Origin of the sequence: Methylobacterium sp. WL19 (genome assembly GCF_008040005.1) — a bacterium.
In the GTDB taxonomy this organism is placed as follows: domain Bacteria; phylum Pseudomonadota; class Alphaproteobacteria; order Rhizobiales; family Beijerinckiaceae; genus Methylobacterium; species Methylobacterium bullatum.
Genome location: NZ_VRVC01000018.1, coordinates 1 through 49,487 on the forward strand (window position 1 = coordinate 1; position 49,487 = coordinate 49,487).

The following is a 49,487-nucleotide window of genomic DNA, read 5'->3' on the forward strand; positions in this document are numbered from 1 at the left end:
GGCAGGCGCCGTGCGCGAGCGACCGCATCCGCGGCGGCGGGCGCGCCCACCATCAGGCTGGCGGCCGTGAGGATGCCCTCGCGATGGGCCTGCTCCACCGCCTCGTTGACCGCCAGGCTCAGGCCGAAATCGTCGGCGGTGACGATCAGGCGTTTCTTATGGGCCACGCTCAGTCCTCGTCAGAGTAAGCTGCTCCGCCACCGGGCGCCGATGCGGCGAAGGCCTCGCGGCCGAGCACCAGGGTCGCTCCGCCCTTGCCGCCCGACGTCGAGAGCGCCTGGAGCAGGCGCAGGTTCATGAGTTCCGGATTGCCCTTCAGCATCCGGGCCGAATTGGCCAGGGAGCGAAGGGCGGCCTGCTCGGCGCGCGCCCGCTCCAGGGAGGCCTGGCCCTCGAGCCGCGCCCGTTCGACCTCGGCATAAAGTCGGCGAACCTCGGGTGGCAGGGTCACGGCGCTGACGGTCGCACCGGTGATCCGGCAACCAGCGACGGGCCTGTCGAGGAAGGCGAGAAGTGCGGCGTCGAGGGTGGGGCGCTCGGACAGCAGGGTTTCGAGCGTACGGGCCGCCGCGAGCCGGATCAGGGCATCGGTTCCTGCGCGCTGCAGGCTGTCCCGGTAGCGGTTTTCATAGGCGACGCGCGGTTCCATCACCTCGAAGACCAGCGTGGCCGACAGGCGGAAGGAAAGCCGGTCCCCGCTGGTGACCTCGACGCCGTGCAGGCCTTCGAACGTTGGGACGTTCGGCAAGGTCACCACGAGACGGTCGCCCCACCCGAGGGTCCGGTAGCGCCCGGGCGGCAGATCTCCGGCAAAGCGTCCGTCGCGATAGAGCAGCCCGTGCTCCCATTCGTGCACGATGCGGGACAGGGGGCCGCGGAACGCGCGGTGCGTCCGCGTGATCGCGAGGCCGCCCACGAAGGCGAACGCGCCGACGACGAAAAGGACGGACAGCTCGGACATCGCACCCTTCCCCTTGGCCGGTCACCCTCCGGCGCCGCGGGGACGGGGCGGAGGCGCGTGGCCTGCAGGGCCCGATCCCGGCTGCCCGAGGGCCGGCGCCGGAGAGCTTTCGAGGCTGCCGAAACAGCGGAACGACGAATCCTCTCATCGCTGACCGCGCCGGAAGGCGTCGCGCGACCGGTTCCGTCGGGGAAAGCGTCTAGAGCATGATGCGGAAAGGGGGAACCGGCTTTTTCGCCTCTCGCCCGCGGCTCTGCGAACGACTGGGTCCCTGCCGGAAACGAAAACGGCCGGGCAGCGAGCCCGGCCGTCATGCGTCGATGCGAGAGCCGAGGCTCAGGCGGCCTTGGCGGTGCCCTGGCGCTCCTTGAGGAAGCGGTAGAACTCCACGCCTTCGCGCAGGCGGCGCTTCATCATGTCGGGCGAACGGACCATTTCGGAGACGATGGAGGCGATCTTCGGAGCGCGGAAATAGAACTTCCGGTAGAACTCCTCCACCGCCGCGAAGATCTCGGAATGCGACAGGTGCGGGTAATGCAGCGGCGCGATCTGCACGCCGTTCTCGTCGACGAGCTCTGCGTTCGCGATGTCGAGCCAGCCGTTCTCCACGGCCTGCTTGTAGAGGAAGGTGCCCGGATAGGGGGCCGCCAGCGATGCCTGGATCGTGTGCGGGTTGATGCGCTTGGCGAAGGCGATCGTCTCCTGGATCGTCTCACGGGTCTCGCCGGGCAGGCCGACGATGAAGGTGCCGTGGATGGCGATGCCGAGGTCGTGGCAATCCTTGGTGAACCGCTCGGCCACCTCGACGCGCATGCCCTTCTTGATGTTGTTGAGGATCTGCTGGTTGCCGGATTCGTAACCGACCAGAAGCAGGCGCAGGCCGTTCTCCTTGAGCACCTTCAGGGTGTCGCGCGGAACGTTCGCCTTGGCGTTGCACGACCAGGTGACGCCGAGCTTGCCGAGTTCGCGGGCGATTTCCTCGGCGCGCGGCAGGTTGTCGGTGAAGGTGTCGTCGTCGAAGAAGAACTCCTTCGTCTGCGGGAACTCCTTCAGGCAGTACTTGATCTCTTCGATCACGTGCGCGACCGAGCGGGTGCGGTAGGTGTGGCCGCCCACCGTCTGGGGCCAGAGGCAGAAGGTGCAGCGGCTCTTGCAGCCGCGGCCGGAATAGAACGAGATGTAGGGGTGCTTGAGGTACCCGATGAAGTACTTCTCCATCTGGAGATCGCGCTTGTAGACGCTCGTCACGAACGGAAGCTGGTCCATGTCGGTCATGATCTCGCGGTCCACGTTGTGGATCACGACACCGTTGGCGTCCCGGTAGGACAGGCCCTTGATCTCGGACATCGGAGTGCCGTCGGCGACTTCCTTGACGGTGAAGTCGAACTCGTTGCGGGCGCAGAAATCGATGCACGGGGCCTGGGCCATGGCGCCGGCCGCGTCGACCGCGACCTTGGCGCCGATGAGCCCGGCGATGAGCTTCGGGTTGGCGGCCTTGAGCGCCTCGACGGTCTTCACGTCGGACTTGAACGACGGCACCGATGTGTGGAGCACCACGAGGTCGAAATCATTGGCCTGAGCCACGATCTCGGGAAGCTTAATGTTGTGCGGAGGCGCGTCGATCAGCTTCGAGTTCGGCACCAGGGCCGCCGGCTGGGCGAGCCAGGTCGGGTACCAGAACGACTTGATCTCGCGCTTGGCCTGGTAGCGGGAGCCCGCGCCGCCGTCGAAACCGTCGAAGGTGGGAGCCTGGAGGAAAAGCGTGCGCATGGGGTTCAAGGCCTCAGCGAGAAAGGAAAAAGGGCGGACGGGACGCTAAAAGCGAAGATCAGAGCGAGGATGCACCAGCATCGTGGCCGAGGCTTCGCTCGGGGATCAGTGTGCCATCTGCAACCACCCGATAATCGTGACCTTTCCATGTCACCGCCCCCGAGACGAAGCTCCAGGAGAAGTTCATGAAGGAGAGGATGTCGCGAATCGGCAACAGCCAGTAGGGGTGCGGAGCGAGGCCGAAGGCGCGCTCCAGGCGGACGCAGAGGATGATGCGGCAGGCGAGCGCCAGGGCCGCCACCACGAGGCCGCTCGTATCGGCGCCGGGGATCAGGGCACCGATGAGGGCCAGCGGGAAGGCGTGGGTGACGATGGAGCCGGCATAGCCGGCCGGATCGACGTTGCGGATGGTCCGGTTCCAGCGCAGCTCGTGCTTCCACAGGCCGGCGAGATCGGTGTCGACGCAGGTATGCCCGATGGTGAAGGTCGGGATCGCCACGAGGCCGCCCCTGGCGCGGAGGGCCTCGCCCACGGCGTAGTCGTCGGCGAGATCGTCGCGGAAGGCCTCGAAGCCGCCCATCTCGGCCAAGGCCGTGGTGGTGAAGGCGATGGTCGAGCCGAAGCAGGGCTTGGCGAGGCCGAGCGAGGTGCCCATCACGACGTTGGGCAGGAACTGTACGTCGATGGCCAGCGCCGAGAGATGCGCCCAGATTCCGCGATGGGCCGGTACGCCGTGATAGAGGCAGGTGACGCCGTTCACGCCCGGCTGCCCGAGCTCGGCGACGATCCGTTCGAGGTAGTCGGGCCTCGCCACCATGTCGCTGTCGGCCAGCACGATCACGTCATGGGCGATCTGGGCCGACATGTTGATGAGGTTGGAGACCTTGCGGTTCGAGCCGTGCTGGCGCGCATCGATGACGAGATCGAGCTTCAGGTCGGGATAGGTTTCCGCGAGGCGGCGCACCACGGCGATCGCCGGGTCCGTGGCGTTCTGCACGCCGAACACCACCTGCATCGGGCCGGTGTAATCCTGGCGGCAGAAAGTCTCGAGATTCTCGTAGAGATTGGGCTCCATGCCGCAGAGCGGCTTCAGGATGGTCACCGAGGGACGCGCGGCGTTCGCCGTCAGGACCGGGAGGGGGCGGCGTGCGTAGCGGCCGGCCAGGAAGGCAGCCGTCAACCCGTAGACGCAGCCGGCCAGGGCCATGAGCTGGAACACGAGTGAGAGCCAGCTCAGGCTCGCCGAAGGCAGATCCGTCAAGGTGAGGTCCATGATGGGCGAAGCTCGGTCACGGTTTGGATGAGGGTGCCGCTGGGTCGGGACGACGGCACGGGTGGGTTCGTCCGGCCAGGCCCGGCGAGGGGCGTCTGGCCTGCGTCTAAGGCTTTGGTTTGGCGGCGAGCATCGCCGCCGTCCGATCGCGAAGGAATTTCAGCAGGCTTTCCGCCCCGCCCGCCTTCAGCGGATCGGCGAAGCTGCCGCGCATGGCGGCGATCTCGCTGACGTTGCCGTTGAGGTAGACGTCCTGGATGCGGTTGCCCGAGCCGACGAGGTAATCGATCTGCGAGGCGTCGCCATCCGCATTGGCGACCTCGGTCTGGACCACGCGGTTCTGCCCGCGCGCCTCGCTCTCGGGCTTGATGTCGAACTTGCCGCCGGCGGCCTGGGACAGGCGGGTGGCATAAGTCGCGGTGAAATACTGTTTGAAGGCTTCCGTCAGCGCGCCCTGCTGCTCGGGCGTGAAGCCCTTCCACTTCGCGCCCACGGCGACCCGCGCCATGGTGGCGAAGTCCATGCTCTGGTCGAGGACCGGGCCGATGACGAGCGCGCGGCTCTTCACGTCGGCCTCGGGCGCCTTGAGAGCGCCCTCGAAGCTGGCATAGAGACCGCGCACGGTCTGCACCGCCGCATCCTCGGCGGCGCGGGCAGCCGTTCCCGACAGGAGGGTGACGGCGAGGAGGGTCGAGGCGGCGAGCCCCGATGCGAAGCCGCTCACGCGCATTTCCGCAGCGTCCCCATATCGCTCTCCATCGATCGCAACACGGTGTGGTTTCCCACGAGGTTGGCGGGCACACGCGACACCGGCATGGCGTCCAGGCTCACCGCCCGGGCGATGTCACCCCCGGCTTTCACCGTTCCCTGCTCCACGGACACCGGGGCCGGAGAGGTCCGGTCTTCCGTGTCCGGCGCGTCCTTCTTGCCTTCCATGAAGTGCCAGGCCACCAGGCCGGGCACGCCGACCATGAGATCGGCCAGGCGCTTCACCAGGGAGAGCGCTAGGGCGGCCTCGGCGGGGATGCCGAAGATCGCGCAGAGGGCGATGAGGCCGCCTTCCTGGGCGCCCAGCGCCCCCGGCACCGCGAACGCCGCGCCACGGACCGCCTGGGCCAGGCTCTCGATCACGATGGCCTCGGCCACGGTCACCGGATAGCCCATGAAGTGCAGCGCCACGTAGACCTCGGCCGCACCGATGATCCAGCCGATCATGTGCACGCCCATGGCGCCGATGACCCGCTTGGGCGAGGAATAAAGTCTGCGCAGGCCGTCATAGAGTACGTCGACCGCGCCGAGTGCCCGCCATTCGCGGGCGGCGGCGAAGCGGTTCAGCATGGCCTGGATGACGCGGTGACCGCTGCGGCGCTGGATCAGGAAGAAGGCGCCGAGGGCCGGGGCCGCGATGGCGAGACCTCCGGCGACCGTGCGCACCACCGGGCCGTCGCCGTGCAGCCAGGCGAGCAGGGCGACGCCGCCGACCGTGAAGAGGAACTGGGTGACCGCCTGCGTCATCAGGTCGACGAACATGCTGGCGCCGGCGAGCCCCCCGGAGACGCCGCGCTGCGCCAGGAGCCGGGCGCCGACGAAATCGCCGCCGACGGTGGCCACGGGAAGGAGCGTGTTGATGCCCTCGCGGACGAAGCGCAGGGAGACGCAGTTCCACAGGCCCGGGCGGTCGGCCCGCGGGAACACGGCGAACCAGCCGAGTCCGGCCCAGCCCACGGCGACGGCGCGTACAACCACGACGATGGCGGCGCCCCAGCCGGCGCTCACCAAAGCGGCGGCGACATCATCCAGTCCCGATGACAAGAACAGGCCTGCAACCGTGCAGAGGCCGACGATGAGGGCCAATGTCGTCAGACGCTTCATGATCCCCCTTCGACCGTCGGCGCGGACGATTTTTTAGAGAAATTCACCGACCCCCCGGACGAAAAACCTTCCGGAAAACGTTGGCATCATCGGAAGTTGCAGCTTTGGATTTCGTTGTCTATCACCCGATAGACACAGTGCGGGCCAAAGCGGCGATGGGGCCTGAGCCTCGAAGAAACAGCCGCATTTTAAGGCGCGACCAAGGGACGAATGATGGACCGCGAAGCTTTCACCACGGCCCGGGACGCCGTGCTCGCCGACGCGCAGATCGATGCTTATGACACCGCCCCGGCCGACTATCGCGGCACCCCCGCCCCGAAATCTCCGGTCATGGCATGGAACGAGTGGGACCCTCTTGAGGAGGTGATCGTCGGCAGCCTCGAGGGCGCGACCATTCCGTCCCACCACCTCACGGTGATCTTCAACCTGCCGCGTGCCGCGCAGCCGTTCTACCGGTTCGCCGCGGGCTTCCGCTATCCGAAGTTCATGAAGAAGCTCGCCCAGGCCGAGCTCGACAACTTCATCACGATCCTCGCCGGCGAGGGCGTGAAAGTCCGCCGTCCCGACACGGTGGATTTCTCGCGCAAGTACAACGCACCCCGCTGGTCGTCCCGCGGCTTCTGCGTCGCCTGCCCGCGCGACCCGTACCTCGTGATCGGCGACGAGATCATCGAGAGCCCGATGTGCTGGCGCTCGCGCTATTTCGAGGGCGATGCCTACCGCTCGCTGTTCAAGGAATATTTTCGCAACGGCGCACGATGGACCTCGGCGCCCCGGCCGCAATTGACGGACGAGCTCTACAATTACGATTACCGCGTGCCGAACCTGAAGGCCGGCGAGCCGATGCAGTTCACGGTCAACGAGTTCGAGCCGGTCTTCGACGCGGCCGATTTCGTCCGCTGCGGCCGCGACCTCTTCGTCACCCGGTCCAACGTGACGAACCTCATGGGCATCGAGTGGCTGCGCCGCCACCTCGGCTCGGGCTTCCGCGTCCACGAGATCGAGAGCCGCTGCCCGCAGCCGATGCATATCGACTCGTCCTTCATGCCGCTGGCCCCGGGCAAGGTGCTGGTGAACCCGGATTATATCGACGTCGAGAAGCTGCCAGCCGTGCTCAAGAAGTGGGACGTGCTGATCGCGCCCCGCCCCGATCCGGTGGAGGGCTTCATGAGCAAGATCTCGATGTGCTCGCCCTGGACTTCGATCAACGTGCTCGCCATCGACGAGAAGAAGATCGTCGTCGACGCGAGCCAGCCGACCTTGATCAAGGCCCTGAAGGATTGGGGCTTCGATCCGATCCCGGCGCCGTTCCTGTCCTACGGTCCGTTCGGCGGCTCGTTCCACTGCGCGACCCTCGATGTGCGCCGTCGCGGTGCTCTGAAGTCCTATTTCTAGCCTCGAGATCGCTTCGGCGCGCCTGTCGTGCCGAAGCGTCTTTCCGACAGTGCCAACATAGGTCTGTCGTCACGTCGGGTTTGTCGTGATGCGTTAGGGATTTGTGTCTATGACATCGCTCATGGACACGATGTTTCCCAACCCATCCTCGCGCCCTGCGCAACGGACGGGGCTTGCCGCCATGCCGGCCCTGGCTCTCGCGGGCTCGCTCATGGCGGCGGGTGCGGCGGGAGCGGCCGACCTCATGGAGATTGAGCGGCCGCCGACGTTCCTCGCCCTCGACCAGAACCTCTGGGTCGTGACGGTGACGGCGACGGTGCAGGCGACGCCGAGTTTTCCGGGGTCGAACGAGTATACCGCCATCGGCTACCCATCGATCAGCATCGCCAAGGCCGGTACGCCACGCCGGTTCTCGTCGCCCGATGACGGGATCAGCGTCTCACTCTACGATTCGCCGCTCTTCAATGCCGGTCTGACGGCGGAGTACGTGCCCGGCCGCTATTACGGCGACAACCGGCGGGACCTGTTCGGTCTGCGCGATGCCCAGTTCGCCATCGAGCCGGGTGTCTTCGTCGAGTATTACCCCACGCAATGGCTTCGCGCCCGGGCCGAGTTGCGCCATGGGATCTTCGGGCATCACGGCTTCGTCGGCTCGCTCGGCGCGGACGTGATCCAGCCCTTCGACCGCTGGCAGGTCTCGGTGGGCCCGCGCTTCAACTTCGGCGATGCCAGCTTCGCCCGGCGCTATTTCGGTGTTCAGCCATTCGAGGCGGCGCTCAACGGAACGCTGACCCCGTTCCGACCCGACAGCTACGTCACGGTCGGCGCCTTGGGCGCTGTGACCTACACGTTCGACGAGCGGTGGGCCGCGACGGGATATGTCGGCTATAATCGCATCGTCGGTTCATCCGCCGACAGCCCGCTGGTGCGCCGCCAGTTCGGGTCGCAGAACCAGTACACGTTCGGTGTGAAGGTGAATTACAGTTTCACCACGCAGCCCTGGTTCTAGAAAACAACGTCCGAGACGGGTCGTCCGGCCGCTGTTTCACCCGGCGACACGGGGCCGGACTCTTCCGCCCGGAACCGGCGGCGTGGCCAGTGCCCGTCGCCATGTGCATCCGGCGAGGGCAAGGGCGAGCCCGTATTGGAGCAATCCGTTCTCGGCGAGGTCTGCCGGCGCGATCTGTGCCTGGATCGCCCAGCGCGTCAGGACATTGAGCAGGATGAGCCCGGCGCAGAAGGCGGCGGCGGTGATCAGGGCGGCGACGAAATCGGGCATGGCACGACCTCCGGAGAACCGGATTTCGAACTAGCAAGGCGCGCGCCAGCCTTTCCCCACCAACGATGTCCGGTTCAGGCCGCCGGCGGCTTCGTCGCCTCCATGGCGGGGTGGGCGGCAAAGCTCGTGAACCAGGCCGCCAGATCCGGGTACTCCTGCTTCCAGCCGAGTTCGGTGAAGCGCAGGTCGAGATATCCGAGGGCGCAGGCGATGCTGATCGTCCCGATATCGACCCGGTCGGCAAAGCCTCGCGCCCGGTCGTCGAGGGCTGCCAGCGCGCTTCGTATCTTGGCCTCCTGGCCGTCCATCCAGGCGACGGAGCGTTCGGAAGCGTCGCGGGCCGTGAGTTCGTAGCGGATCAGCAGGGCCGCATCGAGGATGCCGTCGGCGATGGATTGCTCGTTGAGCGCCGTCCAGCGGGAGGGGCCGGCCGGCGGGAACAGCGCTCCGCCGGCGCGGGCATCGAGATATTCGCAGATCACCCGGCTGTCGGCCAAGGCGTGGCCCTCGTCATCGAGGAGGGTCGGCACCTGCGCCATGGGGTGATGGGCGAGGATGGTGCCGTCGCGCTTCACCGGATGCGCGGCGCTCGGCAGCAACTCGATACGGTCGACGAGGCCCAGGACATGAGCGCAGGCCATGACCTTCCGCGCGAAGGGCGAGAAGTGCGAATGGAACAGCTTCATCGGGACCTTCCGGGCTCGGTACGTCGGCATGAGGGGGAACCGGCCCGCTTTCGGCAAAAGCCGTCGCAAAGGCAAGCCCCGGCGACCTGCCGATCGTGCGCGAAGGGGCCGCGATCAGGGCCGGCGGGCGGGCTTCGGCTTGGGCGGTGCGACGGACGCAGGCACCGGGGCCACCGGCGCGGCCACCCGCGCGGGGCGGGGCGTTTCCACGGCGAGACGTTTCACCGGCCAGCCGTCGCTCCAGCGCTCCATGTCGCTGAAACGCGGATTGGCCTTGAGGCTCGTCGGATCCCCGCCGAACGCCGCGGCCGCGGCCAGATCGAACGTCTTCCAGTAGGCGAGATAGTCGAGACTGTCCGCGCGGGAATTGTTGAGTTGAGCCAGCAGCGTCGTCTGTTCGCCGGTCAGCGACATGTCGGCCGACCATTTGAATGGGGCCGGCGGCTGCTTGGGATCCTTCGGGGGCTCCGGCGGCAGCTTGATGGCACCCCCGTCATAGGCGGTGTCCACGGCGCCCGGCGAGGTCAATGTCGCCGTGAGCGACGGGAAACCGTGATCGTCGGAGAGCGCGCGGATGAAGAGCTTACGCTCGGGCGCGACGGCACTCGCTTCGCGCAGGAGGCGTCTGGCGGCAAGGTCGGCGGCGCGGGCATCCCGGTCGCCGATCACGGTGATGACCAGGGTCTCGGGATCGATCTTCGACAGGTCGCGCAAAACGACCCCCCGGGATTTGGCATCGCTCGCGATCCCGCCCGGCATGATCGCGAAGACGAGACGGGGCACCGGCAGGCCCGCCTCCCCGGCATCGGCAGCGAGGTTGGCGGCGATCGGTGCACCCGCGAGGTGGCCGATCAGGGCGACGCGCTTCAGGTCGGGCTTGGCATCGGGATCGGTCTCGAGATCCGCGAGGGCGGCCTTCACCAGTTTCTCGGCGTTGCCGGTGGCATCCGCCGGCCTCGTCCGGTTGATCTCCTGGAAGCGGGGAAACACGACGAGATACCCGGCTCTGGCGAGGTGATCGATCCATGCTCCGTAAGGCAACGGGTTGGGCGAACCCCAGGCGTGCAGGAAAACGACGACGGGTCGCCCTTCCGCCGGTGCCGCACCGGCCGCGTGGAAGACGAAGGTCGCCGCACTGGGGCGCCCGAGCGCCCGTTTCACGATGGATACGGAGCGATCTCCAATCCCGCCCGGGCCTTGGGCGGGCTGATTGGGCGGTGTCGCGCCGAGGACCGGTTCGCACAACGACGCGACGACAAGCGAGGCGCCGAGAACGAGGCAGGCTTTCAAACGCATGACGGGCTCGTCAGATCGATCCGGAGGGGCGCGCCCGGAATATCAGGTTTTCAGCGATGAAGGCGAGACGATCCCGGTCTCCCGCCAAGTCCTGACGGATTGCGTCATTCGGGCCGCACCAATGGTAGGATCAGGATCGCGGCAAGAGAGACATCGAGCTATGGCGTCTCCGCTCCCGGATTGCATCTGTCGTCGATGAGCTTCGCCAGACGAAGCAATTCCTCGGGCACGGAATGGTCGATGATCTCGCTGTACATCGTGCGCAGATTGTCGCCGACATTCTGCATCATCCTCGACTCCGAGTAGACGGTATACGATTGTCCTGATCGACTGATATTGGCCATGGTCATCGTGGCGGTGGTGCTCATTTGAAGCTCGTGCAGTCTGGTTCCATCAATCATGAACCCATGGACCAACGGCTGGCGCCGAAGAAGTTTCCTTTTAAACTGGGATAATTGTGGCTGCCGGCCGAACGACCATCAGGGGGTGTTGCCGCCGATCCTGTCGATGCCCGGCCCTTGCTCGGGCGTGCGGCCTGAAGCCTCTTCGACCCAGGCCAGGATATCCGATGCCCGCCACGGCTTCGGGATGAAGGTCGCGGAAACCCGCAGGTCACTCGGCTGATCGCCGGCATCGCCGGAGGTCAGCAGAACCCGCACGCGGGGCCAGGTGACGCCGATGATCCGGGCGAGTTCGAAACCGCCGATGGGACCGGGGGTGCGCACATCGGAGAAGACGACGCTCACCGCACCGTCCTTCTCGTTCAGGATTGCCAAGGCTCGCTCGGCGGTTTCCGCCTCGATGACGCTGAAGCCGGTCTCTTCCAGTAAAGCGGCCGCGAGAAATCGCTCGTCGGGCTCGTCCTCGACGACGAGGATCACCGGTTTCGCGCCCGATGGATTCACAGCACTCATGGGTCCGGAACGCTCTTCAGGGCTGACGGCCGCATCGGCCGCCATCCCAGCAACGCTATGTAGTCCTGCCCGTCAATGTGTCGATCCAGCGCTCGGATCATGAATTTCGACGGGTTCGCGCCGCAAAATCATGATCAAGGTGCCGGTTTCTCAATTCTTGCAGAGGGAACGCTCTCACGGGAGGTGGCTGATCCCCCCGTCGAGCCATTCTTCGCGCCGGTGCACTGCGGTACGATTTACCCGACCCCGTGGCTTTTGAGAAACGCCAGAGCGCGAGCCCAACCCTGCTCGGCGCTGTCCTTGCGATAGCTCGGCCGGTAATCGGCGTGAAACCCGTGCGGCGCCTCCGGGAACACGACGAGCTCGACGCTGCGCCCCGCGGCGTTCGCCCGGTCGCGGGCGTCTTCGACGCTGGCCACTGGAATGCCCGTATCGGCGCCGCCGTAGATCGCGAGGAGTGGTGCATGGAGATCGGTCGCCACGTCCCCCGCCGTTTTGGGCTGAAGCTCCGTGCGGTCACCGCCGAGCGGGCCGTACCACGCCACCGCTGCCTTCAGGTCGCGTCTGTGCGCCGCGTAGAGCCATGCTCCGCGTCCTCCGCGACACCAACCCATCGTGCCGATCCGCCCGGCATCGGCTTTCGAATCGGCGATGGCCCAGGATGAAGCGGCGTCGAGATCCGCGATCCACTGGGCGTCCGGGGTCTTCAGGATGACATCACGGACGATCGCCTTCACGTCCGTCATCTTCGAGAGATCGCCTTGCCGCGCGTAAAGTTCGGGCGCGACCGCGCAATAGCCGACCTTGGCCAGCCGACGGCAAACATCCTTGATGTATTCGTGAACCCCGAAAATCTCTTCGATGACGAGAATCAGGGGAAACGGACCCGCCCCTTCGGGCATCGCCCGATAACCCGGCATCGGCCCGTCGGCCGCCGGAATCTTCACCTCACCGGCAACGAGACCGGCCGAATCCGTCGTGACCACCTGCGCCTGCGCATTCGCCTCGGCCAGGGTGAACCCGGCGATGAGGCTCGTCATGACGAAGCCCCGCCGCGAGAAGGGCGGGACCACGAGCCCGTCGAGGCCGCCCAGTCCCTTGCTCCGCTGGTCCTTGTCCGTCCCGTGATCGTCCATGGGATGCTCTCCTGCCCGGCGCCGTACGACGCGTCTTCAGACAACTAGAGTATCACCGGCCGAGGTCACGTCAGGACAGGGCCGCGCGCACCATCTCGACCTCGTCCTTCCGGCCGGCACCATTGCGATGCGGGGACGGACGGTTATCCGACGCGGCGGGCCGCCGCCGGGCTATGGATTTCGGACGCACCAGTTCCGCCAGCTTGGTGAAGCCTTCGCTGCCGGGCTGACCGCCCTGCCCCATCCGGAGACCGAAGCCGGTGACGAAGGACTGCGCCAAAGCCTCGTCGCGCTCCACATCGAACAGATCGGCGGCCGCCTGGAACGCCTCACGGAACGGGCGCAGGGAGCACCAGCTCTTCTCCGCAAGATGGAGCGGCCATTCCCAAAGGCCCGTCTCGGAGCGCCGCCCCAACCCGTCGCGCGCGATGAAATATCCGGTCCCGCGATGCTCCAGACCATCCGCGATCACGCGCCAGTCGGCGTTCTCGAACAGGACCACTTCTTCGCTCGAAGCCTCAAGATCGATCATCGCGTTCCCCTGCCATCGTCGAGGAGCGCACTGACGCAGGCTCACTCACTCATGGAACAATGAGGGAACATTGGTGGGAAACCGAGCGGGCGTCAAGACGCTTGTTCACGCTGCGTTCGCTTAAGACCGCCGGTCGAGGACGACCGATACTCAGTTTTCAGCGCGATCCGAACATCGTGTGCTCGACCCGGTCGCCCGCCTTGATGCCGAGCTTGGCCGTCGTGCCGGCGTTGAGCTCCAACACCGCCACCACGGGTTCGCCCGATGGGATGACCTTGGTCGACAGGGGCTCGGTATTCGTCGCAATCCGGGCGATGCTTCCGTCGGGCCGGATGAAGAGCATGTCGAGGGGCAGGTAGGTGTTCTTCATCCACATGGCGACGCGTTCGATTTTCTGGAAGTCGAACAGCATGCCGTGCTCGGGCGGCATCGAGCGGCGAAACATCAGGCCGCGCGAGCGCGATTCGTCGTCCCGCATCACCTCGACGGAAAAGCTGTGCCGGGTACCCCTGCTGGCGATTTCCAGAGGTTCCGTCGCCGCGACCTCCTGAGCGGTGGCGGCGCCGAGGCCCGCCAGGATGGCGACGAGGATCAGGAGCGCGCGCAAGGGCGCGAACGAGCGGGCGGCGTTGAACGATGTCACGTGGTCATTCCGTCAGTGGGAGGCGGGCAGCGCGCCGTCCAGAAGCCGAACCTCGGCCGCCATCTTGCCCTTCGAACCGTCGCCATACCGAACGAGAACGGTCTCACCGGGCTTCAGTTCGGCGATGCCGTAGCGACGCAACGTTTCCATATGGACGAAGATGTCGGGAGAGCCGTCGCCACGGCTGAGGAAGCCGAATCCGCGCAGACGGTTGAACCACTTCACCACCGCCGTCTCGAGCCCGCTCGTCGCCGTCACGCTCACATGTGTGCGGGGCATGGGGAGTTCGGACGGATGCGTCGCCGTCGACTGATCGAGGGAGATCACCCGGAAAGCCTGCCAGCCACGCGGCCGCTCGGTGGCTTCCACCACGATCCGTGCGCCCTCGCTCGCCGCCTGATGTCCATCGCGGCGAAGGCAGGTGATATGAACCAGCACGTCGGCGGAGCCGTCGTCCGGCAGGATGAAGCCGAACCCTTTCGAGACGTCGAACCACTTGATGCGGCCTGATACCTCGACGAGGTCGAGGGGGCGCAGCACCTCTCCGTCGGCGAGATCGGTGCTTCGCCCGTTGACCGATTCCCCCGAGGCGTGAAGCCCATGCGCGCCTGATCCGACATCGTCCGACATGTAAGCAACCCACACCGAATCACGCGTCGCGATCCGCACCACAGATTAACAAAGTCACAACCCGGCGGAAGCCCGTTTGACCGACAACGACTGCGGCGATTGATACATTCTTCAGCATATCGGCTCGGGCGCAACAGGCCGTCCGGGACGCGGCATTTGCGCCGAATCTTTCCCGAGGCCTCTATCGCAGATCCTCTCTGCCGAGTGGCGGGGCGGGTTCGGGCCGATCACGATCGGTCGCCATCATGTCGGGAGAAGCCCTGCATTTGTTCATCGCGCCGGAGCGAACGGATGATCCCGCGATCGGCGGTGCCCTTGCGTCGGACTCACCACCGGCGATAGCCAACGCGGATGATCCAGACCTTCCTTTCCGTGGCGAAGCCTTCGCCCTGCCCGCGCTCATGCGCCCGGCCCGAACGGCAGCCCCATCCGAGGCCGGGCGCATGAGCGCCTCGACGGCGAGCCCCGTCACGGGTGCCGAAGCGCCACAATCCACCACCCGGTTCCGCGAGGCCCGGCGGTTCGATCTCATCGACGTCGCGCGCGGCATCGCTCTCCTGGCGATGGCCGTCTACCACACCACCTGGGATCTCGGAGATCTGAGGCTCACGCCGGAGAACTACGCCCTGGCGCCGCTGGGCAAGGTCGCGGCCCATCTCATCGCCGGCACGTTCCTCGTGCTCGTCGGCATCGGCCTCGTCCTGATGAACCGGGACGGTCTCCGGCCCCGCGCGTTTCTCCTGCGGCTCGCGCGGATCGGCATCGCCGCCCTCCTCACTACGGCGGCGACATTCTACACCTTTCCCGACAGCTACATCTTCTTCGGAATCCTGCACTGCATCGCCGTATCGAGCGTGCTCGCCGTGCCGTTCCTGCGGGTCTCGCCGGTGGCGGCACTGGTGGTCGGCATCGTCGTGCTGGCAACGCCCGCCGTCATGGCGAACCCGGATTATCACCTCGCCGTCTTCGACGATCCGATCCTGAGTTTCCTCGGCCTCGGCATGCTGCCGCCCCGCACCAACGATTACGTGCCCCTGTTTCCCTGGTTCGGGCTGGTTCTCTTGGGGCTCGCACTGGCCCGGCTCGGGCTGCCGGCCTTCATGCGCAGTCGCCTGTCACAGTGGCGGCCGAGATCGCTCCCCTCGCGGGGGCTGGCCCTGGCCGGGCGCCACAGCCTCGCGGTGTATCTCGTGCACCAGCCGCTTCTGCTCGCCCTGCTGACGGGCGTCGTGACCGTGACCGGTCCGCATCCGAAGGCCGGTCTCGTTGCATTCCGTCAGGATTACCGCACGCAGTGTGAGGCGACCGGGGGCAATGCGCAGACATGCCGAGTGGCCGCCCGCTGCGTCGCCGATGCCCTCCAGCGCGAGAATCTGTGGGCGATCAAGGGGCGGAGTTTCAACGCGGAGGAGCGGGCGAAGGCCCAGGCTCTGTCCCAATCCTGTTACGAAACGGCCGATGGTCCAGCGGTATCGCCGTGAGGCCGTCTTGAACGAAAGGCACCCGCCTCACGAGGGAGGCGGGTGCCCAAGCCTTCGATGAACACGAGCCTAGAGGATCCACGGTGATCGGGGATCCTCGATCCTCAATCCTTGGCGCGTTCCACGTAGGAACCGTCTTCCGTCAGGATCACCACGCGGGTGCCCACCGCCACATGCGGCGGTACGGCGGTGCGCACGCCGTTGGACAGGATCGCCGGCTTGTAGGAGGAGGAGGCCGTCTGGCCCTTCATCGCCGGCTCGGTCTCGGTGATCTCGAGGGTGACGCGCTGGGGCAGTTCGACGGTGAGCGGCACGTCGTTATGCGAGGCCAGCATCACCTTCATGCCTTCCTGCAGGTACGGCGCGGCGCTGCCGACGACGTCCTTGGGCACCGCCACCTGATCGTAGTTCTCAGGATTCATGAAGTGGTAGCCCTCGCTGTCCTCGTACAGGAAGGTGTGCTCGCGGTCCTCGACGAAGGCGCGTTCCACCGATTCGGTGGTGCGGTAGCGCTCGGACACCTTCACCCCGTCGGTGATGCGGCGCATGTCGAGCTGCGTCACGGGAGTGCCCTTGCCGGGGTGGATGTTCTCCACCGTCAGGATGACGTAGAGCTTGCCGTCCTTGTCGACGACGTTGCCCTTGCGGAGCGTAGAGGCGATCACCTTCACGGGGTCAGATCCTGTTCGAGACAATATATGCGATGCCCCGGCGCGGATTCGGCCCGCGGGAGCGACATCTGTGCCTCGCCACTACCCTATCCGGCGGCCTGTTGCCAGCAGCACGGCGCCGGCATGCGCATTTGGCGTGCCGGCTACGGGACGCGCGGGCGTGACCGGTTCTCCCTCGCCCTGGTGGGCACCGCACCGCCATGCCGACCGCCGCCCGGCTCTCCTCGCGCGAAACCGCATCGTCGCGGCCCTGCGCCGGCATTTCGCGGCCCGCGACTTCGTCGAGGTCGAAGCCGCCGCCCTCCAGGTCTCGCCGGGCAACGAGGCCCATCTCTCGGCCTTCGCCACCTCGGCCATCGGCCATGATGGCGCCGCCTCCCCGCTCTATCTCCACACGTCACCGGAATTCGCCTGCAAGAAGCTGCTGGCGGCGGGTGAGACGCGGCTGTTCAGTCTGGCGCGGGTGTTCCGCAACCGCGAGCGCGGTCCCCTGCACCATCCGGAATTCACCATGCTCGAATGGTACCGGGCCGGCGAGGACTACGAGGTGTTGATGCGCGACTGCGCCGACATCCTGGCACTGGCGGCCGACGAGGCGAAGGCACGCTCCTTCCGCTTTCGCGGCCGGGAATCCGATCCCTTCGCGGATTTCGAGCGCCTCACCCTCGCCGAGGCGTTCGAGCGCCATGCCGGCATCGACCTCCTGGCGACGATCGAGCCCGGCGGCGGCACGGACAGGGACGGCCTCGCCGCAGCGGTGGCTGCCTGCGGCCTGCGGGTGGCGGCCGACGATTCCTGGGCCGACCTGTTCTGCCGCGTCCTCGTCGCCCTGATCGAGCCGAAGCTCGGCGACGGGCGGCCGACCCTGCTCTACGAATATCCCGTGAGCGAGGCGGCCCTGGCCCGTCCCAGCGCCCGCGATCCCCGCGTGGCGGAGCGGTTCGAGGTCTACGCCTGCGGCGTCGAGCTTGCCAACGCCTTCGGCGAGCTCACCGACCCGCACGAGCAGCGGCGCCGGTTCGAGATCGAGATGGCGGAGAAGGCGCGGATCTACGGTGAGACCTACCCGATCGACGAGGATTTCCTCTCGGCTCTCGCCATCATGCCGGAAGCGAGCGGCATCGCGCTGGGCCTCGACAGGCTGGTCATGCTCGCGGTCGGCGCGCCGCGCATCGACGACGTGATCTGGACGCCGGTCGCGGAGACGCCGGCGGCGATGGATTGCAACGCGTGAACAGGCCGCTTCCCCATTCCCTTCCCCGCTCCCTCCGCAACCCCGCGCAACTCGTCGAAGCCGGGCTCGTCGCGGCCTCCGATCTTCCCGCGCTCGAAGCCGTGGCGGCGCGATACGCTGTCTCGGTGACGCCCGACATGGCCGAACTCATCGACCCCACCGATTCCGCCGACCCCATCGCCCGCCAGTTCCTGCCCCGCGCGGAGGAACTGGCGACACGTCCGGAGGAGGATTCGGACCCGATCGGCGATGCCGCGCATTCGCCGCTTCCGGGCCTCGTCCATCGCTATCCCGACCGGGTGCTGCTGAAGCCGCTGCATGTCTGCCCGGTCTATTGCCGCTTCTGCTTCCGCCGCGAGATGGTGGGGCCGGATGGGCTCGGCACCCTGAGCGAGGACGAACTCGCCGCCGCTTTCGCCTATATCGCCGACCGGCCCGACATCTGGGAGGTGATCCTCACCGGCGGCGACCCCTTCGCCCTCTCGGCCCGCCGGCTCGGGCAGATCGCCGAGGCCCTCGCCGTCATTCCGCACGTCAAGGTCCTGCGCATCCATACCCGCGTGCCGGTGGTCGAGCCCGCCCGCGTGGACGACGATCTCGTCGTTGCCCTGAAGCGCTTCGGCGGCGCGGTCTACGTCGCGCTCCACGCCAATCATCCGCGCGAATTCACGCCGGCCGCGACAGCCGCCATCGCCCGTCTCGTCGATGCCGGCATCCCGATGGTGAGCCAGACGGTGCTCCTCGCCGGGGTCAACGACGACCCGGAGACCCTCGCGAGCCTGATGCGGAGATTCGTCGAGAACCGGGTGAAGCCCTACTACCTCCATCACGGTGATCTCGCTCCGGGCACCAGCCACCTGCGCACCGGATTGGCGGCGGGGCGCGATCTCATGGGGCGCCTGCGCGGGCGCCTGTCCGGCCTCGCCCAGCCGCTCTACGTCCTCGATATTCCCGGCGGCCACGGCAAGGTGCCGGTGGGGCCGTCCTATCTCGGGGCCGACGAATCCGGCTGGCGGGTCACCGACCCGCAGGGGCAGGAGCATCCCTACCCGCCGGATGCGGACGGACCGGATCGGGACTGACCCACACACGCGGAATCGTCCGGCAGATACGAGGCTTCAGGGTCCAGACATGTTCTTTCCGCTCTCGAAACTGATCTATTTCGTGATCACGCCGTCGAACTTCTTCATCCTGATCGGGCTTCTCGGCTGCGTCCTGATGTTCGGCGGCTGGACGCCGCGCCTCGGGCGCGGGCTGGCCCTCCTCGGCTTCGCCGGGCTCTTCCTCGGCGGTCTCCTGCCTCTCTCCGCCTGGATCGCCCTGCCCCTCGAAAACCGGTTCCCACGCTTCGCGGAGGACGGTGCACCGATCACGGGCGTGATCGTGCTGGGTGGCGCGGTGGAGACCCAGACGACGCTGGCGCGCGGCCAGCTCTCGGTGAACGATGCCGGCGAGCGCCAGATCGCCTTCGCGGATCTCGCCCGCCTCTACCCGCAGGCGCGGCTCCTCTTCTCCGGGGGGAGCGGATTGCTCGGCAACGACGGGACGTCCGAGGCCGCGATCGTCAGCCGCTTCGCCGATACGCTCGGGCTGCCGCGCACGCGCCTGATCCTGGAAGACCGCTCGCGCAACACCCACGAGAACGCGCGCTTCTCGGCCGATCTGGTCAAGCCGGTGACGGGTGAACGCTGGCTGCTCGTCACCTCCGCCTGGCACATGCCGCGCGCCATCGGCTGCTTCCGCCAGGCCGGTTTCGACGTGACGGCCTATCCGGTCGATTACCGCACGGTGGGATGGAGCGACGCGTGGAAGCCGAAGAGCTTCGCCTCCGATGGGCTGCTGGTCCTCGACCTCGTGGTCAAGGAATGGATCGGGCTGATCGTCTACCGGCTCGCCGGCTACACCGACGCGCTGCTGCCGGCGCCGCAGGCGAAGTCCGACTGACCCCTTCGCGGCGGCGCGGCTCAGGCTTCCCCGGTGTCCGGGGCGGGCATTCCGAGGCGGTAGATCCCGCGAAAGTCGTCCGGGTCGGCCACGGGCTTGCCCTTGCGCAGGATGGCGATGCGGCCTTCCTTGGTGAGGCGCACGGCCATGCGGCGAACCGGCTGCATCAGCGGGCTCCAGGCGTCCGGATGCGGCCCGCCGAGATGACGCGCGACTTCCGAGGGGCAGACGGTCTTGCCTTCGCCTCGCTCGGCGACGAGGCGGAGGATCGATTCGCCGATCTCCTCCTCGCTCACGGATTTGCGCTCTGTGCTCATGACTCGGTGTCCTGCAGGGTGGCCTCGTCGTCCTCGTTGAGGAGGATGGCGCGGATGTCGGAGGTGAATTGCCGGCGCCACATGACACAGATGACGGCCGTGGTGGCGATCATCAGGAACCAGGCATTCACGAACCAGCCGAGATAGGCCAGCGCGAAGAGGAACGCGCGCTGCCCCTTCGCGAAATGGCTGCCGGCGGCGATGTTCATGGCGGCGGCCCGGCGGGCGGCGCGGTCCATGTCGGCTTTCGGGGCGCCAGTGCCCTTGGGAGGCACCGCCCCGATGAGGATCGCGCCGTAATTGAACAGGCGGTAGGCCCAGGCGAATTTGAAGAACGCGTAGACGAAGACCATGGCGAGGCCCGCCACTTTGACCTCCCAGGTGACGCGGGTGGCGATGGCGCCGAAGGGCAGCGCGCCGAACAGGGTGAGCACGTCGTCGCCGGAGCGGGACAGGGTCAGCACGCCGCCGAGCGCGATGAGGGAGGTCGAGGCGAAGAAGGCCGTCCCGTTCTGGAGGGAGGCGTTGATCGTGGTGTCGACCACGCGGTTGTCGCGGACGGTGAGCTGGCGCGACCATTCCTCCCGCTGGCGGTTCATGATCTGGCTCAGACTCGTGCGCCGCCCGCGCATCCGCGCAACGGCTATGCCGTAGCCGGCCCAGGCGGTGACGAAGTAGAGGAGGCCGGCGATGTCGAGCGGCGAGAAATCCGCGAGGGTGAACGGGTGCTGCATGGGCTCTGATCGCTTCCCGGCTTGTGGCCGACCGGAACCCGGTCTCACCTGTCCGCCTGCGGCGCGGACCATAGGGCATCGGCCCGATCCGTGGGAAACGAATCTCTGACGGTGACGGATCGGAGTAACCCGCTGTCATGGACGACGGCGGAGGGAGATCAGTCTCGCAGGATGCGAAATCCCGCATCGGGCGGATCGGCCGCATCGATCGCCTCGACCGAGGACACGGCGGCGCCTGCGGGCCCCAGCCGGCAGGCATCGAGCATGGCGGCGACCGCCTCGGACGCTCCGCTGAACCTGGCTTTCACACCGCCATCCGCGCGGTTGCGGACATGCCCGTTCAGGCCGCGACGTTCCGCTTCGCGTGAGGTCCAGTACCGGTAGCCGACGCCCTGCACCCGGCCGCTGATCACCACGTCGACGGTTCTGATCGTATCCAGGGAAACGCTCCTCTCAGGTTCGCGCGCCCGAACCGGGGCGATCTCGTGGCTGGAAACTCGGCTCGACTCAACAAGCAAATGGTGTTGCGATGACTTTCGTCCGAACATGATGGGTGCGGGACATCAGGCAAGCACGTCCTGCCGGGTCCGCCATCGACGGCATCGCGGTGGGCGCTTGAGTCGAAGATGGACGCGAGATATCCGGCCGCCGTCATGGGGCGATCGCGGCGACGCGAAGGTCCCGGCCCCCTCCGGCGCGGTCGGGACACGCGCGAAGTGTCGATAAGGAGCGACGATGGACATTCTCAGGCGACTGTTCGGGCGAAGCCGGGAGCGGTCCGAGGCAGCCCCGGTCGAGACGCTCATCGTCAATGCCTATGCCACCGTCCGCGACCTGCCGCCGCTCGATTTTCCGCATGAATTGTTCGGACGGCGCGATCTGTCCGATCCCGAACTCGCGCCGCATCTCGAAGGGTTCATCGGCTACGTGATGGGACGCGGAGACGGCCAGATGACGGCGTCTCGCTACCATCTCTGGCGTCATCTGCAACGCGTTCGAAACCACGTGAGTGTCGAGGTGGTGACCGTTGATCTCGACGACGTGGAAGCCTGGGCGAACGCCGCCAATGCGGTCCTGTTCCTCCCGGACGGGTCCGTGCGAGCGCCCGACATGAAAGTCGTCATCTCGGCCGAGGGTGAATCCGACCCGGCTGCCGTCCTGCCCTATCCGCCCGACGCCGTCGCGCGCCGCGCGCGGACCCTCGACCGCCTGCAAGAGATGGAGCCGAAACCACCGGCCGCCATGCCGCCCGCCATCGGGGAGGCCGAACTCGTCCTGCGACGCCCGGGAGACGTGCTCCGGCGTGCCCTCGCGCTGCTGTATGTCGCCGCCCACGGCCAGGCGCACGCGACCGGCGGCGAGCCGATCGCGGCGGGGCAGCCGGCCTGCAATCCGGTGGGCCTCGATGCCCTGACGCCCCGCGAGACGGGTCAGGTCCGAGCCGTCGCGGCTGAGGACGCCTTCGCCATGACGTGGCGCTACGAGGCCGCCAACACCCTGTTCTGGGCTTTGGGCATCGATGCCGCCCGGATCGCCGAAAGCGATCGGCTGATCGATGTCGACGCCCTCTGGCGGTCCGTCGCGGCTCTCGCCAGCGACGGAAGCGCTTCGGGGGAATTGCGTCTTCGCCCGTCCGGAGAGATTCTCGACGCCCTCGACCGAGTGTGGCGGGAGCATTGGATCGTGCGGCAGGCCCGGCAGAAGGACCTCCGCCTCGAGAGCCTCAATGGCGACGTCGTCGCGGAACGCCACGTCGCCCTGAACTGGCTCACCCGGTTCCAGAACGGGCACGAGACCGCTTGGGACGACATCGACACCCCGACGTAGTGGTAGGCGCCGGCGCGCGGGTGCGGGGCCATCTGCTTCGCGACGGCCGGATCGTCTGCCGCCGCAGAGGCTTGGTATGGATTCTCCTCAGCCGCGCGGCGCCCGCAGCCAGCGGCGCATCTCCGCGATATAGGCGGGCGGTAGCGAGGCGGCTTCGGCGGCGGCCAGGACCGGCTGAAGATAATCGGGTCTCGGAGCTCCCGGAACGGCACTGCATCCGAGATAGATCAGAGCGCGTTTCACCCCGGTCGAGGTCGTCACCGGCTGATAGGCTTTGGTATAGAGCCGCCCGGCGACACCCTCGTAGCGGTCGAGGGCCGGCACATCGGCCAGCGCCAGATCCCAGAGGACGCCCCAGACGGTGGATGCGGGGGCCCGAACCACCGAGGCGTAGCCCTCCCGCATGATGATGAAGCGGTGCCGGTTCAGCCGTGCCGTGCCGAGGGAGGTCGAGCCGGGGCAGCGCGCCGCCATGGCGGCGGCATCCATGTTGGCGCCGTAGGAAAAATAGAGGGGCATGGGCTGGGTGACCGGGTGGGTGTTGTCGAGCGCCCCGCCTCCGGTCCCCTGTCCCGGAACGGTGAAGCGCACGGACCGGCTGGGTGAGACGATGCCCACCCCGCCGGTCCGGAGGAAGTGGCCTTCAGGCGAATTCGATGATGACCGCGTCGACCGCCAGGCTGTCGCCTTCCTTCGCGGCGATCTTGGAGATCGTGCCGTCACGCTCGGCGCGCAGGACGTTCTCCATCTTCATCGCCTCGACGATGGCGAGGGGTTCGCCGTTCTTCACTTCCTGGCCTTCCTTGACCAGGATGGCCTTCACCAGACCGGGCATCGGGCAGAGCACCTGCTTGCCGGAGCCGGCATTCTCCTTGACCGGCATCAGGGCGGCGAGCTCCGCCTCGCGCCGGGTGAAGACCCGAGCCTCGGCCGCCGCGCCGCCGTGCTGGAGCGCCACGCCGTTGAGGAGGCCGCGGACCTGGATGGCCACGCGGGTGCCGTCGATCTCTCCCGACCAGACCGGCTCGCCCGGACGCCAGTCGCTCTCCACCGTCCAGGTCTTGCCGTCCTCGGCCGTGACGACGATCTGGTCGCCGAGATCGTCCACCGTCACCGGGTAGGATTGACCGGCGAGGATCACGACGCGGTCGCGCTCGAAATGGAGCAGGGCCGGATCGCGCATCTGGCCCGAGATGCCGCGCTTGCGGGTGTTGAGCTTGTGGTCGATCGCGGCAGCGGCGGCGGCCATGCGCTGGGCGATCTCGCCCGTCGGCTCCGGCGCCGAGAAACCCTCCGGAAATTCCTCGGCGATGAAGCCGGTGGAGATGTTGCCCGAGCGCCAACGCGGATGCGCCATCAGGGCCGACAGGAACGGAATGTTGTGGCGGATGCCGTCGATGGCGAAGGAATCCAGCGCCTCGCCCTGCGATTCGATCGCCTCGGCGCGGGTCGGCGCCCAGGTCACCAGCTTGGCGATCATCGGATCGTAGTGGATCGCGATCTCGCCGCCCTCCTCCACGCCGGTATCGTTGCGCACGATTGCCGAGCCGAACGGCCCCTCTTCCGGCGGCCGGTAGGTGGTCAGGCGGCCGATGGAGGGCAGGAAGTTGCGGGTCGGGTCCTCGGCATAGACGCGGCTCTCCACGGCCCAGCCGTTGAGCTTCACCTGATCCTGCGTCAGCGGCAGCGCCTCGCCATAGGCCGAGCGGATCATCATCTCCACGAGATCGAGGCCGGTGATCATCTCGGTGACCGGATGCTCGACCTGAAGACGGGTGTTCATCTCGAGGAAGTAGAACGACTTGTCCTGGCCGGCGACGAACTCGACGGTACCGGCTGAATCGTAGGAGACGGCCTTGGCCAAAGCCACGGCCTGCTCGCCCATCTTCTTCCGGGTCGCCTCGTCGAGGAGCGGCGACGGCGCCTCCTCGATGACTTTCTGGTTGCGGCGCTGGATCGAGCATTCGCGCTCGCCGAGATAGATGACGTTGCCGTGCTTGTCGCCGATCACCTGGATCTCGATGTGGCGCGGGTCGGTGATGAACTTCTCCACGAACACGCGGTCGTCGCCGAACGAGGACGCGGCCTCGGACTTGGCGCGGGCGAAGCCCTCCGCGACCTCGTCGGAGGAATAGGCGATGCGCATGCCCTTGCCGCCACCGCCGGCGGAGGCCTTGATCATCACCGGATAGCCGATCTCGTCGGCGATGGTGACGGCGTGTTCAGGACTCTCGATGACGCCGAGGAAGCCCGGCACGGTGGAGACGTTGGCGGCCGACGCGGCCTTTTTCGACTCGATCTTGTCGCCCATGGCGGCGATGGCGCCGGGATTGGGGCCGATGAAGACGATGCCGGCCTCGGCCAGCGCGCGCGGGAACGCCTCGCGCTCGGACAGGAAGCCATAGCCGGGGTGGACCGCCTGGGCGCCGGTCTGCTTGCAGGCCTCAATGATCTTGTCGATGATCAGGTAGGACTGTGCGGCCGGAGCGGGGCCGATATGGACCGCCTCGTCGGCCATCGCCACGTGTACGGCGTCCCTGTCGGCATCGGAATAGACGGCGACCGTCTTGATGCCCATCCTGCGCGCGGTCTTGATGATGCGGCACGCAATCTCGCCGCGGTTCGCAATCAGGATTTTCTCGAACATCGGTCCAGGCACTCTGGTGAAGCAGGAAAGGTCACGAGCGCCGTCGCGCTCAAGCTCGTTCCCGTTAAAGCAGTTGTGCGGCTTCGCAAAGCTGGGCCAATGAAGGATTGTTCATGCGCTGCGCCGGGGCGCGTGTGTATTCAAAATCACGGGGGGATGGCGACCACACCGCCGCGCAGCGGTTGCGCCCGTTCTCCTTGGCCCGAGAGAGCGCGTCGTCGGCCCGCAGACAAGTTCTGACAGCCCGAGCTCAGGCGGCTTCGAGCAGTTCTGCGACGGGGGCCGAGGCGGAATCCTCCGCATGGACGCGACGGTGTGCGCTGCCGATGGCGAAGGCCACGAGGATCTCGTGGCTGGTCTCGGCTTCACGCACGATCTCGAAGGCGATGCGGGCAGCGAGCGGGGTCGGGCCGGCATCGCTGCGCAGGGAGCCGACGAGCCAGCGGGCGATCTCGATATCGACGTAGCCGGTCGGGCGCTCGCCCCAGACGGCGAAATTCACCACTGCGGCGCTGACCAGGTCGGCATAGGAGGCGTCGCTCTGCGGCACGGCCCGGTCGAGGGCGATGAGCATGTCGGCCTCGTCTGCATGCGAGATGCCGTCCGGGAGGATGTCGCGGCCGAGGATCACGACGTCCGCGGCGCTGATGCGGCCGGCGGCGACGACACGGTTACAGAAAAGCTGAAGCGAATGGTTGATCATTGGTTGGTGCCTCCCCGGCTTTATTTGCGCCGGTCTGTGTTTCTGCATGTCGATGACTATGCAGGAGGCACCCGTTCAAGAAGTTAACGGCCAAATCTGAATCAACGTTCAGGTTAAAGCCTGCTCACGAATGAGCCTTTCCGAATCGTATCATTGGACCCAGGCTCCGCCGCCTCGGCGACGGAGCCTGGGTCCAGTTTCGCCTCAGCGGACCACCACCTTGGCGCCGATCGGAACGCGCTCGTAGAGATCGACCACGTCCGCGTTGAGCATGCGGATGCAGCCGGACGACACCGCCTGGCCGATCTTCTCCGGCTCGTTGGTGCCGTGGATGCGGAACAGCGTGTCCTTCTTGCCCTCGGCGAGATAGAGCGCGCGGGCTCCGATCGGGCTGGTGGGACCGCCCTCGAGGCGCTTGGGCAGTTCCGGGCGGCGGGCGATCATCTCGGGCGGCGGGTTCCAATCCGGCCACTCGCCCTTGCGGTCGACATTGGCGGTACCGGCCCAGGCCATGCCCGCATGGCCCACGGCCACGGGATAGCGCATCGCCTTGCCGTCCGGCAGAACGTAATAGAGCCGGCGCTCCTTCGTCACGACGATGACGGTGCCGGGGGGCTCGTTCGTCTTGTAGTCGACGGTGGTGCGGGCGATCTTGGGATCGACATTGCCTTGCGGCGCCTGTTTCAGCCATTCCTTGTCGCGGGCCTCACCGGTGAGGGCGGCGGGCTGGGCCAGGGCCGTATGCGCGGTGGGCGGGCTGAGCGGGGTGGTCGCCGTCTGCGTGTTGCAGGCGCCGAGTGCGAGGGCGGACAGGATCGTCGCGGCGCCGAGCGAGCGGCGCAGGACGCCGTAATGGGAGAGAATGGGCGACCGGGTCGTGGGCGACATGTGAGAGTGAGCCTGTCTCGAAGCCAAAGGGCTTCGAAGAATGTGGTTGATGGATTATGTCGCCATCTAACTCGCAGACTGATCGGCGCGTAATCTCGCTACCCTGAACCGTGGCGCATTTGCATCGTATGTTGTGCGAAAAGCACAGTCGGGTCGGGTGGAACGACCGGGATCGTTCGGAGGGATGAGCGTGACGACCCTGTACGTAAGCCACCCCGCCGCGCTGGATCACCAGATGCCCGAGGGGCACCCGGAACGATCGGACCGGATCCGCGCCGTGGAGGCCGCCCTGGAGAAGGAGCGGTTCTCCGGTCTGCTGCGCGAATCGGCGCCCCGCGCCGAGACGGAAACCGTCGCCCTGGCCCATCCCGTTCCCTATGTGGAGGCGATCATCGCGGCCTCCCCGCGATCCGGCTATATCCAGATCGATTCGGATACGCTGATGTCCCCCGGCACCCTCGACGCGGCCCTGCGCGGCGTCGGCGGCGCCGTCCATGCCGTGGACGCGGTGATGAGCGGGGCCTGTTCGAACGCCTTCGTCGCCATGCGGCCGCCGGGCCACCATGCCGAGCGTATGCAGGCGATGGGCTTCTGCCTGTTCAACTCCGCCGCCATCGCCGTCCGCCACGCCAGGGAACGCCACGGAGCCAGCCGCGTGGCGCTGGTGGATTGGGACGTCCATCACGGCAACGGCTCGCAGGACATCTTCTGGGACGATGCGGCGGTGATGTACGCCTCGACCCACGAGATGCCGCTGTTTCCCGGCACGGGCGCGGTGGGCGAGCGTGGCACCCACGACACCATCGTCAACGTGCCGTTACGGGCCGGCGACGACAGCGCAATCTTCCGCGAGAAGTTCGAGAAGGGGGTTCTCTCCCGCCTCTCCGCCTTCGCCCCCGACCTGATCGTGATTTCTGCTGGCTTCGACGCCCACCGCCTCGATCCGCTGGCCAGCGTCGAACTCGACGAGGCGGATTTCGGCTGGGCCACCCGGAAGCTCATGGAGATCGCCGATAAGCATGCCGGCGGCCGAATCGTTTCCGTGCTGGAGGGCGGCTACAGCCTGGACGGTCTCGCCCGTTCGGTCACCGCCCATATGGATGCGCTGATGGGACGGTGAGGATGCCTCACCCGTCCAGCGGCACCTCGCCCAGCAGTTCGATGCCGAAGCCCGACAGGCCGACATAGGAGCGGGACGAGGTCGAGAGGTTGCGGATCGAGACGATGCCGAGGTCGCGCAGGATCTGGGCGCCGAGTCCGACCTCGCGCCATTGCCGCACACGCTGGGCCTCCGCCCCCTCCTCCGCATAGGACGAGAGCGGCACGCCGGCGGTGCCGTCGCGCAGGTAGACGAGGACGCCGCGTCCTTCCTTGGCGAAACGGCGCAGGACGCAGTCGATCGACTTGCCCCCGCCGATCACGTCGGCCACCACGTTGGAGCGATGCAGGCGGACGAGCACGTCGCGTCCGTCGCCGATATCGCCCTGGACGAAGGCGAATTGCTGAACCGTCTCGAACGGGGTCGTGTAGGCGAAGCCGGTGAGCTCGCCGAATTCCGACTTCACCGGGAAGGTCCCGACCCGCTCCACCAGCTTCTCGCGCGCCTGGCGGTAGGCGATGAGGTCGGCCACCGAGACGCGCTTGAGGCCGTGCAGTTCCGAAAAGGCCGTGATCTGCGGCCCCTTCATCACCGTGCCGTCATCGTTGGCCAGTTCGCAGATCACGCCCACGGGCGGCAGCCCGGCGAGCTTGCACAGGTCCACCGCCGCTTCCGTGTGGCCGGAGCGCATGAGAACGCCGCCATCCTTGGCGATGAGCGGGAAGACGTGGCCGGGGCGGACGAAATCGGACTCACCCATATTGCCGTTGGCGAGCGCCCGAACCGTGTTGCAGCGCTGCTCGGCCGAGATGCCGGTGGTCAGCCCATGCTTCACATCCACCGTCACCGTGAAGGCGGTGCCGAGCGGCGCATCGTTGGAAGCCACCATCGGGTCGAGCCGCAGACGCCGTGCTTCGGCGCGGGTGAGAGGCGCGCAGACGATGCCGCAGGTGTTGCGGACGATGAAAGCCATCTTCTCCGGCGTGCAGAGCGAGGCCGCGACGACGAGGTCGCCCTCGTTCTCGCGATCGTCGTCATCGGTGACGACGACGATCTCGCCGCGGGCATAGGCCTCGATGGCCTGCGTGACGTGGGTATGGGGCACGGGATATCTCTTCGTCGTCGTATCGCGGGTCTCTCCTCCCCCTTGCGGGGAGGAGCCGGAGGTGGGGGTGGGGGCGGAAAGATCACACCATATCCGGCACCACCCCCGCCCCTCCCCACAAGGGGGGAGGGCGTGCCGTTGCGCATGATGCGATCACTCCCGATCGCGCGTCCCGACCTGCCCCCGGTGACGCAGATAGTGATCGGCGAGCACGCATGCCATCATCGCCTCGGCGACGGGAACGGCGCGGATACCGACGCAGGGGTCGTGGCGGCCCTTGGTGACGAGGTCGACGTCACGATTGTTGGTCGTCACGCTCATGCGCGGCGTCAGGATCGAGGAGGTTGGCTTCACCGCGAAGCGGCAGATCAGCGGCTGGCCGGTGGAGATGCCGCCGAGGACGCCGCCCGCATGGTTGGCGAGGAAGGTCGGCGCGCCGGCATTGCCGGAGCGCATCTCGTCGGCATTCTCCTCGCCGCGCAAAGCCGCCGAGGCGAAGCCGTCGCCGATCTCGACGCCCTTCACCGCGTTGATCGACATCATCGCGGCAGCGAGATCCGCGTCGAGCTTGCCGTAGATCGGCGCTCCGAGGCCCGGCGGCACGCCTTCGGCGACCACTTCGATGACGGCGCCGATGGACGAGCCGTCCTTGCGGATACCGTCGAGATACTCTTCGTAGAATTTGGCCGTCTCGGCATCGGGGCAGAAGAACGGGTTGCGGGCCACCTCGTCCCAATCCCACCGCGACCGGTCGACCGCATGCGGTCCCATCTGCACCAGCGCGGCCCGGATGACGATGTCGGCCGGCAGGACCCGCCGCGCGATGGCCCCGGCCGCCACGCGGGCGGCGGTCTCGCGGGCCGACGAGCGCCCGCCTCCCCGATAATCGCGGATACCGTATTTGGCGTCGTAGGCGTAGTCGGCGTGGCCCGGCCGATAGCTGTCGCGGATCTCGGAGTAATCCTTCGAGCGCTGGTCGGTGTTCTCGATCTCCAGGGCGATCGGCGTGCCGGTTGTCAGCTGGACGCCGCCGGTGCGGTCGTCGGCGAAGACGCCCGACAGGATGCGGACCTGGTCGGGCTCGCGGCGCTGGGTCGTGAAGCGCGACTGGCCGGGCTTGCGCCGGTCGAGCTCCGCCTGGATGTCCGCCGCCTCGATGGCAATCCCGGGCGGGCACCCGTCCACCACGCAGCCGAGGGCCACCCCGTGGCTCTCGCCGAAGGTGGTCACGCGGAAGAGATGGCCGAAAGTGTTGTGCGACATGGTGGGAGACGCTCTAGCGCGGGTTTCGGCTGAGGGCAAAGCGCCGGGCTCATGCCTCCGGCCGCGCCAGCACCCCGCCGGTCATCGCCTCCCGCACGCCCGTGGTCGACGGGAAGGTGATCGGCAGGCCCTTCAGCGAGCGCACGGCGAGATGCGCGAAGGCCTGGGCTTCGAGATAGGCCGAGGACCAGCCGATGGCGTCCGCCGTCGTGATCTCGGCGCGCAGATGGTAGTTCAGGAGCCGCACCAGCTCGCCGTTGCGGGCGCCGCCGCCGGCGACGATCCAGCGCGTGGGGATCTCCGGCGCGTGGTCGAGGGCGCGTGCCACGGCGCGGGCGGTGAAGGCGGTGAGCGTCGCCGCCCCGTCCTCGGTGGAAAGCTGGCCGGCGAGCTTGTGCGAGAACCAGTTGCGGTCCAGCGATTTCGGCGGCCGGCGGAAGAAGAACGGATGGGTCAGGAGCCAGGCGAGGAGCGGCTCGTCCGGCCGTCCCCGCGCCGCCGTGCGCCCGCCATCGTCCAGGGGCCGGCCGGTGCGCTCGCGCATCCAGTCATCGATGAGGGCATTCCCGGGGCCGGTGTCGAAGGCGATCACGTCGCCGTTGGAGGCGATGAGAGTGGCATTGGCGACCCCGCCGATATTGAGGATGCCGAGCGCACCCTCGAACCCGGCGGCCTTGGCCAGCGCCTTGTGGAAGACCGGCACCAGCGGCGCCCCCTGCCCTCCCGCGGCGATGTCCGCGTGACGCAGGTCCGACACCACCGGAATCCCGAGACGGCGGCTCAGCGCGGCGCCATCGCCGATCTGCACGCTCATGCGCTGATCGGGGCGATGGACCACGGTCTGGCCGTGGAAGCCGATCACGTCGATATCGCTGGCGCTCAGGCCGTTCGCGGAGAGGAAGGCCTCCACCGCCTCCGCATGGGCCGCGGTGACGAAGGCCTCCGCCTCCGCGAGGCAGCCGGGCCGATCCTCGCGGGCGACCACCGCTTCGGAATCGGACAGCGCCCGGCGGAGCAACTCGCGATCCTCATCGGTGTAGCCGCGATAGCCGGTGGGGCCGAGGGGTTCGAGATAGCCGTTATGGCTGCGGACCACCTTCACGTCCTCGCCGTCGGTCTCGATCAGCGCCACGTCGACGCCGTCGAGGGAGGTGCCGCTCATCAGGCCGATCGCCCGCATCATGGTCATGCCGTTTACGCCCCGTGCCTTCCGCGGTGAGCCCTGCTAAGAGCCGCGCATCACTTGACCTGCTGCTATCACGCCGGCGTTTCTCCTGTCCCGCGCCGCGACCAGTCGAATCCGGAACCCCGCATGTCCACCGCCACGCCGAACCAGCCCGAGACCTTCGCGCCGAAATCCGACTTCCTGCGGGTTCTGTCCGAGCGCGGCTACATCCACCAGGGATCGGACCTCGCCGGGATCGACGCGGCGGCCCTGGAAGGCCGACTGACGACCTATGTCGGCTACGATTGCACGGCGGCCTCCCTCCATGTGGGGCATCTGCTCTCGATCATGATGCTGCATTGGCTTCAGGCGACGGGAGGCACCCCGATCACCCTGATGGGCGGCGGCACCACCCGGGTCGGCGACCCGTCCGGTCGGGACGAGTCGCGAAAGATCCTGACGCTGGAGCAGATCGAGGAGAACAAGGCCGGGATCCAGAAGACCTTCTCGCGGTTCCTGACCTTCGGTGGCGGCGGCAATTCTGCCACCATGGTCGACAACGCCGAGTGGCTGACCAAGCTCAACTACATCGAGATGCTGCGCGATATCGGCCGGCACTTCTCGGTCAACCGCATGATGTCCATGGACAGCGTGCGGATGCGTCTGGAGCGCGACCAGGAACTGTCGTTCCTGGAGTTCAACTACATGATCCTGCAATCCTACGACTTCGTCGAGCTCAACCGCCGCTACGGCTGCGTGCTGCAGATGGGCGGATCGGACCAGTGGGGCAACATCGTCAACGGCATCGATCTCGGCCGTCGCATGGGCACGCCGCAGCTCTACGGGCTGACCTGTCCGCTCCTCACCACGGCGTCCGGCGCGAAAATGGGCAAGACGGCGGCGGGCGCAGTCTGGCTCGATGCCGGGATGCTGAGCCCCTACGATTACTGGCAGTTCTGGCGCAACACCGAGGACGCCGACGTGGCGCGGTTCCTCAAGCTGTTCACCCTTTTGCCGATGGACGAGATCGCCCGGCTGCAGGCGCTGCAGGGCGCCGAGATCAACGAGGCGAAGAAGGTGCTCGCTACCGAGGCGACGGCCCTGATGCACGGACGCGAGGCGGCCGACGCCGCTTCCGAGACCGCGCGCAAGACCTTCGTGGAAGGCGCCGTGGCGCAGGACCTGCCGAGCGTCACCGTCGCCCGCTCCGTCCTGGAGGCCGGTCTCGGCGTACTCTCGGCCTTCGGTCCCGACCACGCCAGGCTCGTCCCCTCCACCAGCGAGGCGCGGCGCCAGATCAAGAGCGGCGGGTTGCGTGTCAACGACGTGCAGATCAGCGACGAGAAGGCGGTGCTGACGTTGGCCGATCTCGGCCAGGACGGCGTGGTGAAGCTCTCCTTCGGCCGCAAGAAGCACGTGCTTCTCCGGGTCGAGTGAGGCGACGGGGGTAGAACCTCAAGCGCGGGTTTCGAAAGTGTGGCGCGTCTTCCTTCCCCCTCTGCGGGGGAAGGTGGCCCGCGCAGAGGGTCGGATGAGCGGAGCGCGTTGTTCGGAGAGATCGCCCCCTCTCCCGCCGGCGGCGCTAGAGCATTCACATCGTTCGCGGGATGCGCCACCCTGCCCTCCTCCCCAGCGGATCTCGGGCCTGCCCGAGATCCGTCGAGCTTGTGGGGAGGAGTTGGAGGTGGGGGTGGTCGGGTGCCCCTCCTGCCGCTGCGGAGGCTGGCGAAGCCACCTCCACTCCTGACCTCTCCCCACAAGGGGAAGAGGAATGCGCTCTGCCTAAAAGAGCAGCTGCGTCAATCCAGTGGCCCGCAGAGGGCGGGAGTGGCCGGCGATCTCAGCGTTCGGTCTCTCCGGCGGAAGTCGCGCCGGGAAAGCCGTCATTGCCTCCGGCGCTGAACAGACGGCGCAGGATGCCGGGCGCCAGGGCGGAGAGCGGGTTCACGCTCACATCCGGCTTGGACAGGCGGCCCGAGACCCGAAAATTCAGGGCGAACAGACCCTCGTTGTTCCCGCCGCCGAGGAGTTGCCCGAACAGGGGGAGCCGCGAGACGACGTTGTTCAGCCCGTAGAGCGGGACGAAGGTGCCGTTGATGTCGGCGCGTTCCTTGGCCGTGTCGAGGTAGCCGCTCATGGTGAAGCCCATCGCCGCGTTGGAGATGGCGGCGTCGGTGAAGTCGACGCGGCTGCCAGTGCGGGTGAAGTTCGCCCGCAGGCGGTCGAAGCTCACGTCGTTGCCGGCGTTCTGGATGATCTGCTTGCGGCCCTTGGCATCGACGACCTCGCTGGTCGCCGGACCCTGCGCCATGATGCTCGACAGGGCCGGCTCGTTGCGCAGCGTGAAATCGCGGATCTGGACCACGCCGGTCTGCGGCCCGTCCCCGAGGGTGCTGCCGAGGACGAGGCGCCCGCCATACATGCGCTTGTAGATATCGACGAAGCGCAGGGTAGCCCCGGCATCGGTGGTCTCGATGTTGATCGAGGGATCGCCGCGGCCCGAGCGGGACACCACCGCCGAGAAGCCGGCTCCGTTGAAGCGGCCCTGCAGGCGGCCCGAGCGGAAATCCTTGCCCTTCATCGAGAGCTTCGCGCTGGCGCCGGTCAGGGCCTCGCCGTTGAATCCCGTGATGATGCCTAAGCTGATATCGGCCTCGATCTCCTTGGACTGGTCTCGGCCGCTTTCCTTGCCGGCCTTGCCCTCCGGTCCTCCGAGCGATTTCATGAAGGGCCGCGCATCGGCCACGGCCCCCTTCACGCCCACCTTGTAGAGGTTGCCGCTGCGGTCGATCTGGATGCGCATGTCGTCGCCGGGCGACAGCTTGAAGCTCGAGAGGTCGGCCCGGTCGAATTGCCCATCGCCATTGATCGCCGCCGTGCCGCGCGCGCTGGCGCTGCCGGCATCGAGGACGATGTCGCGCAGGTCCATGGCGCCCCCCGGGCTGACCTCGGTCATGACGAAGCTGACGCGCCCCGGCTTGCCGGCCGGTTTGACGAAGCCCGGGATCAGGCCATCGATGGAGGCGCGGGACAGATCCGCTTCCATGCGGATGGGCGAGCGCGCCGGGCTGCCCTTTCCGATGGCGAGGTTGATCTTCAACGGGATCGGCCCGGCAAGCTGCGGCGCCACCGGCAGGCCTCGCCTCGCCCGCAGGGCCTCGTCGAGGAGGAGCGTCGCGTTGACCTCACCCGGTGCGCCCGCCTTCGGTTGGCGCAGGTCGAGGGTGAGCGGCGAGCCGAGCACCCGGCCGTCGCCCTTCAGGGTGAAACCGCCCCGTTCGTAGGTGACGGCGAAGCGGCCGTTCTCGAGCTTCTCCTTTCCGAAAGCCCTCTCGACGGCGAGGTCGCTCAGGGTACCGGTGAGGCTCACGGGCAGGTCCGGCAGGTCGGGGATGCGCTTGAGGTTGAGCGGGAAGTCGATGCGCAGATCGGCATTGCCCTTGACCGAGGCCGGGTCGATCTCGACCCCGGTGAGGTTCTTGAACATCTTGGTCTGGAGCAGGGCGACGAGGGCGTCCGCACCGCCGCCGAGTTTCAGGCCGATCTGTGCGGTGACGGTGTCAGGCGTGATCTTCGGGATCACGAACGAGCCGTCCGTGATGTAGAGCGTCCGGTCGTCCGGCATCTTGATGTCGGCGGTGACGCCGCGGATGTTCGTAGTGAGGCCGGTGATGGTCCCCGTCACCCGGCCGCGGCTCAGGGGGGGAGCGCCCTCGCTGACCGCCAGCGTCGCGTTGGAGACGGCGAAATCGATATGGATGGCGCTGTCCGGCATCGGCTCGCCACGCGTCGCGGCGGCGAGCTCGCTGCCGCTCATGTCCACGGTGATGTCGACCTTGTCCACGAGGCCGCCCTGGAGGTTGTCCACCAGATACTCGCGGGCGGGCGGAGCGATATGCTCCGGCCACAGGCGCAGGGCCATGCGCCCATCGGTATGGGCGGCGTTGATCTTCAGCGTGAGGCCGCCCTCGTCGGCGCTGGTGTCCACCGTACCGGTGACCCGGCCGGTGGCTCCGCCGGCTCCCGCCACGGTGAACTCGTCGATGGAGAGGCCGCCGTCGCGCCCCGTGACATGGGCCGAGAGGGCGTCGAGCTTGACCGGCTTGTCGGTCCTGGCGGCGCCGCGCAGGATCGCATCCTTGCCCGCGAGGGCCAGGGTCCAGGCCGTGGGGCCGCCCACCGGGCTCGCGGTCCAGACACCGGCGAGATGCACCGCGTTGCCGGCTCCGAGGTAATCGATGCTGTCGAGGTTCAGGACCCGCTTGGCCTCGTCCCAACTGACCGAGGCGGTCAGGCTTTCGATGGTGACCGGGTTGAAGTCCTTCTCCTCGATGAGGAAATTACCGTCGCTGGTCTTGACCGTCGATTTCAGGGCCTCGACCCGACCGTTGTCGAGCCCGACCTCCGCCTTGGCCGAGACCTTCAGGTCGGTCTCGATCGGCAGTTTCGATTGCCCCGAGAGGAGGAGCAGATCGGTGACCGGCAGATCGTCCAGGGTGATGATGCCGTTGCGCTTTCCGTTGCCGCCCTCGTGCAGGTCACCGCCGAAGCGCCATTCCCCGTGAGGGCCGTCGATGCGCAGCTCGAACACCCGCGAATCCCGCGCCGCGTCGCGTCGGAACAGCCCGTTGACGTGTTCGAACACCCCACGCTGGCGGGCGTCGTCGTCGATCAGCGTCAGGCGCCCATTGGTGATCCGCGCCCGGTCGAGGGCTCCGACCACTCCGGCCGGATCGAGGACGATGCCGAAGATCGAGGCGATGGCGGCCGAGATCGGCGACGAAGTTCCCCGGGCACTATCGACGCTGGGCAGCGTATGAGGCTCCGCTGCGGCATGGGCCGGATCGGAACCGGCAAAGGCGATGGACCCGTCGCGGTGGACCAGGGCCGTCATCTGCAGGTCGCGGAACTCGATGGCCCTCGGCTGGACCGCGAGGCGCAGCAGACCCCAGGTATCCAGGCTCACCACCGCCATGGGAGCGCGCAGGACGAGGGCGCCGTCGGGGTTATGGATGTCGAGGCCGGCGACCTGAAGCGCCAGGGAATTCTCGGAATCGAGCTCGATGGTGCTGTCGCGCAGGTCCACTCGCCAACCGGGGCCGATACTGCCCGCGATGGCCGAGGCCACGCGCTCGGACATGCCGTCGATGCGCAGGGGACCGTTGGTCAGACGCCAGAACGCCCCGGAAACGGCGAGCGTGAGGGCGGCCACTAGAACGAGCGAAAGCCATAGCAGCGGCCGCCGCCGCCGCCGAGGCGACCTACCCCGTCGCAAAGCTGTGGCGGTGTCCTGGTTCATCGATCCTTGAGCCGCTGGATCGGACGGGCCGCTCACGCTATCGAGCAGGTGTCCGGGATTCGGGGTTGCCTTGACCCGGCAATCTTTTGGTCCTCAGTCGAGGGGTCATGTGCCCCTCGATCAACGTCTCTTGTGGCACACTATCAATCGGCCGAAAGGAAGGCATCATGCCTCTCGACACCGGAGATCACGCTCCCGCCTTCACATTACCGGGCGCGGGCGGCGAGGAAATCAGCCTCGCCGCGTTCAAGGGTCGCAAGGTCGCACTCTACTTCTACCCGAAGGACGATACCAGCGGTTGCACCCTGGAGGCACAAGGCTTCAACGCCCTCGGCGCCGCCTTCGGGGAAGCGAATACCGTGGTGGTGGGCGTCTCCCCCGATACGATGAAGAGCCACGATAAGTTCCGGGCGAAGTACGATCTGACCTTCCCCCTCGCTTCCGACGAGAGCAAGTCGATGCTCGAAGCCTACGGCGTATGGGTGGAAAAGAGCATGTACGGCCGCAAGTACATGGGGGTGGAGCGCACCACCGTGCTCATCGACGGCGAGGGGCGCATCGCGCGCGTCTGGTCGAAGGTGAAGGTGCCCGGCCATGCGGAGGAGGTTCTCGCCGCGGCGCGCGCGTTGGCCTGAAGCCACTGCCGCGCGCGTCTCGACGTCGACGTCTCGCGCGTGGGATTTTGCGCTTCGTTAACCCTGATCCCCTCCAATGGCGGGAGTTGGAGTGGGGTTGGCCCGGATGCGTTTTTCGTTTTCCATGATCGGTGGAATACGCCTGCCGAACGCGGGACGACGCCTCGTGCCGGCCCTCGTCTGTGGCCTCGCCATCGCCACGCTCTGGGCCGGTGCCGCCACATGGTACCTCGTGTTCCACGACGAGATCCTGGCCCGCTTCGTATCCCAGCAGACCGCCCTGCAATATGCCTACGAGGAGCGGATCGGGGCCCTCAGGCTTCAGCTCGACCGGGCGACGATGGAGCATCTCGCCACGCGCGAGGGATTGGCCGCGCGGGTGGCCGATCTGTCCCAGCGCCAAGCCGCGATGGAAAAGCGTCAGGCCCAGCTTTCGCTCCTCGCGAGCGAGGCCGGGCACCCCATCGCGAGTGCCGCCCGGAGTGCGGCGGACGATCCCGCCGAGACCGGGGCGCTCGGTTACGCGGCCACGATCACCGACCCTGTCGCCAAAACTCCGGCCAAGCCTGCGCCAAAGCCCTTTCCGACGCCCGACGCCTTCGAGTTGCGCTCACGCGACGGCGCGCCCGGCCGGCAGTCTCTGCGAGAGACCGAGCAGGTTCTGGCGGGGCTGGATCGGCGCCTCGATGGTCTGGGCGCGCACCAGATCCGAACCCTTGATGCGCTCGGCGTGCGCGCGATCCGCGGCTCGCAGCGCCTGCGTGACATCGTCATCCGTGTCGGCCTCGACCCGCAGCGTTTCGAGCGCCAACGCGAGGCGGGGATCGGTGGGCCGCTCGTGCCGCTCGCCACCGATCCGTTCGGCATCGCGGTCGGGCAGGTCCGGCGGGCTCTGGGAGAGGAAGACCGCCTCCGCCGCATCGCATCCGCCCTCCCCGTGCGGCAGCCCCTGGCCGGCAAGTACAGCCTGTCGAGCGGTTTCGGACCCCGTCTCGATCCGTTCACGCGCGGGCTCGCCCTGCATACCGGCCTCGACATGAAGGCCGAGTTCGGGGAAAGCGCCCGCGCGACGGCGGCCGGCCGGGTGACGGTCGCCGATTACAATGGCGGCTACGGCAACATGGTGGAGGTCGATCACGGCAGCGGGCTCGTGACGCGCTACGCCCATCTGTCATCCATCACGGTAGGCGCGGGAGAATGGGTCGAGGCCGGGGGCGCCATCGGCCGTGTCGGCTCCACCGGCCGCTCGACGGGAAGCCATCTGCATTACGAGACGAGGATCGACGGCGAGCCCGTGGACCCGCAGCGCTTCCTGCGCGTCCTCGGCGGATCGGACGCGCAGTTCCTCGCCGCTAGATAGGAGAGCCCAACTGAAGGGAAGCGAGGACTAATCGATGTCCTCGACTTCGCCGGCCCCGCCATAGACGCGCTGGGCCAGGGACGCTTCCATGAAGGGATCGAGTGCACCGTCCAGCACTTCGTCGGGATCGGTGGACTGGGTGCCCGTGCGCAGGTCCTTCACCAGCTGGTAGGGCTGCAGCACGTAGGACCGGATCTGGTGGCCCCAGCCGATATCGGTCTTGGCCGCGTTCTCGGCATTGGCCTTCTCTTCGCGCTTCTTGAGCTCGGCCTCGTACATCCGGGCGCGCAGCATGTTCCAGGCCGTGGCCCGGTTCTTGTGCTGGGACCGCTCCTGCTGGCACGCCACCACGATCCCGGTGGGATTGTGGGTGATGCGCACCGCCGAATCGGTGGTGTTCACGTGCTGGCCACCGGCGCCCGACGACCGATAGGTGTCGATGCGGCAATCCGATTCCTTGATCTCGATGACGATGCGGTCGTCGATCACCGGATAGACCCGGACGCTGGCGAAGCTGGTATGGCGCCGCGCGCTCGAATCGTAGGGCGAGATGCGCACGAGGCGGTGGACGCCGGATTCCGTCTTGAGCCAGCCATAGGCGTTGTGGCCCTTGACCATGAGCGTGGCGCCCTTGATCCCGGCCTCGTCGCCATCAGACCACTCGACGATGTCGACCTTGTACTTCCGGCGCTCGGCCCAACGGCCGTACATGCGCTGGAGCATGTTCGCCCAGTCCTGGCTCTCGGTGCCGCCGGCCCCGGCATGGACTTCGACATAGGTGTCGAGCCCGTCGGCCTCGCCGGACAGGAGCGTCTCGATCTGGCGGCGCGCGGCCTCCTTCTCGACGGCGCGGATGCCGTTCTCGCCTTCGAGAATGGTGTCCTGGTCGCCTTCCATCTCGCCGAGCTCGATGAGCGTCGCGGCGTCATCGAGATCCTGGCTGAGCTTCTTGATCGCGCCCGCGGCGTCCTCGAGGGCGCCGCGCTCGCGCATGACCTTCTGCGCCGCCTCGGCGTCGTTCCACAGGTTGGGATCCTCGGAGGCTGCGTTCAGCTCCGCGAGGCGTTTCTCGACGGTATCCCAGTCAAAGATGCCTCCTCAGCAGTCCGATCGACTGCTTGGCGGCATCCGAGAGTTGTTCGATCTCGGCGCGCATCTGGTGTTTCGGCTCGTGGTGAAGGTACAGGGCTTAGCGTGTGAGCGCGGGTGATACCGAGACGCCCGCCCGGTGTAAACGGCGGCGCCCGTCTTCCTCTTCCCTCAGGTCCGGGACGGTCCCCCGCATGACGCCAGCCACCACCTCTCGACCCACGGGCCGCATTCGGTCGCGAGGGGGCTGTCTCGCAGCGAGTCTCGCCATCATCGTCGCGGGGCTGAGCCTGCGCTTCGTGCCCCTCGGTCTGCCGATGGGGATCGTCAAATACGGCGGTTCGGCCCTGTGGGCGGCAATGGTCTACGCCTTGGTCGCGGCGTTGCTGCCGCACCGGAATGGGCAGGCGATCCTCCTCGTGGCCGGTGCGATCGCTCTGGTGGTGGAGCTCTCCCGCCTCGTCCATACGCCGTGGCTCGACGCGTTCAGACTGACGCTCCCCGGCGCCCTGTTGCTCGGGCGGATCTTCTCGCCCTGGAACCTCGTCGCCTATGCCGCAGGCCTCGCCGCATCTGCCCTCGTGGATCGGTGGGCCGGCCTCCGCGCGAAAGGCGGATAGGTGTCAGCGGCCGTAGGCGGGAGGCGCGACGCGTGCCGGGGCCAGGACGAATTCGTGCGGCCGGCGGCGCCCGTTCAGCGGACCTTCCGTCGGCGAATCCTCGAAATAGCTGTTGCCGCTGAGGCCGAACCCGCCGCCATTCATGACGCTCGGCACCGGAATGGCGCGCGCATCGTCCGGGACGGGACGGCCCGTCGCCCGGTCTGTGGGCAGGATGTAGGGGCCATTCGCCGCCGTATAGGACGTTTGAGCGACGGCGCCGGAGGCGAGGGACAGGCCGAGGCCGATCAGGCCTGCGGCGGCGAAGGTCGAGAGATGCTGCACGGGTCGCTCCGTCGCGGTGTTCACATGCGGCCGCGGCCGCTCATGCCCTTACCATGCCCCATGAGAGGTTGCCTGTCCGTGTCCTCGCCGCTCCAAGATCCATCTTTTTCGATGCCGGCCGGTCCCGTACGGGGGAGATGCTTCCCGATCCAAGGGGCAACCAGCCCGGATTCTCCGCGTTGAACCAGCAAGCGCAACCGATAAGCGCATTCAGCAAGGAGCCCACCATGACCGCCATCAAGATCTCCACCGCCGCCGCCGCATTGGTCGTTGCCCTGTCCGGCGCCGCCTTCGCGCAGACCGGAATGCCCGAGAGCCATGGCACGAATGCCGCCGGTTCGAAGTCGGGCGTGGTCGGCAAGGGGGACAGCATGGAGGCAGGCCCCGCCACCACAGGCACCGCGACCGCGCCGGGCGCCCGCACGGCACCGGGCAGCGCCATGCCCTCCACTCCCGGCATGACCACCAACGATCCGAGCGCAGCGCCGCGGCCCGTCTCCCCGGCACCGGCCGTTCGCTGAGATCGGGTCCAGCGCCCGACAAAAGGAAAAGGCCGGAGCGATGCTCCGGCCTTTTTCTATGGATGGGACGCCGTGTCCGCGCAGCTCAGCCCTTGGCGCGCAGGACGACCTGAGGCTCGCGTTCCACCGGCACGCAATTGGTGCGGATCGCATTCAGGACGAGGGGCTGCGAATCGCAGACATAGCTGAGACCCGGATCCGGTGCGGGAACCGGATCACGCGCGACGATCGGGTTCGGCGCGCAGGCACCGGCCGATCCGGCCAGCAGCAGCGCGACGGTCAGGGTCAATCCGCGCATACGATCCTCGGTGGCAGGCGACATGGCGCGACCCTGCTCACCGGGACGGCATGTGACAAGCACATGAGAGGGGCTCGGGCCGCTTTGGCGCGACCTGTCTCCCCCCCGCAACATCACCGATGACGCGATTCAGCCCGCTTTCGTGAGCGGGACGACGTTGTGGAGCGTGCGGTCCGACGTCTCGAAGAAGCGGCGGATGTTGCGGGCCGCCTGGCGGATGCGCTGCTCGTTCTCCACCAGCGCGATACGAACGTAATTGTCGCCGTGTTCGCCGAAGCCGATGCCCGGTGCCACCGCCACGTCCGACTTCTCGAGGAGGAGCTTGGAGAATTCGAGGCTGCCGAGGCCCTGATACTTCTCCGGGATCGGCACCCAGGCGAACATCGAAGCCGACGGGCTCGGGATCTTCCAGCCGGTCTTGTCGAACGACTCGATCAGCGCGTCGCGGCGCTTCTTGTAGATCGAGCGCATCTCCACGATGCAATCCTCGGGTCCGTTGAGGGCGGCGGTGGCCGCCACCTGGATCGGCGTGAACGCCCCGTAATCGAGGTAGGATTTCACCCGCGTGAGAGCGGCGAGCAGGCGCTCGTTGCCCACCGCGAAACCCATGCGCCAGCCGGCCATGGAGAAGGTCTTCGACAGCGAGGTGAACTCCACCGTGCAGTCGATGGCGCCCGGCACCTCCAGCACGGAGGGCGGCGGCTCGCCGTCGAAATAGACCTCCGCATAGGCGAGATCGGACAGGATGATGATCTCGTGGCGCTTGGCGAAAGCGACGAGGTCCCGGTAAAAATCGAGGCTCGCCACGTAGGCCGTGGGGTTCGAGGGATAGCAGACGACGATCGCCACGGGCTTGGGGATCGAGTGCTGCATCGCCTTCTCGACGGCGGGGAAGAAAGCCGGGGTCGGCTCGGCCGGCACGGAGCGGATCACGCCGCCCGCCATCAGGAAGCCGAAGGCGTGGATCGGGTAGCTCGGGTTCGGCACCAGCACCACGTCGCCCGGCGCGGTGATCGCCTGCGCCATGTTGGCGAAGCCTTCCTTGGAGCCGAGCGTCGCCACCACTTGCGTGTCGGGGTTCAGGCTCACGCCGAAACGGCGCTTGTAGTAGTTGGCCTGCGCCCGGCGGAGACCCGCGATGCCCTTCGAGGACGAATAGCGGTCCGTGCGCGGCCGGCCGGCCGTCTCCACCAGCTTGGCGATGACGTGGCGCGGGGCGTCGAGATCGGGATTGCCCATGCCGAGATCGATGATGTCGGCGCCATTGGCGCGCGCCTGGGCCTTGATCCGGTTGACCTGCTCGAACACGTAAGGGGGCAGGCGCTTGATGCGGTGAAAGTCGGTCATGGGCTTCACGGGGTCCGATGCGCCAATCGCATGATTCGCGCGTTCAAAACTGTCATCACTCTGACGTGGTCGACCTGTCTACCATCTCGGCGGCCCGGAGCCGACCGTTATTGTGCAGGCTGGATCTGGCCTGTGGCGCGGGCGGCGCTCTCGGCGGCACGGCCCTTGGCTTCGTTACGGCCACGAGCGCCCATCAGATCGTTCTCGAGACTCTTGGTCCCTTCGGCGGTGCGGGCGCTGATGGGCCTGGCCGGTGCTGCGACGCCGACGGGCAGGTATTCGGCGTCGGTCTTGCGGGATTGCACCACGAAATCGGGCGCCTTCACATCCTTCGGCCCGCCCCCGGCGAGCGTATAGGCGCCGCGCATGGCGTTGAGGTCGCCGGAGCATCCTCCCGCGGCGAGAAGGCCGCCGAGGACGAGGGCCAGACGGGGGACGAAGCCGCACCGCCTGTGATTCCGTGATGAAGGCTCTGACATAATGACCTGAAACGTAAGCCGCGCCCTGGCGGAAAGTCGAGGTGCCGCGTTAATTTGTCGAGAACGAGGACGGTTCGGCCGGGCCGTCCCGCGGAAATAGAGGGGAAATCAACGCGTGACGACCGACAGGACGACACCGCTTCCCGATATCGACGCCTTGTCCCGCAACGCGACGTTGCTGATCGAGGAGTTCACCCGCACGGCCGGCGCCTACATGAAGCCGATCAGCCAGGCGGACCCGCTCGATCTCGAACTGGCCAAGCCTCCGGAAGAGGTCAACGACGTCGTCAAGACCCTCGGCACCGTGGTCGAGCGCTGGATGGTCGACCCGCAGAAGTCCCTCGAAGCCCAGAAGAAGCTCAGCGACGCGTTCATCACCCTCTGGGGCTCGACCTGGCATCGTCTCCAGGGCGAGGAAGCGTCTCCCGTGGCGTTGCCCGAGGCGAAGGACAACCGCTTCAAACACGCGGAATGGTCCACCAACCCGATCTTCGACTTCATCAAGCAGAGCTACCTCATCACCTCGCGCTGGGCGGAAGAGCTCGTCGACGAGGCCGACGGGATCGACGAGCATACGCGGCACAAGGCGCAGTTCTACCTGCGCCAGATCGTCGGCGCGCTCTCGCCCTCCAATTTCGTGATGACCAATCCCGAGCTGATTCGGCACACGCTGCAGGAGAACGGCGCCAATCTCGTGCGCGGCATGAAGATGCTCGCCGAAGACATCGAGGCCGGGAAAGGCCAGCTGCGGGTCCGCCAGACAGATCCGTCCGGCTTCGAGGTCGGCGTCAACGTCGCGGTGTCCCCCGGCGAGGTGGTGTTCCGCAACGACCTGATGGAGCTCATCCAGTATTCGCCGACCACCGAGACGGTGCTCAAGCGCCCGTTCCTGATCGTGCCGCCTTGGATCAACAAGTTCTACATCCTCGATCTCAACCCGTCGAAGAGCCTGATCGGCTGGATGGTGTCGCAGGGCCTCACGGTCTTCTGCATCTCGTGGGTGAACCCCGACGAGCGCCACGCCGACAAGGATTTCGAGAGCTACATGCGCGAGGGCATCGAGGCGGCCATCGACGCGATCGGTGTCGCCACCGGTGAGAGCGAGGTGGCGGCGGCGGGATATTGTGTCGGCGGCACCCTGCTGGCGGTGACCCTGGCGATGCAGGCGGCCACGGGCAACAAGCGCATCAACAGCGCCACCTTCCTGACGACGCAGGTGGACTTCACCCATGCCGGCGACCTCAAGGTCTTCGCCGACGAGGAGCAGATCCGCAGCATCGAGGCGCGGATGAAGAAGCGCGGCTACCTCGAAGGCTCGGGCATGGCGACCGCCTTCAACATGCTGCGGCCGAACGACCTGATCTGGTCCTACGTGGTCAACAACTACGTGAAGGGGCAGACGCCCTCGGCCTTCGACCTGCTCTACTGGAACGCCGACGCCACTCGGATGCCGGCGGCCAACCATTCCTTCTACCTGCGCAATTGCTACCTCGATAACACCCTGGCCCAGGGGCGCATGATCCTCGGTAACGTCCGCCTCGACCTGAAGAAGGTGAAGGTGCCGATCTTCAACCTCGCCACCCGGGAGGATCACATCGCGCCCGCCATCTCCGTCTTCGAAGGGTCGTCGAAATTCGGCGGCAAGGTCGATTACGTGCTGGCCGGGTCCGGTCACATCGCCGGCGTGGTCAACCCGCCGTCCAAGCCGAAATACGGGTTCTGGACCGGCGGTGCGGCCAAGGGGCGTCTGGAGGATTGGATTTCGGCGGCGACCGAGCACAAGGGGTCGTGGTGGCCCTACTGGTTCGAATGGCTGGAGAAGCAGGCCCCGGCCCGCGTGCCGGCCCGGATTCCCGGCGAGGGTGGTCTGCCCTCCCTCGGGCCGGCGCCCGGAACCTATGTCCGCATGAAGGCGTGATCGGATTGGGTCGTTGCCATTCGTTTCGAATGGCCGAGTCGAGAACGGGATCGTCGGTGGTCCCTGCGGCCGGATGACGGGTGTTCGGCTGCGTTTTTTCGGATCCCCGTCACCTCATCCTTCAAGGCGGCTGTCGCCGCAGCTCAGGATGAGGTCGACGAGGGGAAGATCTCCACACTGCCTCGGTGTTCCGCCTGAGGACACTCAGAACTTCCGAACCAGCGGCGCGGAAGCGATCGGAGCGGCCGGCGTGCCGAAGACGTAGCGGAAGCCCACCGAAACGATGTCCGCGCTGCCGCTCGTATCGGCGGCGAAGGGAATGTTGCGGAAGTTGTAGTCGCGGCCCGGACCGGCGAGGAGCTTCGAATCGCCCACGAGGAAGAGGTGAGAATAGGCGATGTTGAGGGTCAGCTTCTCGCTCCAGCGATAGCTGCCGCCGAGCGAGACGTTGAAGCGGTCGCTGTCGGGCAGCCGAACCGAGCGGTTCGAGAAGTCGATGGGCGATTGTTCGTAGGCGAGACCGGCCCGGACGGTGAGGGCCGGCGACCAATCGTACTCGCCGCCGACGGAATAGGTGTAGCCGTCCTTGTAGTTCAGGGGCAGCGTGGTCGCGATGCCGCCGGTGGTGCGGCCGACGATGCCGACATCGCCGAGCCTCGACCAATTGTCCCACTCGAAACCGAGATTGACGCGGGCGACCGGGCTGACGGCCTGGGTCAGGCCGACACTCACCTTCTCCGGGGTATTGAGGTTGGCGGTGACCTGCTGGCTCAGGAAGGCCGCCGGCCCCGGCAAAAGGAAGGCGCCTTCGATGTCGTGATGCACGGAGGAGCGATAGCCGACGCCCAACGCCGTGCCGGCCCAGGGGGTGATGAGCACGCCCGCCGTGAAGCCGACGCCCCAGGATTCTCCCTTGAGCGACGCGTTGGGGGCGATGAGCGGGCTGAACGAGAGCGGGAAGGCCTGGCGAAGGGTCAGCCGGAAATACTCGATGTTCGGCCCGGCGGCGATCGAGAGCCACTCGTTGACCTTGAAGCCGATGGTCGGGTTGAACGAAAGCGAGAAGATGCGGCTCGACCGTCCGTAGACTTCGCCGGCCCAGTCGTCGCGAGGCTTGGTCACGAGGCCGAAGGGAGCGCCGGTCTGGATGCCGATCCAGAGCCGGTCGGTGAGCTGGTAGGAGGTGGCGCCGGCCGGGATCACGGCGCCCTGGCCGATATCGCCGCTGCCGCCCAGCGGCGCGAACAATGGCGAGGTGCCGTCCGTCGGGGTGATCTTGGAGGAGAGGTTGATGAAGCTGAGATTCTGCTCGCTGACCCAGCCGGGGTTCATGGTGATCGTGGCCGGGTTCCAGAACATCGAGGAGACGCCGCCGGAGCCGGACGCGGCGCCCGCGAAAGCCTGACCCTGCGCGAGGGTGCTCTGTTCGCGGATGCCGAACGCGCCGGCCATGGCGTCCCCTGCCGTCAGGGTCAGGACGGCGGCGGAGAGTCCCGCCAGAGCCGTGTTGCGAATCGTCATGGCCATGTCCTGCTCCCGACCCTTGCTTGCGATGCTCGGATTTACCGCGGCGTGATCCCCAGCCGGCATCTTGAGCAGAAGAGTGCCGTTCTTGGCCGGTCTATGCAATCCATGTGCGGCAAAGTGTTAATCGTTTCATAAGCTGCGATTTACTTTGGCTATGCCTTCGCCGACATCGTCGCCCGTGTCACCGAAAGGCATCGCAGCGAATCGTTCACATCTAAACTGTCCGATTTACGTATCTCGTATCCTGCAGAAAAATGCGTATCGCGCGGAATTTTCAAAGGGATGTATGAATTATGCAACATGTCCCTGTACGATCTCGACACCTTGCCAGGGACGGTGGAGGGACCGATGTCTCGGGCTGACAATGGATCGAAGCGGAGCGAGAACCGATGAAACTTGTGCGTCACGGAGATGTGGGCGACGAGAAGCCCGGCTTGATCGATGCCGAGGGCGGGTTGCGCGATCTGTCGGGCATCCTGCGCGATATTTCCGGCGCGGCCCTCGCCACGACGTCATTGGAGCGCCTGCGCGCCATCGATCCCGAGACGCTGCCGCTCCTCCCCGCCGAGACGCGGCTCGGCCCCTGCGTCGGCGGCACCCGCAACTTCATCGCGATCGGGCTGAACTATACCGATCACGCGGCGGAGATCGGTGCCGACATCCCGGCCGAGCCCATCGTCTTCAACAAGGCGCCCTCCTGCATCTCCGGCCCCAACGACCGGGTCATTCTGCCGAAGGGGTCGGCCAAGACGGATTGGGAGGTGGAACTCGCCATCGTCATCGGCGCGCGCGCATCCTACGTCCATGCCAACGAGGCCCTGTCCTATCTGGCGGGCCTGTGCCTCTGCAACGACGTCTCCGAGCGCGAGTTTCAAATGGAGCGCGGCGGGACCTGGACCAAGGGCAAGGGGTGCCCGACCTTCGGTCCCCTCGGGCCGTGGCTGGTGACTCTGGACGAGATCCCCGACCCGTCCGCCCTGGACCTGTGGCTCGACGTGAATGGCGAGCGGATGCAGTCGGGGTCGACATCGACGATGATCTTCGGCGTCGCCCAGATCGTCGCCTATCTCTCGCATTTCATGATGCTGGAGCCCGGTGACGTCATCACCACGGGCACGCCCCCCGGTGTCGGGATGGCACGCAAGCCGCCCCGCTTCCTCAAGAACGGTGACGTCGTGACCCTCGGCATCACCGGCCTCGGCGAGCAGCGCCAGGAAATCGTCGCCTTCGACGACTGGACCGCGAAGGTCGCGGCCGGCGAACCGACTCATTGAAACGGGGCGGGGATCGAAATCCCCGCTCGCTCGTCTCCTCTCCTAAGCGGGTTCGCGTCGGCAAGCCAACGCTTCACCCTGCTTGGCTCTTTGCTGTGTCGCAGGGTTTTATCGCAGAACCGGGGGCCACTTCTGCAAAACCTGCTTAGACGCAGCTTGGCCGGTAAATCGCATCGCACGGCTCGGCCCATGGCAGTTGGAAGGACCTAACCTTGAGCATCGGACTGATCGCCCTCCTCGACGACATCGCGGGGCTCGCCAAGGTCGCGGCCGCCTCCCTCGACGACGTCGCGGGGCAAGCCGCCAAGGCCGGTGCGAAAGCGGCAGGGGTCGTCATCGACGACGCCGCCGTGACGCCGCGCTACGTCGTGGGCTTCGCGGCCGAGCGCGAATTACCGATCGTGGGCAAGATCGCCATCGGTTCGCTGCGCAACAAGATGCTGTTCCTGCTGCCGGCGGCCCTGCTGCTGCAGGCCTTCGCCCCCTGGGCCATCACCCCGCTGCTCATGCTCGGCGGGGCCTATCTCTGCTACGAGGGCACCGAGAAGGTCTACGAGGCGCTGTTCCCGCACAAGGCGCATGCGCATGAGGCCAAGCTCGATGCCGATGCCGGGGACGGCGCGGCTCTGGAAGCGCGCAAGGTCTCCAGCGCGATCAAGACGGATTTCATCCTGTCGGCCGAGATCATGGCGATCTCCCTGGCCTCGCTTCCCGAAGGCAGCATCTGGACGAAGGCGATCGTGCTCGCGGTCGTCGCCATCGGCATCACGGTCTTCGTCTATGGCGGCGTGGCGCTCATCGTGAAGGCGGACGATGCCGGGGTCGCGATGGCGAAGAACACTTCGGCGTCCGTGTTCGGCAGCGCGATCCGCGGTTTCGGCCGTGCCCTGGTCAAGGGCATGCCGGTCTTCCTGCAGCTCCTGGCCATCATCGGCACGGCCGCGATGATCTGGGTCGGCGGCGGCATCCTCGTCCATGGTCTCGAAGGTTACGGCCTGCCACAGGTCGCCCACGTGATCCACGACGCCGCTGCCGGCACCGCGAAGATGGTGCCGCCGGTCGGACCCGTCGTTGAATGGATCGTCACCGCGATCGGCTCCGGCATTGTGGGTCTCGTCGTCGGGGCCGCGCTCATTCCGATCACCAGCTACCTCATCGCGCCGCTCTGGTCGGGCCTGTCGGGGTTGCGCGGCAAGACGGCGTGAGGGGGCGATCCTGGCCGGCCCGAAGCCAAATGCATCGGGGCATGCGGCCGGCCCGGCTTGATTTTCCGGCGAAGATTCGCCTCATGGGGCCATGACTGACACCGTGGCCCCCCTCGCCCCCTTCCC

The 49,487-nt window shown here is 67.1% G+C and carries 49 protein-coding genes; 16 read left to right on the forward strand and 33 right to left on the reverse strand.

Annotation, left to right across the window (positions count from 1 at the left end; all coding sequences use genetic code 11):
* The 6 genes from FV220_RS05705 to FV220_RS05730 form a co-directional block, all read right to left on the reverse strand.
* The coding region (locus FV220_RS05705; RefSeq protein WP_147830117.1) for a ChbG/HpnK family deacetylase at positions 1 to 167 on the reverse strand (167 nt) is incomplete at its 3' end.
* A 2-nt stretch (positions 168 to 169) separates the two neighbouring features.
* On the reverse strand, positions 170 to 961 hold the full coding sequence (locus FV220_RS05710; protein WP_147830119.1) for an SPFH domain-containing protein: 792 nt from the start codon (positions 959 to 961) through the stop codon (positions 170 to 172).
* A gap of 336 nt (positions 962 to 1,297) precedes the next feature.
* Positions 1,298 to 2,731, reverse strand: a complete 1,434-nt coding sequence (gene hpnJ, locus FV220_RS05715) for a hopanoid biosynthesis associated radical SAM protein HpnJ (RefSeq protein WP_018044397.1) — start codon at positions 2,729 to 2,731, stop codon at positions 1,298 to 1,300.
* Between the two features lie 58 nt (positions 2,732 to 2,789).
* Positions 2,790 to 4,004 carry a bacteriohopanetetrol glucosamine biosynthesis glycosyltransferase HpnI gene (gene hpnI / locus FV220_RS05720; RefSeq protein WP_056162570.1) on the reverse strand — a complete coding sequence of 405 codons (1,215 nt, stop codon included), beginning with the start codon at positions 4,002 to 4,004 and terminating at the stop codon, positions 2,790 to 2,792.
* 106 nt (positions 4,005 to 4,110) lie between these two features.
* Entirely contained in the window at positions 4,111 to 4,734 is a 624-nt protein-coding gene (locus tag FV220_RS05725; protein ID WP_056162567.1) for an ABC transporter substrate-binding protein, read from the reverse strand.
* A complete protein-coding gene (locus FV220_RS05730) occupies positions 4,725 to 5,876 on the reverse strand; it encodes a flippase-like domain-containing protein (RefSeq protein ID WP_056146483.1) in 1,152 nt (383 codons plus the stop codon). The genes FV220_RS05725 and FV220_RS05730 overlap by 10 nt, the downstream gene beginning before the upstream one ends.
* A 213-nt stretch (positions 5,877 to 6,089) precedes the next feature.
* Here FV220_RS05730 and FV220_RS05735 point away from each other — a divergent pair, with 213 nt between their 5' ends.
* Together FV220_RS05735 and FV220_RS05740 are read left to right on the forward strand one after the other, a co-directional pair.
* Positions 6,090 to 7,271 carry an amidinotransferase gene (locus tag FV220_RS05735; protein WP_147830144.1) on the forward strand — a complete coding sequence of 394 codons (1,182 nt, stop codon included), beginning with the start codon at positions 6,090 to 6,092 and terminating at the stop codon, positions 7,269 to 7,271.
* Positions 7,272 to 7,380: 109 nt separating this feature from the next.
* Positions 7,381 to 8,280 carry a MipA/OmpV family protein gene (locus FV220_RS05740; protein WP_238253781.1) on the forward strand — a complete coding sequence of 300 codons (900 nt, stop codon included), beginning with the start codon at positions 7,381 to 7,383 and terminating at the stop codon, positions 8,278 to 8,280.
* A 36-nt stretch (positions 8,281 to 8,316) separates the two neighbouring features.
* Here FV220_RS05740 and FV220_RS05745 read toward each other — a convergent pair whose 3' ends face one another.
* The 9 genes from FV220_RS05745 to FV220_RS05785 all read right to left on the reverse strand — a co-directional run bounded on the left by FV220_RS05745 (position 8,317) and on the right by FV220_RS05785 (position 14,387).
* Complete coding sequence (locus tag FV220_RS05745) at positions 8,317 to 8,550, reverse strand: hypothetical protein (protein ID WP_056146480.1); 234 nt, start codon at positions 8,548 to 8,550, stop codon at positions 8,317 to 8,319.
* Positions 8,551 to 8,624: 74 nt separating this feature from the next.
* A complete protein-coding gene (locus FV220_RS05750) occupies positions 8,625 to 9,236 on the reverse strand; it encodes a glutathione S-transferase family protein (protein ID WP_147830121.1) in 612 nt (203 codons plus the stop codon).
* Between the two features lie 114 nt (positions 9,237 to 9,350).
* Positions 9,351 to 10,532, reverse strand: coding sequence for an alpha/beta hydrolase (locus FV220_RS05755; protein WP_147830123.1), 1,182 nt, complete (start codon positions 10,530 to 10,532; stop codon positions 9,351 to 9,353).
* Between the two features lie 158 nt (positions 10,533 to 10,690).
* Positions 10,691 to 10,900, reverse strand: coding sequence for a hypothetical protein (locus FV220_RS05760; RefSeq protein WP_246689386.1), 210 nt, complete (start codon positions 10,898 to 10,900; stop codon positions 10,691 to 10,693).
* Between the two features lie 111 nt (positions 10,901 to 11,011).
* Positions 11,012 to 11,446: a response regulator gene (locus FV220_RS05765; protein WP_026176030.1), complete on the reverse strand. Its 435-nt coding sequence runs from the start codon at positions 11,444 to 11,446 to the stop codon at positions 11,012 to 11,014.
* A gap of 236 nt (positions 11,447 to 11,682) precedes the next feature.
* The gene (locus tag FV220_RS05770) at positions 11,683 to 12,582 is read right to left on the reverse strand and encodes a dienelactone hydrolase family protein (protein ID WP_056162557.1); all 900 of its coding nucleotides are present in this window, start codon (positions 12,580 to 12,582) and stop codon (positions 11,683 to 11,685) included.
* 70 nt (positions 12,583 to 12,652) lie between these two features.
* The gene (locus FV220_RS05775; protein ID WP_056146474.1) at positions 12,653 to 13,114 is read right to left on the reverse strand and encodes a hypothetical protein; all 462 of its coding nucleotides are present in this window, start codon (positions 13,112 to 13,114) and stop codon (positions 12,653 to 12,655) included.
* Positions 13,115 to 13,271: 157 nt separating this feature from the next.
* Entirely contained in the window at positions 13,272 to 13,757 is a 486-nt protein-coding gene (locus tag FV220_RS05780; protein WP_056146472.1) for a DUF192 domain-containing protein, read from the reverse strand.
* 12 nt (positions 13,758 to 13,769) lie between these two features.
* Positions 13,770 to 14,387 (reverse strand): cold-shock protein, encoded by a 618-nt coding sequence (locus FV220_RS05785; RefSeq protein ID WP_056146470.1) that lies wholly within the window; start codon positions 14,385 to 14,387, stop codon positions 13,770 to 13,772.
* A gap of 245 nt (positions 14,388 to 14,632) precedes the next feature.
* On the opposite strand from FV220_RS05785, the gene FV220_RS05790 reads away from it, so the two are divergent.
* Positions 14,633 to 15,868, forward strand: a complete 1,236-nt coding sequence (locus FV220_RS05790) for a heparan-alpha-glucosaminide N-acetyltransferase (RefSeq protein ID WP_210322850.1) — start codon at positions 14,633 to 14,635, stop codon at positions 15,866 to 15,868.
* A gap of 104 nt (positions 15,869 to 15,972) precedes the next feature.
* Here FV220_RS05790 and efp read toward each other — a convergent pair whose 3' ends face one another.
* Positions 15,973 to 16,539 carry an elongation factor P gene (gene efp / locus FV220_RS05795; RefSeq protein ID WP_018044413.1) on the reverse strand — a complete coding sequence of 189 codons (567 nt, stop codon included), beginning with the start codon at positions 16,537 to 16,539 and terminating at the stop codon, positions 15,973 to 15,975.
* A gap of 160 nt (positions 16,540 to 16,699) precedes the next feature.
* Between efp and epmA the strand changes: the two genes are divergently transcribed.
* From epmA to FV220_RS05810, 3 genes are read left to right on the forward strand one after another with little or no spacing between them, the layout of a single operon-like run.
* Positions 16,700 to 17,773: an EF-P lysine aminoacylase EpmA gene (epmA, locus tag FV220_RS05800; protein WP_147830127.1), complete on the forward strand. Its 1,074-nt coding sequence runs from the start codon at positions 16,700 to 16,702 to the stop codon at positions 17,771 to 17,773.
* Positions 17,770 to 18,855, forward strand: coding sequence for a lysine-2,3-aminomutase-like protein (locus tag FV220_RS05805; protein ID WP_147830129.1), 1,086 nt, complete (start codon positions 17,770 to 17,772; stop codon positions 18,853 to 18,855). Before epmA ends, FV220_RS05805 begins: the two co-directional genes overlap by 4 nt.
* Positions 18,856 to 18,904: 49 nt before the next feature.
* The gene (locus FV220_RS05810) at positions 18,905 to 19,717 is read left to right on the forward strand and encodes a YdcF family protein (protein ID WP_018044416.1); all 813 of its coding nucleotides are present in this window, start codon (positions 18,905 to 18,907) and stop codon (positions 19,715 to 19,717) included.
* 20 nt (positions 19,718 to 19,737) lie between these two features.
* On the opposite strand, the gene FV220_RS05815 is transcribed toward FV220_RS05810, so the two are convergent.
* From FV220_RS05815 to FV220_RS05825, 3 genes are all read right to left on the reverse strand, one after another.
* Positions 19,738 to 20,034: a DUF3253 domain-containing protein gene (locus FV220_RS05815; RefSeq protein WP_018044417.1), complete on the reverse strand. Its 297-nt coding sequence runs from the start codon at positions 20,032 to 20,034 to the stop codon at positions 19,738 to 19,740.
* Entirely contained in the window at positions 20,031 to 20,768 is a 738-nt protein-coding gene (locus tag FV220_RS05820; RefSeq protein WP_147830130.1) for a DUF599 domain-containing protein, read from the reverse strand. The genes FV220_RS05815 and FV220_RS05820 overlap by 4 nt, the downstream gene beginning before the upstream one ends.
* Positions 20,769 to 20,926: 158 nt before the next feature.
* Positions 20,927 to 21,208 (reverse strand): acylphosphatase, encoded by a 282-nt coding sequence (locus tag FV220_RS05825; protein ID WP_147830150.1) that lies wholly within the window; start codon positions 21,206 to 21,208, stop codon positions 20,927 to 20,929.
* A gap of 295 nt (positions 21,209 to 21,503) precedes the next feature.
* Here FV220_RS05825 and FV220_RS05830 point away from each other — a divergent pair, with 295 nt between their 5' ends.
* Complete coding sequence (locus FV220_RS05830; protein ID WP_147830132.1) at positions 21,504 to 22,595, forward strand: DUF4272 domain-containing protein; 1,092 nt, start codon at positions 21,504 to 21,506, stop codon at positions 22,593 to 22,595.
* A gap of 87 nt (positions 22,596 to 22,682) precedes the next feature.
* Here FV220_RS05830 and FV220_RS05835 read toward each other — a convergent pair whose 3' ends face one another.
* From FV220_RS05835 to FV220_RS05850, 4 genes are all read right to left on the reverse strand, one after another.
* Positions 22,683 to 23,114: a gamma-glutamylcyclotransferase gene (locus FV220_RS05835; protein WP_026176033.1), complete on the reverse strand. Its 432-nt coding sequence runs from the start codon at positions 23,112 to 23,114 to the stop codon at positions 22,683 to 22,685.
* A 124-nt stretch (positions 23,115 to 23,238) separates the two neighbouring features.
* Positions 23,239 to 25,242, reverse strand: coding sequence for an acetyl/propionyl/methylcrotonyl-CoA carboxylase subunit alpha (locus FV220_RS05840; protein ID WP_018044422.1), 2,004 nt, complete (start codon positions 25,240 to 25,242; stop codon positions 23,239 to 23,241).
* 250 nt (positions 25,243 to 25,492) lie between these two features.
* Positions 25,493 to 25,945, reverse strand: a complete 453-nt coding sequence (locus FV220_RS05845) for a hypothetical protein (protein ID WP_018044423.1) — start codon at positions 25,943 to 25,945, stop codon at positions 25,493 to 25,495.
* A 204-nt stretch (positions 25,946 to 26,149) separates the two neighbouring features.
* A complete protein-coding gene (locus FV220_RS05850) occupies positions 26,150 to 26,833 on the reverse strand; it encodes a L,D-transpeptidase (protein ID WP_056146459.1) in 684 nt (227 codons plus the stop codon).
* Between the two features lie 190 nt (positions 26,834 to 27,023).
* Here FV220_RS05850 and FV220_RS05855 point away from each other — a divergent pair, with 190 nt between their 5' ends.
* On the forward strand, positions 27,024 to 27,953 hold the full coding sequence (locus FV220_RS05855) for a histone deacetylase family protein (protein WP_026176034.1): 930 nt from the start codon (positions 27,024 to 27,026) through the stop codon (positions 27,951 to 27,953).
* A gap of 7 nt (positions 27,954 to 27,960) precedes the next feature.
* On the opposite strand, the gene ribB is transcribed toward FV220_RS05855, so the two are convergent.
* The 3 genes from ribB to FV220_RS05870 form a co-directional block, all read right to left on the reverse strand.
* Entirely contained in the window at positions 27,961 to 29,037 is a 1,077-nt protein-coding gene (gene ribB / locus FV220_RS05860) for a 3,4-dihydroxy-2-butanone-4-phosphate synthase (protein ID WP_018044426.1), read from the reverse strand.
* A 153-nt stretch (positions 29,038 to 29,190) separates the two neighbouring features.
* Positions 29,191 to 30,300 (reverse strand): chorismate synthase, encoded by a 1,110-nt coding sequence (gene aroC, locus FV220_RS05865; protein WP_056146456.1) that lies wholly within the window; start codon positions 30,298 to 30,300, stop codon positions 29,191 to 29,193.
* 49 nt (positions 30,301 to 30,349) lie between these two features.
* Positions 30,350 to 31,489 carry an anhydro-N-acetylmuramic acid kinase gene (locus FV220_RS05870; protein ID WP_018044428.1) on the reverse strand — a complete coding sequence of 380 codons (1,140 nt, stop codon included), beginning with the start codon at positions 31,487 to 31,489 and terminating at the stop codon, positions 30,350 to 30,352.
* Between the two features lie 123 nt (positions 31,490 to 31,612).
* Between FV220_RS05870 and tyrS the strand changes: the two genes are divergently transcribed.
* On the forward strand, positions 31,613 to 32,902 hold the full coding sequence (gene tyrS / locus FV220_RS05875) for a tyrosine--tRNA ligase (protein WP_056146454.1): 1,290 nt from the start codon (positions 31,613 to 31,615) through the stop codon (positions 32,900 to 32,902).
* A 403-nt stretch (positions 32,903 to 33,305) separates the two neighbouring features.
* Here tyrS and FV220_RS05880 read toward each other — a convergent pair whose 3' ends face one another.
* Complete coding sequence (locus FV220_RS05880) at positions 33,306 to 36,764, reverse strand: DUF3971 domain-containing protein (RefSeq protein ID WP_147830134.1); 3,459 nt, start codon at positions 36,762 to 36,764, stop codon at positions 33,306 to 33,308.
* 167 nt (positions 36,765 to 36,931) lie between these two features.
* Here FV220_RS05880 and FV220_RS05885 point away from each other — a divergent pair, with 167 nt between their 5' ends.
* Together FV220_RS05885 and FV220_RS05890 are read left to right on the forward strand one after the other, a co-directional pair.
* Complete coding sequence (locus tag FV220_RS05885) at positions 36,932 to 37,399, forward strand: peroxiredoxin (RefSeq protein ID WP_147830136.1); 468 nt, start codon at positions 36,932 to 36,934, stop codon at positions 37,397 to 37,399.
* 106 nt (positions 37,400 to 37,505) lie between these two features.
* The gene (locus FV220_RS05890) at positions 37,506 to 38,759 is read left to right on the forward strand and encodes a M23 family metallopeptidase (RefSeq protein ID WP_238253785.1); all 1,254 of its coding nucleotides are present in this window, start codon (positions 37,506 to 37,508) and stop codon (positions 38,757 to 38,759) included.
* A 27-nt stretch (positions 38,760 to 38,786) separates the two neighbouring features.
* Here FV220_RS05890 and prfB read toward each other — a convergent pair.
* Positions 38,787 to 39,915, reverse strand: a protein-coding gene (prfB, locus tag FV220_RS05895; RefSeq protein ID WP_147830138.1) for a peptide chain release factor 2 whose coding sequence is annotated in 2 segments (ribosomal slippage) — positions 38,787 to 39,845 and positions 39,847 to 39,915 — 1,128 coding nt in all. Because the reading frame shifts where the segments join, the coding sequence is not laid out codon by codon here.
* A gap of 127 nt (positions 39,916 to 40,042) precedes the next feature.
* On the opposite strand from prfB, the gene FV220_RS05900 reads away from it, so the two are divergent.
* A complete protein-coding gene (locus FV220_RS05900; protein WP_056146447.1) occupies positions 40,043 to 40,468 on the forward strand; it encodes a DUF2809 domain-containing protein in 426 nt (141 codons plus the stop codon).
* A 3-nt stretch (positions 40,469 to 40,471) separates the two neighbouring features.
* On the opposite strand, the gene FV220_RS05905 is transcribed toward FV220_RS05900, so the two are convergent.
* Positions 40,472 to 40,792 carry a hypothetical protein gene (locus tag FV220_RS05905; protein WP_043764740.1) on the reverse strand — a complete coding sequence of 107 codons (321 nt, stop codon included), beginning with the start codon at positions 40,790 to 40,792 and terminating at the stop codon, positions 40,472 to 40,474.
* A 227-nt stretch (positions 40,793 to 41,019) separates the two neighbouring features.
* Between FV220_RS05905 and FV220_RS05910 the strand changes: the two genes are divergently transcribed.
* The gene (locus tag FV220_RS05910) at positions 41,020 to 41,313 is read left to right on the forward strand and encodes a hypothetical protein (RefSeq protein WP_056146442.1); all 294 of its coding nucleotides are present in this window, start codon (positions 41,020 to 41,022) and stop codon (positions 41,311 to 41,313) included.
* Positions 41,314 to 41,398: 85 nt separating this feature from the next.
* On the opposite strand, the gene FV220_RS05915 is transcribed toward FV220_RS05910, so the two are convergent.
* The 3 genes from FV220_RS05915 to FV220_RS05925 all read right to left on the reverse strand — a co-directional run bounded on the left by FV220_RS05915 (position 41,399) and on the right by FV220_RS05925 (position 43,326).
* Positions 41,399 to 41,611 carry a hypothetical protein gene (locus FV220_RS05915; RefSeq protein ID WP_056146439.1) on the reverse strand — a complete coding sequence of 71 codons (213 nt, stop codon included), beginning with the start codon at positions 41,609 to 41,611 and terminating at the stop codon, positions 41,399 to 41,401.
* 129 nt (positions 41,612 to 41,740) lie between these two features.
* A complete protein-coding gene (locus tag FV220_RS05920) occupies positions 41,741 to 42,958 on the reverse strand; it encodes an LL-diaminopimelate aminotransferase (RefSeq protein WP_018044439.1) in 1,218 nt (405 codons plus the stop codon).
* A gap of 107 nt (positions 42,959 to 43,065) precedes the next feature.
* On the reverse strand, positions 43,066 to 43,326 hold the full coding sequence (locus FV220_RS05925; RefSeq protein WP_018044440.1) for a hypothetical protein: 261 nt from the start codon (positions 43,324 to 43,326) through the stop codon (positions 43,066 to 43,068).
* 226 nt (positions 43,327 to 43,552) lie between these two features.
* Between FV220_RS05925 and phaC the strand changes: the two genes are divergently transcribed.
* Positions 43,553 to 45,355 (forward strand): class I poly(R)-hydroxyalkanoic acid synthase, encoded by a 1,803-nt coding sequence (gene phaC / locus FV220_RS05930; protein WP_147830140.1) that lies wholly within the window; start codon positions 43,553 to 43,555, stop codon positions 45,353 to 45,355.
* A 204-nt stretch (positions 45,356 to 45,559) separates the two neighbouring features.
* Here the strand turns inward: phaC and FV220_RS05935 are convergent, their stop codons facing one another.
* Positions 45,560 to 46,882 (reverse strand): outer membrane protein transport protein, encoded by a 1,323-nt coding sequence (locus FV220_RS05935; protein ID WP_056146611.1) that lies wholly within the window; start codon positions 46,880 to 46,882, stop codon positions 45,560 to 45,562.
* Between the two features lie 389 nt (positions 46,883 to 47,271).
* On the opposite strand from FV220_RS05935, the gene FV220_RS05940 reads away from it, so the two are divergent.
* On the forward strand, positions 47,272 to 48,156 hold the full coding sequence (locus FV220_RS05940; RefSeq protein ID WP_147830142.1) for a fumarylacetoacetate hydrolase family protein: 885 nt from the start codon (positions 47,272 to 47,274) through the stop codon (positions 48,154 to 48,156).
* Between the two features lie 212 nt (positions 48,157 to 48,368).
* Positions 48,369 to 49,361: a DUF808 domain-containing protein gene (locus FV220_RS05945; protein ID WP_056146429.1), complete on the forward strand. Its 993-nt coding sequence runs from the start codon at positions 48,369 to 48,371 to the stop codon at positions 49,359 to 49,361.
* Positions 49,362 to 49,487: the final 126 nt, after the last annotated feature.

Bases quoted from the DNA above. Each gene is read 5' to 3' on its own strand.
- FV220_RS05730 (WP_056146483.1), bottom strand. From the start codon at position 5,876: ATGAAGCGTCTGACGACATTGGCCCTCATCGTCGGCCTCTGCACGGTT.
- FV220_RS05745 (WP_056146480.1), bottom strand. From the start codon at position 8,550: ATGCCCGATTTCGTCGCCGCCCTGATCACCGCCGCCGCCTTCTGCGCC.
- FV220_RS05815 (WP_018044417.1), bottom strand. From the start codon at position 20,034: ATGAGCACAGAGCGCAAATCCGTGAGCGAGGAGGAGATCGGCGAATCG.
- FV220_RS05890 (WP_238253785.1), top strand. From the start codon at position 37,506: ATGCGTTTTTCGTTTTCCATGATCGGTGGAATACGCCTGCCGAACGCG.
- FV220_RS05870 (WP_018044428.1), bottom strand. From the start codon at position 31,489: ATGACCATGATGCGGGCGATCGGCCTGATGAGCGGCACCTCCCTCGAC.
- hpnJ (WP_018044397.1), bottom strand. From the start codon at position 2,731: ATGCGCACGCTTTTCCTCCAGGCTCCCACCTTCGACGGTTTCGACGGC.
- FV220_RS05925 (WP_018044440.1), bottom strand. From the start codon at position 43,326: ATGCGCGGCGCCTATACGCTCGCCGGGGGCGGGCCGAAGGATGTGAAG.
- FV220_RS05820 (WP_147830130.1), bottom strand. From the start codon at position 20,768: ATGCAGCACCCGTTCACCCTCGCGGATTTCTCGCCGCTCGACATCGCC.
- FV220_RS05910 (WP_056146442.1), top strand. From the start codon at position 41,020: ATGACCGCCATCAAGATCTCCACCGCCGCCGCCGCATTGGTCGTTGCC.
- FV220_RS05935 (WP_056146611.1), bottom strand. From the start codon at position 46,882: ATGGCCATGACGATTCGCAACACGGCTCTGGCGGGACTCTCCGCCGCC.
- FV220_RS05765 (WP_026176030.1), bottom strand. From the start codon at position 11,446: ATGAGTGCTGTGAATCCATCGGGCGCGAAACCGGTGATCCTCGTCGTC.
- FV220_RS05775 (WP_056146474.1), bottom strand. From the start codon at position 13,114: ATGATCGATCTTGAGGCTTCGAGCGAAGAAGTGGTCCTGTTCGAGAAC.
- FV220_RS05920 (WP_018044439.1), bottom strand. From the start codon at position 42,958: ATGACCGACTTTCACCGCATCAAGCGCCTGCCCCCTTACGTGTTCGAG.
- FV220_RS05880 (WP_147830134.1), bottom strand. From the start codon at position 36,764: ATGAACCAGGACACCGCCACAGCTTTGCGACGGGGTAGGTCGCCTCGG.
- FV220_RS05845 (WP_018044423.1), bottom strand. From the start codon at position 25,945: ATGATCAACCATTCGCTTCAGCTTTTCTGTAACCGTGTCGTCGCCGCC.
- FV220_RS05735 (WP_147830144.1), top strand. From the start codon at position 6,090: ATGGACCGCGAAGCTTTCACCACGGCCCGGGACGCCGTGCTCGCCGAC.
- FV220_RS05810 (WP_018044416.1), top strand. From the start codon at position 18,905: ATGTTCTTTCCGCTCTCGAAACTGATCTATTTCGTGATCACGCCGTCG.
- FV220_RS05885 (WP_147830136.1), top strand. From the start codon at position 36,932: ATGCCTCTCGACACCGGAGATCACGCTCCCGCCTTCACATTACCGGGC.
- FV220_RS05900 (WP_056146447.1), top strand. From the start codon at position 40,043: ATGACGCCAGCCACCACCTCTCGACCCACGGGCCGCATTCGGTCGCGA.
- FV220_RS05940 (WP_147830142.1), top strand. From the start codon at position 47,272: ATGAAACTTGTGCGTCACGGAGATGTGGGCGACGAGAAGCCCGGCTTG.
- FV220_RS05710 (WP_147830119.1), bottom strand. From the start codon at position 961: ATGTCCGAGCTGTCCGTCCTTTTCGTCGTCGGCGCGTTCGCCTTCGTG.
- FV220_RS05740 (WP_238253781.1), top strand. From the start codon at position 7,381: ATGACATCGCTCATGGACACGATGTTTCCCAACCCATCCTCGCGCCCT.
- FV220_RS05850 (WP_056146459.1), bottom strand. From the start codon at position 26,833: ATGTCGCCCACGACCCGGTCGCCCATTCTCTCCCATTACGGCGTCCTG.
- aroC (WP_056146456.1), bottom strand. From the start codon at position 30,300: ATGTCGCACAACACTTTCGGCCATCTCTTCCGCGTGACCACCTTCGGC.
- FV220_RS05840 (WP_018044422.1), bottom strand. From the start codon at position 25,242: ATGTTCGAGAAAATCCTGATTGCGAACCGCGGCGAGATTGCGTGCCGC.
- FV220_RS05760 (WP_246689386.1), bottom strand. From the start codon at position 10,900: ATGAGCACCACCGCCACGATGACCATGGCCAATATCAGTCGATCAGGA.
- FV220_RS05725 (WP_056162567.1), bottom strand. From the start codon at position 4,734: ATGCGCGTGAGCGGCTTCGCATCGGGGCTCGCCGCCTCGACCCTCCTC.
- FV220_RS05750 (WP_147830121.1), bottom strand. From the start codon at position 9,236: ATGAAGCTGTTCCATTCGCACTTCTCGCCCTTCGCGCGGAAGGTCATG.
- FV220_RS05770 (WP_056162557.1), bottom strand. From the start codon at position 12,582: ATGGACGATCACGGGACGGACAAGGACCAGCGGAGCAAGGGACTGGGC.
- FV220_RS05755 (WP_147830123.1), bottom strand. From the start codon at position 10,532: ATGCGTTTGAAAGCCTGCCTCGTTCTCGGCGCCTCGCTTGTCGTCGCG.
- hpnI (WP_056162570.1), bottom strand. From the start codon at position 4,004: ATGGACCTCACCTTGACGGATCTGCCTTCGGCGAGCCTGAGCTGGCTC.
- FV220_RS05790 (WP_210322850.1), top strand. From the start codon at position 14,633: ATGTCGGGAGAAGCCCTGCATTTGTTCATCGCGCCGGAGCGAACGGAT.
- tyrS (WP_056146454.1), top strand. From the start codon at position 31,613: ATGTCCACCGCCACGCCGAACCAGCCCGAGACCTTCGCGCCGAAATCC.
- FV220_RS05785 (WP_056146470.1), bottom strand. From the start codon at position 14,387: ATGTCGGACGATGTCGGATCAGGCGCGCATGGGCTTCACGCCTCGGGG.
- FV220_RS05835 (WP_026176033.1), bottom strand. From the start codon at position 23,114: ATGCCCCTCTATTTTTCCTACGGCGCCAACATGGATGCCGCCGCCATG.
- FV220_RS05915 (WP_056146439.1), bottom strand. From the start codon at position 41,611: ATGCGCGGATTGACCCTGACCGTCGCGCTGCTGCTGGCCGGATCGGCC.
- FV220_RS05830 (WP_147830132.1), top strand. From the start codon at position 21,504: ATGGACATTCTCAGGCGACTGTTCGGGCGAAGCCGGGAGCGGTCCGAG.